The organism is Caldanaerobius polysaccharolyticus DSM 13641 (assembly GCF_000427425.1).
Taxonomy (GTDB): domain Bacteria; phylum Bacillota; class Thermoanaerobacteria; order Thermoanaerobacterales; family Caldanaerobiaceae; genus Caldanaerobius; species Caldanaerobius polysaccharolyticus.
This window is the reverse complement of record NZ_KE386495.1, coordinates 1-57,671: the sequence shown is the minus strand read 5'-3', so window position 1 is coordinate 57,671 and position 57,671 is coordinate 1. Positions and strand designations below refer to the sequence as shown.

Below are 57,671 nucleotides of genomic sequence, written 5' to 3'. Positions count from 1 at the left end.
GCTCAGCATATTGGAGGAAGGATTCAACTTGGAGGATCTTACTTTTTCGGCCACAGAAAGAGCGGTTCTTCTCATATACCGCCTGGCCGGTTTCAGGGAAGTATGCTTCATATGTAGTTAGATCTGTGCGGCGTTGAGTTGTGGTGCCACGTTTTATTTCGCGGTAAATGGTGCTGCGATGGCGGCCAAGTTTTTAGCGATTTGAGATGGTGAGAACCCTTCTTTTAAAAGGGCGCAAATTTTACCTCTTTCATAAGGTGTAAGGTGTTTAAAAGTACGAGGTAATGTGGTATACTCTTGAGTAAGAACCATAGCTGAAACCCTCCGTATGTGTTAGTTTTTTACCAACCAACATCATATCGGGTTTCATGCTATGGTTCAACTATTTTTTGGTGTCGCATTTAATTTTACAATTAACCTTATTTTTTTTTTCGCGAGATTTCCTTGACAGGTCGGTATAAATGTTGTATACTAAAAAATGCTGTATCCATTATGGAGGGATACCCAAGTGGCTAAAGGGGGCAGACTGTAAATCTGTTGGCGCAGCCTTCGATGGTTCGAATCCATCTCCCTCCACTATAAGGCAAAAAAAGCGTATGGCTCTTGATGCTTATAAAAAGAGCATACGCCTTTTTTATAATTTTTGTAATAAAGACAAGGGGTGGCAGCTTGAGGACATTTTTAGCCGTTCATTTAAGCGAAGAAGCCGTGCAAGACCTGTGCCGGATGCAGGAGTTTATAAAAGCTCACAATATAAAGGCGCGATTTACCCCTAAAGACAATTTTCACATAACGCTGAAGTTTTTAGGCGAAATAAATTATACGGATGTACAAAAAATACACGATGCGCTGAAGGGTAAGTTTACAGGGATCCACCCTTTTAATATAAAACTACATAAGGTCGGGTATTTCCCGGGAGATGAAAACATACGGGTGCTATGGGTGGGGGTCGTGGATAAAACAAGGGGTTTAGGCAGGTTGCACAGCATCATAGAAAGCGAACTGGCTTGTGTGGGCATACCCAGGGATAAAAGGCCCTTTAAGTCTCATATAACAGTAGCCAGGGAAGTAGATAAAAGCAGCGAAATTATGGATATAATAAGGTCTTTTTGCTTTTTGTCGGGAGAGTTTGCGGTAGATAGAGTAACCCTTATGGAGAGCAGGGTTGACGATTATAAAAGGATTTATACACCACTGTTTGAAATCAACTTATAAAAAATTAAAAAAGCGGTAGCTATGCTACCACTTTTTGGGTTATCTTTAAGTGCTTTTTAAATATATTTATCGCTCTGGCAATAGCTTCTTTTGAAGGCGGATTTACGTCTTTTAACGTATATTCATAACCTAATTCTTTCCACTTATTTACACCCATTGTATGGTATGGCAGTATTTCTACTCTTTCAACGCTAGAAAGGGTACTGACAAATACAGCCAGTTTTTCTATATCTTCTTGCTTATCAGTAAGGCCTGGTACGAGCACATATCTGATCCACGTAGGTATATCTATATCCGACAGGTGGCGGGCGAACCTCAGGGTCTTGTCATTGGGAACTCCTGTTATATCCTTATGGGTATTACTGTCGATGTGCTTTATGTCCAGCAGTACCAGATCTGTATATTTTAACAGCTTATCAGCTTTTTCTATGTCTACATATCCCGATGTATCTAAAGCTGTGTGGATGTCTTCTTCTTTGCACCTTTTAAATAACTCTGTGGCGAATTCTATCTGAAGTGTGGGCTCTCCACCTGTAAGGGTAAGTCCACCGCCAGAAAATTTCATATATGGTTTGTATTTAACTGCATCCTGGATTATCTCATCGACGGTTACTTCTTTCCCATCCAACATCTTCCACGTGTCGGGGTTATGACAGTACCTGCACCTTAGCGGACAACCCTGTGTAAATACTACATACCTGATGCCAGGGCCGTCTACCGTGCCGCATGTTTCTATGGAATGTATATAGCCTTTCATTCATAACCCCTCCCCACTTTTATACAATATAATACCATACATGATTTTTGTGGTCAATATACTGTATACAATTTAATAAGATTTACAGCGCCTGTACCGTATGGTATTATAATGGTAGATTAAACGAGGTTTAAAATGGGAAGGGAGATTTTTTATGCTGGATGTTATTTCATTAGGTGAAGTGTTGATAGATTTTGTTTCAATGGAGTCAGGCGTAACTTTAGCCCAGTCCCCGGGATTTTTAAAAGCGGCCGGTGGTGCTCCTGCCAATGTAGCCGTAGCGGTTTCAAAGTTGGGTCTAAAGTCGGGTTTTATAGGCACAGTGGGAAATGATCCTTTTGGACGCTTTTTAAGAGACACGCTGAAGGACTACGGCGTGGATACCACATGGGTAAATTTAACTGACCAGGCCAGGACGACGCTGGCATTTGTTTCGCTGACAGCCGATGGGGACAGGGACTTTGTCTTCTACAGGCATCCAGGGGCAGACATGATGTTGCGAAAGGAAGATATTTCTGAAGACTACATAAAATCCGCCCACATTCTTCACTTTGGATCTATTTCTTTAATAGACGAACCGGCCAGGTCGGCTACCCTTTACGCTGTGGAGCTGGCCAGAAAACACGGCCTGATTGTAAGTTACGACCCTAATTTGAGGCTTGATCTATGGCCTGATGAGGATACGGCCAGAAAAGCCATTGTATCCACTATGAACCTGCCTGATATACTCAAGGTGAGCGACGTGGAGATGGAATTTTTGACAGGCGAAAGGGATGTGGATGCAGGGCTAAAGCGGTTAAAGGACAAAACCACGGCGTTGCTTATCCTGGTGACCAGGGGCATAGATGGGGTTGACTATGTATACGGGGATTATAAAGGCCATGTGGATACTTTCAGGGATGTGAAGGCCGTGGATGCTACTGGAGCTGGCGATGCTTTTGTGGCAGGTGTGCTCAGCGGCGTACGTCCTTTTATCAGAGAATTTAAAGAAGGCCACATGGACTTAAAGCTTCTGAATGAGATTTTGAGGACTGCCAATGCTTGTGGTACCATAGCTGTGACAAAAAAAGGCGCGATACCGGCTCTGCCCACTATGGAGGAAGTAAAAAATTTTTTGTCGGAAAGGTGAGGTAGGTGTCTACCAAAGATTTATTGAAGGAAGTGCTAGATGGCGCAAGTAAATTGATACTGTACAGGGGCATTGTGCATCGGCCGGGGATAAGAGAAGTAATCGGCATTGCCAAGGAGCTTTTAAAAGAAAACCCTTCTTTAGGTGTTATATACTCTCTTTACGGCGACCTTTACAGCATTCTTTTGAATTACGCTATAGAAAATGGGGCATTTCAGGACTTATGGCGCAGGGTATTGACCGACGCGGTTGCCTACGATGAAAATGCCTTTAGCCTTATTTCAGAAAGGTACGGCTTTGAGGCAGTGGGCGATTCACTGGCGTGGGAGGCCTTACAGGAGTTAAAGTGGCTTAAAACCTTGAGCAGGCTTGACGTCGTGGGCGCTGTAAAAGAGGTTGTAGACGTTGATCTTGCGCATTTTGAAGGCTGTCTTAAATCCTATGAAAGCTCAGCCCGCGGCTTAAAAGGCGCGAGAGAGGATCTGATCTACCTGTGGGACCGAGAGGATGTTCAGATGGTCCGGTACCTATCAGAGTATTACAGGTCAAATGGCTGCGGGATTTTTGGTCAGTATACAGCTTTTCGATGGGTAGTTGAAGGGTGTGAAGGACATCTTGAAGGTATACGCAACGTGGACCCTGTTACTTTTGATGAGCTCATAGGCTACAGGGATGAGCGGCAGGTGGTCATAGATAATACGCAGGCATTTTTGAAAGGCTTGCCTGCCAGCAACGTGCTGTTGTACGGCGATAGAGGTACGGGCAAGTCGTCCACTGTCAAGGCGTTGCTCAATGAGTACAGCGGTCAGGGCCTGAGGATGGTGGAGGTCAGGCGAGGGGATATGCCCTTTTTGCACGATATTATTGACAGCGTCAGAAACCGTGGCCTTAAATTTATACTCTTTTTCGACGACCTGTCTTTTGATGAGATGGAAACCAATTATAAAGAGCTTAAGTCTATATTGGAAGGGGGAGTGGAAGCTTTGCCTCCCAATGCGGTTGTATACGCCACGTCCAATAGGAGGCATTTGGTCAAAGAGTACCTGCAAGATAATGATTCTGAGGAGCTTCACAGCAGGGATACCAAGGAGGAAAAGCTGTCACTGGCGGATAGATTCGGCATAACCGTTACCTTTTCCACTCCTGATCAAAGAAAGTACCTTGATATAGTAAAAGGCCTCGCTGAGCGATTCGGATTGGATGTGGATTGGAATGTGCTGAGAGAGCAAGCCATTAAGTGGGCTATGTGGCACAACGGCATGTCGCCCCGTAGCGCCAGGCAGTTTATAGACCACATGAGGTATAAATTAGCGCGGTAATAGCGCTAATTTTTTTATGCCATTTTTGTCTTTTAAGGAGGATTTTAGCAAAGGATATGGAATATATTATAAAGACTAACTATGGTGTACCAGCATTTTTAAACTCACTTAATAAAGGGGTTGTTGCCATGAAAAAGGCGTTAATCGTCTGGGGTGGATGGGAAGGCCATGAACCTAAGCAGGTGGCAGAAATATTGGCGGAGGTCTTGAGGGGAAAAGGCTTTTGCGTCGATGTGTCAAATACATTGGACAGTTTCGCTGATTACGAGAAATTAAAAACATACGACCTGATAGTGCCTGAGTGGACGATGGGTACGATTAAACCTGAGCAGTTAAATCCGCTATTGGCTGCTATAAGAGAAGGGACGGGAATAGCGGGGCTGCACGGCGGTATGGGAGATTCTTTCAGGTCAGAAACCGAATATCAGTATATGGTAGGTGGGCAGTGGGTGGCTCATCCTGGTGGCGACGGCGTTACATATACCGTTCATATTTTGGATAAAAGCCACCCTATAACCTATGGCATTGACGATTTTCAGGTGACGTCAGAACAGTATTACATGCACATAGACCCTGCCATAAAGGTTCTAGCAACCACCAACTTTGGCGATGTGGTAATGCCGGTGGCTTGGACCAAAACTTATGGCAAAGGAAGGGTTTTCTATTGTTCTCTAGGGCATACCGCATCCATTGTAAAGATGCCACCTGTGTTGTCCATCATGGCTAATGGCATGGTTTGGGCTGCGCGCTAAATAAGGGGGTGAGTTTGTGGTTGAAAAGGTAAAGGTAGGTATTATAGGTTGCGGCAATATAAGTGGCGTGTACTTTAAAGCGGGAAAGATTTTCGAAAACCTGGAGATAGTGGCGTGTGCTGACCTGATCATGGATAGGGCTAAGGCAAAAGCCCAGGAATTTGGCGTACCCAAGGCCTGTACGGTGGATGAGCTTTTATCTGATCCAGAAATACAGATAGTGATCAATCTCACTATTCCCAAAGCTCACGCAGAGGTTACTATGGCAGCCCTTAATGCGGGGAAAAATATTTACGCTGAAAAACCCATGGCCATAACTTTAGAGGATGGCAAAAGTATCATTAACCTGGCCAAGGCTAAAGGTCTGCTGGTAGGTGGTGCACCGGATACCTTCTTAGGAGGCGGTATTCAAACATGTAGAAAGCTCATAGATGACGGCTGGATTGGCGAGCCTATTGGTGCTACCGCTTTCATGTTGTGCCACGGCCACGAAAGCTGGCATCCGGATCCCGAATTTTACTATCAGGTAGGGGGAGGACCTATGTTTGACATGGGACCGTACTACCTGACAGCTTTGGTGACTCTGATGGGTCCTGTAAAGAGGGTTACAGGTTGTACCAGGATAACCTTTCCGGAGAGGATTATAACCAGCAGACAAAAATACGGTAAGAGGATTCAAGTGGAGGTTCCTACCCATGTAGCGGGAATAATGGAATTTAATAGCGGAGCCATCGGGGTTATTTTAACCAGCTTTGACGTATGGCATAGCCAGCTGCCGCGCATAGAGATTTACGGTTCTGAAGGCACGTTGATAGTACCAGACCCCAACACCTTTGGTGGTCCTGTATATATAAGGCGAAAAGACCATGGAGAATGGAAAGAGGTACCTTTAACCCACGGCTATTCTGAAAACAGCAGGGGTATTGGAGTGTCGGATATGGCGTACGCACTGATTTCGGGTAGGCCCCATAGGGCCAGTGGGCACTTGACGTATCACGTCCTCGAGATAATGCACGGATTCCACATAGCTGCACAGCAAGGAAAGCACTACATGCTTGAAAGCACCTGTGAGAGACCTGCGCCTTTGCCGTTAGGCCTTATGTATGGTACTCTCGATAGGTAAATATAAATAGTGGTAAAGGGGGTATGTGGTTATGGGCGATACGCTCAATGTGGGCTTGGTAGGTTATAAATTTATGGGTAAAGCCCATAGCTTTGCTTATAAAAACGTGAGCATGTTTTTCAATATGCCGTTAAGGCCTAGAATGAAGCTATTGTGTGGGCGAGATGAGGAGGGAGTCAAGGCGGCCGCCGAGAGGTTTGGCTGGGAAGGATACGTGACGTCATGGAAAGAGCTCATTTCCAGGGATGACATTGACATGGTGGATATAACGGCGCCCAGTAATGCCCATAAGGACATCGCCATAGCGGCAGCGGAGGCTGGCAAGCATGTGTTTTGTGAAAAGCCCTTGGCTTTAAACCTTTCTGATGCGAGAGAAATGCTTAAAGCCGTAGAGAGTGCCGGTGTAAAGCACATGGTGGGGTTTAACTACAGGTGTGCTCCTGCCGTGCGATTGGCTAAAAAGCTCATAGATGGAGGCAAGCTGGGCAGGATATTCCACTTCAGAGGTTTTTACCTGCAGGATTGGATTATAGATCCGGAGTTTCCTCTGGTGTGGAGGCTGCAAAAAGAGGTTGCGGGTTCAGGGTCGCTGGGAGACCTGGGCGCTCACCTTATCGATATAGCCAGGTATCTAGTGGGGGAGTTTGATGAGGTCATGGGCATGAATGAGACCTTTGTAAAGCAACGCCCTATGGTTAGCGAGATGACGGGATTAAGCGGCAGAGCGGCTAAAGGTGCCCCCAGGGCTCATGTCAACGTGGATGATGCCACATTGTTTTTATGCCGGTTTAAGAACGGCGCCTTGGGTATTATAGAAGCTACCCGATTTGCCACAGGCCATAAGAACGGCATGTGGTTTGAGATAAACGGCAGCAAAGGCAGCATTAGGTTTGAATTTGAGCGGATGAATGAGTTAAAGTACTATTCGGTGGACGACCCCGAGGGTGAGCAAGGGTTTAAGACAGTACAGGTCAGCGAACCGGTACATCCTTATATGGCGGCATGGTGGCCAGCAGGCCATGTGATAGGGTATGAAAATACCTTTGTACACGAGGTGTACGAGTTTATAAAAGCGGTATCAGAAGATAAACTGCCAGAACCCAATTTCTACGACGGCGTCAGGTGCCAGCAGGTCCTGGAGGCCGTGGATGTTTCCATAGAGCAACGCCAGTGGGTTAAAGTGGATGATATATAAGCGTTTCCGGGTGCAGCGCGTCTGCACCTTAATTTTTTGTAGTATAAAAATCATCGCATAAAGATTAAAAAATTGTTGAAATTATTCAACAAATTTAACTTGACTGTACTTTATTGCACTGATATATTAAAAGGTATTAGATTTAGAAAGGGGAGAAATATGTTCAAACGGTTGAGTGCGATTGTTGCGATTATTGCGATTAGCCTTTTTGCTTTATCGGGGTGTAAGAGCGCATCCACGTCATCAGGAGGAGGAAATACGATAAACGTAGGTGTGGATTATGAATTATCCAACGACCTTGCCCAGTACGGACAGGCGTCACTGGATGGGATAAAAATGGCTGTGGACGAAATAAACAAGGCAGGCGGTGTATTGGGTAAAAAGATCAACCTTGTCATCCAAGACAACAAATCCGATGCCGCTGAGGCTACCAATGTGGCTACCAAGCTGGTAGGGCAAAAGGTAGTCGCTATACTGGGTCCTGCCACATCGGGCAATGTAAAGGCGGTAAGACCTGTAGTTACGCAGAACAAAATTCCCCTGATTACTGGTTCAGCAACGGCTGACGATGTTACCGTAACGCCTAGTGGGGTAGCAGAGTATATTTTCAGGACGTGTTTTAACGATTCATTCCAGGGCGGCAGCATGGCTAAATTTGCGCTTGAACATTTAAAAGCGAAGACCGCCGTTATGTACATCGAGACCACATCGGACTACAGCAAAGGGTTGGCGGCCAGCTTTAAAGATGTGTTTACGTCAAACGGTGGGAAAATACTGGGCGTGGAGTATTACCAGGGAAAAGATAAAGATTTCCGCAGCGTCTTAACCAAGATAAAAGGCTACAATGCCGACGTTATATACGTGCCAGGTTATTACAACGAAGTAGGGCTTATCATAAAGCAGGCAAGGGATATGGGTATAAAGGCGCCTATACTAGGCGGCGATGGTTTTGACTCGGAAGTAGTTCCTAAGGAGGCAGGTTCATCCCTTACCGATGTGTACTTTACCAATCACTACTCTGCTGACGATACCGATCCCAAAGTCGTAGAGTTCATAAAGGCGTTTAAGGAAAAGTACAATAAGGAGCCCAATGCATTCCATGCGCTGGCTTACGATGAGATGTATTTCCTGGCCGATGCCATAAAGAGGGCTAACTCTACCGATCCCCAGAAAATAAAAGACGCCCTAGCTTCCACCAAGGACTTTAAAGGGGTTACGGGAACATTATCTGTAGACGATAAACACAACCCTATAAAATCAGTGGTAGTTGTGGAGTGGAAAGGCGATAAGCAGGTATTTGTAACCAAAATTAATCCATGAAAATAATAATTTGCCAAACAGGAGAAGTCGCCTGTTTGGCATAATTTGTGTGTTGTGAGAGGTGAGATTATGGGGGTTTTTATACAGCAGCTGTTAAACGGTATTTTTCTAGGAAGCATTTACTCCCTTCTGGCGCTGGGCTATACTATGATCTATGGAATCATAAACCTTATCAACTTTGCCCATGGGGATGTGTACATGATAGGCGCTTACGTAGGGTTTGTGGCTGTTACCACATTTCATCTGGGATTTGTACCTGCGCTTATCCTTTCTATGGTAATATGCGCTTTACTGGGGATAGGGATTGAAAAAGTAGCTTATAAGCCCTTGAGAAACTCTACCAGGATAGCTTTGCTTATCACGGCCATAGGGGTGTCCCTGCTTCTTGAGTACGTTACCATGTACGTTGCAGGGCCTGATACCAGAACGTTTCCCAACGTACTGCCAGAGAGGCAGTATGCCTTTTTAAACGGCCAGGTGAGTTTGAGCAATATGCAGCTTTATATGTTTGCTATATCGGTAGTGTTGATGGTATTGCTTCAGTTTGTAGTGCATAGAACCAAGATAGGCAAAGCCATGAGGGCAGTATCTATAGATAAAGATGCGGCGCAGCTTATGGGGATAAACGTGGATAACACCATATCTGCTACTTTTGCTTTAGGCTCGGCTTTGGCTGGAGCTGCCGGCGTGCTGGTTGGTCTGTACTACAATTCCATAGACCCCCTTATGGGGATTATGCCTGGCTTAAAGGCGTTTATCGCGGCCGTGTTCGGTGGCATAGGGAGCATACCCGGTGCTATGGTGGGCGGCTTGCTTTTGGGAATGATTGAGACGCTGGTCAGCGGCTATATTAACTCTAATTTCAGGGATGCGGTTGCCTTTGTCATTCTCATCTTAATACTGCTTATAAAGCCGTCGGGCTTGTTGGGCAAAAATACAGTGGAGAAGGTGTAATTATGAGCGCAGATAGGAAGAGATTTTTGTTAAACGCAGTAGTTCTGGCGCTTATCTACGCGGTGGTTGAAGTCTTGATATATGCGGGTATAATAAACGAGTACTTGCAGCTAAATATATTTTTGCTGGCTATAAACGTTATACTGGCGGTGAGTTTGAACCTCATCACGGGATTTACAGGGCAGTTTTCCCTGGGCCACGCGGGCTTTATGGCCATAGGCGCTTATGTCTCAGCTGTTCTGACGCTGAAGCTCAACTTGCCTTTCCCTGTGGCGATTATCGCTGCGGCTTTGGCGGCAGGATTGGTAGGTGTGCTGGTGGGCATTCCCACACTGAGGTTAAGGGGTGATTATCTGGCTATTGCCACATTGGGTTTGAGCGAGATAATACGTATTATCGCCCTTAATGTCGATTACATCGGAGGCGCCAGCGGATTACCCGATATACCCAGGTATACCAACTGGACATGGATATTCTTTATAACCGTGGCCACAGTAGTAGTAATCCGCAACTTTATAGACTCCTCTTACGGGAGGGCGTGTATAGCTATAAGGGAAGATGAAATCGCTGCAGAATCGGCGGGAATAAATATAGCGTATTACAAAATATTGGCATTCACCATAGGGGCTCTTTTTGCAGGCATAGCGGGAGCTCTTTACGCCAATTATTTCTATATGTTAAAGCCCAATTCTTTCGGTTTTATGAAGTCCATCGATATACTGGTCATGGTGGTATTTGGCGGCATGGGGAGCATAACGGGCTCTATACTGGGGGCAGCGGTTCTCACACTTTTGTCCATGTATCTGCAGAATTTTCCGGAAATTCGCATGATACTTTACGCGCTGATGTTGCTGATTATCATGTTGTACAGGCCACAGGGGCTTATGGGAAATAAGGAGCTTTCGTGGAAAGTGTTTAAGAGAGGTGATAAAGATGCCACCGCTACTGACGCTCAATGACTTGACCAAGACGTTTGGAGGTTTAAGCGCTGTATCCAATGTCAATATCCAGGTGCATCAGGGCGAGATCGTTGGTCTCATCGGCCCCAACGGCGCAGGTAAGACCACCGTATTCAACCTCATAACAGGGGTGTACATCCCCACAGATGGATCTCTTACGTTGCACGGCGAAGTGGAAGTAGATCTGGCCAAGGCATCACCTCATGAAATCGCCCGCATGGGCATAGCCAGGACCTTTCAGAATATAAGGCTTTTTAAGGATATGACGGTCCTTGACAATGTGCTTTTGGCATTTCACGCTCACGTGAGCTACAGCATGTGGGAGGCGATACTGCGCCTTCCTTCCTTTGGCAGAAAGGAACAGGAGTTAAGGGAAAAAGCTGTGGAATTGCTTAAGGTTTTTAACCTGGACAAGAAAAAAGATGCTTTGGCTAAAAATCTTCCTTACGGCGAACAGCGCCGGCTGGAAATAGCCCGCGCCCTGGCGCTTAAACCCAGGTTGTTGCTTCTGGATGAACCTGCGGCAGGTATGAACCCACAGGAGTCTGCAGAGCTGATGGAGCTTATAAAGTGGATGAGAAAGAGGTTTAACCTGACGGTCCTCCTCATAGAACACGATATGTCCGTGGTGATGGGGATTTGCGAGAGGATATACGTGCTGGATTACGGCAAACTTATTGCTGAAGGCACTCCTGATGAGATAAAGAACAATCCTCAGGTCATAAAGGCCTATCTGGGAGAGGAGTAGAAAAATGCTGGAGTTGAGAGATGTACACGTGTATTACGGGGCTATTCACGCCATACAGGGTATATCCTTAAGGGTTGAGGAAGGAGAAATAGTGACCCTTATTGGGGCCAATGGGGCGGGAAAATCTACGACTTTAAATACCATATGCGGCTTAAACAGGGTGCAAAGCGGCAGTGTAATGTTTGAGGGAAAAGACATAACAAGGCTTTCGCCGCCGGATATTGTAAAGTTGGGGATATGTCAGGTACCCGAAGGTCGCCGTATATTTCCCAATATGACGGTGCTGGAAAACCTGGAGCTTGGAGCGTATTTGAGGTCGGATAAAGACGGCATAAAAAAAGACCTGGAAAGAGTATATGGGCGATTTCCTCGTCTAGCGGAGAGAAAAAGGCAGCTGGCAGGTACTTTAAGCGGCGGCGAGCAGCAGATGCTGGCAATTGGCAGAGCGTTGATGTCCAGGCCACGGTTACTCCTTATGGACGAACCCTCTATGGGCCTTGCGCCTATTATCGTAAAAGACATCTTTGAGATAATAAAGGAGATAAACCAAAGCGGCACCACCATACTGCTGGTAGAGCAAAACGCAAAAATGGCCCTGTCCATAGCCCATAGGGCTTATGTCCTGGAGACAGGGCGCATAACACTGGAAGGACAGGCCAAGGATCTAGCAGACAACCCGCAGGTGCAAAAGGCTTATCTTGGAGGATAAGCCTTATTTTTATATGCAAAGTACGAATACACCACAGCTGCAATCGATGCCGCTAACAATGGTATCAAAAACATCATAAAAGCCCACATGCCGCCTATAAATGACCCTATAAGACCTATTAAGCCCGCCAGCACCCATAGCAGTCCTCCGAAGCGGTGGGTTTTGTTCCAGACGTCTTCATCAGCTAACGTCCAGGGAGTCTTTATACCTACGAAATAGTTGTGACGGAGTTTGCCCATGTAATTTCCCATGACGATGATCATTATAGATAAGACAAGGGGTAAAATCCTATCGATTTTGATGCTGTAGTTGAGCGCAGCTCCGGTAGACATTAAGTGTATGATCACAAAGATCAACACCAGGAGCGATCTTATAACCCTATAAGGTCCGGTAAATTTTGCGTAATTGGCTCTTCTCGGGTCAATTAGCGGCAAAAACAGCATTCCCGCATATATCAATGTGGTTAGAGAAGGAGAGAGAAATATGGTAGCTTTTGCTCCATATCTGTCTATATGGCCGGCGGCATTCCAGTGAATAGGTATCTTCTCGGGCAATCTTCCGTAGATCGCAAACGTGATGATCCATGTTATGCATATGACCGCGATCAACCACCAGTCTTTTTTGACCTCAGAAGCCACATTATATTTCATTTCACTCATTTTTATCCTCCTCGCCTTTTATATTGAGCATATCCATAACCCATTGTAGTACATCTTCAAGAACCGATGTGTTCAGGGAGTAATAGATATTTTGCCCTTTTCTCTCGTCTAACACCAATCCTGCCTGCTTGAGTACGTTTAAGTGATGGGAAATACTGGGTTTGGTTATATCAAAGCGGTCTGCGATTTCTCCGGCAGTCATGTCACCTTCTTTAAGCATTTTGAGTATTTTCCTCCTAGTCTCGTCTGCGATGGCTTTAAGTACCATACTCACCCCAATGCAAACACCTCGATTTTTAGATATTTAGATAATTTTCTAAATATATTATAACACTATATAAGTATAAGTCAATAGTCTTGATGTGTCGAACTAAATCGTTATGTGCTGGGGTTGTATTTTGCTATTTCCTGCTGATATATAGATAGATTTTATATATAAAATAGAGTAAAAATATTAAGGAAATTATATTGATTATTTGAAAAATAATTATATAAAACATAAGTTTCTACCTTTCTTAAAATTAAATCTACGCTATACTTTGCAAATTTGTTTGACTGATCTTTTACAATGGCTTTTAGCTTTAATGATTATGACTTTTTATATAGCTTGTAGATCGCCAAAGGGTTTGTTTATCAAGAAAATCAGTACAGGTAGTAATCCTCTCTTACATCTATTTCTTGTAGAACGTAAGTATGTTAAGGTATGGTAATGAGAAAAGACTGTTTTAATCCCTAGGTGGGCTCAAAACTAATTGAGCTGTATACAGTTGTTTTTCCGACGCTTCCAGTTTCAATCCCTCATAGGTAGACTCAAAACCCGTACAGGGCGCTTAAAACGGTATTTTCACGTCAGCGCAATAATGATAATCAATTATCTCAATTATCATTTATGATTTAATGATATTATAATTTTCCATCTAAATCAAGGCTTTTTTTATAAAAAAGTATGTCGTCTAACCCCTGCTATTTTTACACTATCACAGGTCGACGACATTGAAAAGCGATAGCTTTCATTTTGTTTAGATGAACAGCAATTTTACTCTACGCTTGATAGATGGAAGAAGACTGTAGCTTAATATTACCATAATTTATTGATAATGATAAGAACACCATAATCCTATGTCCTTTTTTAATATAAAAAATCTGTTACATAAAGATGGTAGCACTTGACATGCTAATAAAGGTACTTTGAATAAATAAAGGAGAAAAATGGTGAGAGAGTGAGAAAACGTGAGTAATATTCTGAAAAAAAAAAAAACGGAGAATATTCGATGAATTTGACCAAATTTGGACTTTGAAAATGTTTTTATAAGGGAGTATCCTAAATATAGAAATGAAGATATACGTACAATTTAGCTTCTATTTGCAAAATGTACGTATACATAATGTAAAAAGAGAAGGGAAGGTGATATACGAATAAAAAGTAATTGTAAAAAATTACTGGATGATACCAAACCATCTCATATGAGGGTGTGAAGCGATGAAAAATGATCCACTGATTAGGATGAAAGGGATTAGTAAGTCATTTTATGGAGTTCAAGTGTTGAAAGATATAAATCTGGATATATACGAAGGGGAAATTCACGCTATATGCGGTGAGAATGGCGCTGGAAAATCTACTCTGATGAATATTTTGACAGGGAGTTTGCAGCCGGATTCTGGAGATATATTTTTTGAAAATAAAAGAGTTAAATTCAGTGAACCTAAGGATGCTCAAAAAATTGGAATAGGTATTGTACATCAAGAGTTAAGCCTTTTCCCACATCTAAGCGTACTGGAAAATATCTTTGCAGGAAGATTGATAGTCAACAGCAGAGGAATTGTAGACAAAAGAAAAATGAATGAAGTGACAAAAGAGATTCTCGAGAAACTCAACGCAGATATTGATCCTGAAGCGATTGTTGGTAATTTAAGTATTTCACAGCAACAAATAGTAGAAATTGCTAAAGCAATATCAATGGACTGCAGAGTTCTTGTTTTGGATGAGCCTACTTCGGCTTTGACGGATGCGGAGGTTGAAAATTTATTTAAGGTGTTAAGTATTTTAAAGAGAAGTGGCATTGCGATATTATATATCAGCCATAAAATGAACGAAATTTTTAAAATATGTGAAAGATGTACGGTTTTAAGAGATGGTGTACATGTGTGGACAAAGAAAATTTCGGAAATTACAGTTGACGAAGTGGTTTCTTCAATGGTAGGACGGAAATTGGAGAGCATTTATCCTCCTAAAAGCGAGAGGCGAGGTGATGTTAAACTTGAAGTTAATGGTTTGACGAGAAATGGAGTATATAGAGATATTTCTTTTAAATTATATGAAGGAGAAATTTTAGGTTTATTTGGGTTAATCGGCGCTGGGAGAACAGAGATAGCGAGAGGCATATGCGGGATAGATCGCGTAGATAGAGGAGAAGTAAGATTGTTGGGTCAAAAAATTCCGCTAAATAATGTGCGCAGTTCGATCAAAAATGGACTGGTATACATCACTGAGGACAGGAAAGGAGAAGGTTTATTTTTACAAAAAAGCGTAAGGGAAAATATAATAGCTGCTGATTTTAAGCAGGTGAGTAGAAAGGGTTTAATACAAGAGGGTGCTGTATCTAAAATAAGCCAAGAGTTTAAAGAAAAATTGGGTATAAAGTGTAGAGATATAAATCAGAGGGTTATTAATTTAAGCGGAGGGAATCAGCAGAAAGTACTTCTTTCAAGGTGGCTGGCTGTTGACCCACAAGTCCTCTTGCTTGATGAGCCTACGCGTGGGATTGATGTTGGAGCAAAGCATGAAATCCATGAGCTTTTGAGAAGATTGGCCAATGAAGGTAGAGGGATAATTGTTATCTCATCAGATTTACCTGAGATATTAGGCATAAGCGATAGGATTCTTGTGATTTACCAAGGTGAAATAACAGGAGAGCTAGTTGCAAAAGATGCAAGCGAAGAAATGGTTATGCAATATGCAACTGGTAGAAAAAAAGACACAAGACCACTGCACATTGAGGAGGCATAAGCAATGAAATTCAAAAATGTATTTGCGGTTAGAGAAACTTCAATTATATTTATTATATTGGCGATGGCAATTTTAATGGCTCTTTTTATACCTGGATTCCTTACATCCTCCAATATAGCTACGACGTTAGTGGGCCTTTCGATGGATGGCGTCATTGCAATAGGTATGACTATAGTGTTGGTGCTAGGAGGAATAGATTTGTCGGTAGGCTCGGTGATGGCTTTAAGTAACGTAGTAGCTGGCATGTTGATAGTTAATGGCGTGAATGTATGGATCAGCGTCTTGGTTTCAGTTTTAGTGTCGGTATTAGCAGGTGTTGTAATTGGTGTATTCGTTACTAAAATTCAGATGAATCCGTTTATTACTACTCTAGGTATGATGTCTATTGCAAGGGGGATTGCGTATGTCTTTACCAAAGGCTCTCCTGTAAGCCTTGGAAGTATATCTAAGATGTTTGATTTTATAGGCCGGGGAAGTTTTTTGGGGATACCAAATCCTGTTATTATATTGTTTATTTTAGTAATTGTTTTTGACTATCTTATGAGAAAGTCAGCAGTGTTTAGGCAGGTTTATTTCGTTGGTTCTAACGAGAAGGCGGCGTATTTATCAGGTATAAACGTTAATTATACAAAAATGCTGGTTTATACGATAAGTGCTACATTGTCAGGTATAGCTGGCATTGTAACGCTTGCAAGGTTTGGGGTGGCAACTCCCACTGTTGGTACAGGTGCTGAGTTACGAGCAATAGCTGGTGCTGTAATTGGCGGTGCAAGCCTTACCGGTGGCGTTGGGACGATTTGGGGTGCGCTTCTAGGCATCCTGTTGGTTGGGTTGGTTAATAATGCATTAGTGCTTATGAATGTTTCTGTATACTGGCAAAGCCTTGTAACTGGCATAGTTTTAATAGCAGCAGTTATGATCGATATATATGTAAATAAAAATCAGAATAAGGCTTAAAAATCTTTATAAGGGGAGGAATATAAGCAATATGAAGCGATGTGCTAAAAAGATATTTGTGTTATTTGTTGCGGTGACGGTCATTATTACAGGTTTATTATCAGGCTGTAATAAGCTGTCAAATAATTCAAAGACAACATCTTCTTCTTCAGGAAGTCCATTAGTTGGTTCTAAAAGTGAAAAATATGTAATGGTGACATTTGTGTCAGGCATTGAATATTGGAAAGGCGCATATAAAGGCATGCAGGATGCAGCTAATAACTTGGGTGTGACGGCTCAATATACAGGCGCAAATGAATACGATATAAATCAAGAAGTTACGGTTTTAGAACAAGTTATAGCGCAAAAACCAAGCGGTATATTAGTAACGGCTATCAATCCTGATGCGCTTAAAGAACCAATTGATAAAGCAATAAAAGAAGGTATACCTGTTGTAACGTTTGATGCTGATTCACCAAAATCTTCTCGTTATTCTTATCTTGGCACATCAAATTATGATGCTGGAGTTGTTGCAGCAAGAACCCTTGCAAAGTTAGTAGGGGGAAAAGGAGAGGTGGGAGTAATTACGATCCCGGGTCAGTTGAATCATGAGGAACGTACGGCGGGATTTAAGGATACTATTGCTAAAGAATTTCCTAATATGAAAGTAGTCTCAGTACAGGATGGTAAATCAGATCAGGTTGCTTCAGCTCAGGCTATGGGTAGCATGATGCAAGCTCATCCCAATTTAGTAGGAGTGTTTACGACAGAAGCTTCTACAGGCGTGGGCGCAGCGACTGCAGTGAAGGAAGCCAATAAAGTGGGGAAGGTTCATATAGTGAGCTTTGATACGGATAAAGGGACTCTTGACAATATCAAGGAAGGAGTAATCGACGCTACCATTGCGCAGGGCACGTGGAATATGGGGTATTGGGGTATGATGTTTTTGTATAACATCAAGCATAATTTAGTTCATCCTGTCGGTGGAAATTGGCAACAGGCTAAAGTTGCACCTTTACCGGCTTCTGTAGATACGGGCGTTAATGTGGTTACTAAGGATAACGTTAATTATTTTTACAGTAAATAAATTTTTGTCAACTGATTGATTAGTACCTCCTGTTTTTTGTTAATTCGAGGTAAGTTCTACAGGAGGTACTTTTTACTTTTCCAAATTTTGTTTTAGCTCATTTTAAATAGCCTGGGACAAAAAACCTTTTGATTACCAAGTAAAGTGAAATTATATATGGAGATCCTCTTTTTTTCTGATAAAATAAAGGTAAATAAAGTATTATTTGTTCAATAATACAGACGACAATACAATAGCCGCAGTCTCCAGTTATAACGATTTTTAGATGGAAGAAAAATTTGTAGAGTTGGTGTTGAATAGTAAACACTGAGGAGGCGAATTAAGTGGAATCTTATGTCCTTACGGTAACTTTAAACCCTGCACTAGACAAAACTATAGTCGTTGAAAAATTTAATGTGGGTGGTCTAAACCGTGTTCAAAGTATGAGAATTGACGCTGGGGGAAAGGGCATAAATGTTGCAAGGGTTTTGAAAAAATTTAACATAAATGTTTTAGCTACAGGTTTAATAGCGGGTGTTCAAGGACAATTATTATTAGAATATCTAGAAAAAGATGGTATTAAAAACGATTTTTTAAAAGAACACGGCAATACGAGGACAAATCTAAAGATTATAGATAAACATTCAAACCTTGTGACAGAAATTAACGAAATGGGGTTTTCTGTGTCTACAGAAGTGTTAAACGAATTTAAAGAGAAATATACACGTCTTATAAAACAAGCGATGTTTGTTGTTATAAGTGGAAGTTTGCCTCCTGGTATAGACAATGGCATTTATTACGAGCTAATTGAGATAGCGAGAAAAGAAGGTGTTAAAGCTATTTTAGATGCAGATGGTGAGGTATTAGCAGAAGGCATAAAAGCGTTGCCTTTTGCTATAAAGCCTAATATTTTTGAGTTAGAGATGTTATTTGGGAAAAAGCTAACTGATGATAGGGATATTGTAAATGCAGCAAAAAGTTTATTAGATAAAGGAATAAAGATTGTGATCGTCTCCATGGGAGCAGATGGGGCAATAGTTTTGGATGAAAAAGAAGTATACAGAGTAAAGAGCTATGAAATCGATAGAAAAAGTGCGACAGGAGCTGGTGATTCTATGGTTGCCGCTCTGGTGTATTGCCTTTTAAATGGCTACAGTTTGTTTGAAATAGCTCGTTGGACTACGGCTGCTGGAACAATAACGGCTTCAAAACCTGGAACTGAAGTATGTTCATTTAAAGAAGTTCAGGAGGTTTTAGATAAAATCCAAGTAGAAAGAATTTAGGTGGTGATGGTGTGAATTAAAAAAGTTTATTTATAGTTGTTATTTATAAATTTTTAAGGTTATAGAGGTATTCGACATAAGCGGCAAAGTGTAAATGTGCTTTGTCTTTTGATTATAAAAACGTCGCGTAGAGGTGCTCTTTTTGTCAGGCTTTTTGTGATATAATAAATGTGTATAGGACGAAGGAAAAGGGGGATAGAATGCCTCAAACATACGATTTAACTCTAAAGAGCATATTTTCAGATATAGCAGACGATATAATCATATATTTAACGGGTATTAACCTTAGAAAGCTAGATGAACTTAATATAGAGTTTGCAAGGGTAGAGCGCAGGGATAGCGATATGATATTTAGGTGCGATACGGATACGGGAGAGATCGCCGTTCATATAGAGTTTCAGTCCGATAACGACAGAGTAATGCCGTACAGAATGCTTCGATACGCGCTGGAAATAATAGAAAAACACAAACTTATGCCGTATCAGGTGGTGCTGTATATAGGTAAGGACAGGGTAAAAATGGACAATGGTATTAACTATGAGGTAGGAGACAATAAACTTGATTATAGATATAGGATAATAGATGTAGGTGAAATCAGGTTTTCAGAGATAGCGGAGACAAAATATTTTGATCTTTACTCGCTTCTGCCGATAGTTGATAGGAACAGGAGGATCGAAAAAGGAGAAAAGTATCTCAAAATGTGCGTGGACTTAATTAAAGATGCGCCTATTGATGTGGACAGAAAGAGATCTATAGCATTTAAAGCTGAGCTGCTTTCAAGTATTGTATATAGTCAGGAAATCATAAAGAAAATTTTTGAGGGGGTGGAAAAGATGTTAAAGCTAGAAGAACTACCATCTTACAAGATGATTATGGAGAAGGGCATAGAGAAAGGTATAGAAAAGGGGATAGAAAAAGGTATAGAAAAAGGCAAAACGGAAGTAGTGCTGAAACTTCTTAATAAAAAATTTAAGAATTTTCCCAAAAAGTACGAAGAGTTGGTAAAAAGCGCTGACAGTAAAATTTTAGAAAAGATAACAGATGATATATTCGATATCGAAAAGCCGGAAGATTTGGAGAAGTATTTTGATAAGTAGCATATAATTTACCTCACGGGCACGTTTGAACGGATATAGCATTCAAACGTGCCTTTTTTATGTGTGTGCGGCAAGCACATAGAACAACCTAATAAACAGGAACTGCTTTTTTTCCTCGCCATCGAGTTTCCTATCGCATACAACGACAACGTCAGGTTTGAAGGAAATCTTACGCCAAAAGGTGCACTGTATACTCTGCAAATTTTATCTTTGAGGTAATTATAAAACTGATTAAATATCGCGCTTAAATCTCCCGATGTATTCTTGATTGCGGAGACATCAAATAATTACCGTACGAGCACACTTTATTTTCCCTTGGTAATGTCATAGAGTTAGCCTGTAGCGAAAAAGTTCATCTATAATTATCTTTAATATATTGGATCCACTGTTTGTATATATCTTGTTCAGATACACCAAATATTTCTTTATATGATGAAGGCTTTTTTACTAATTTCATAATATCATTTATGCCATATTTTTTATCGAGAAATTCTATGTACGTATAAGAAAAAGCGTAGAGCCCTTTGTTGCCGAATTCAATAGGATTACTTATTTTTGTATCTTCTATGCTAGGAACATTTTCTAATGGATAATTTGGTTTACTATTACCTGATAAATAACCTGCCAACCCCTCGTTTAAAAATTTCGGCGTTTTTTTGTTTATTTGATAAATTACCGTATGAACATATTCGTGTACCACGGCCTGAACTACGCTGTTATAGTCATGCACTGGTCCTGGATTTAACGGTGAAACAATAATTACTTTATCTTTTACATTATCTCCGATATACCAGTCAGGAGCTAAAATCATGCCTAAATAACCATATTTTTTTGTGTGAAAGGTTGGGAGATCGGGATAAACGTATACCTCTGTTTTTCCGATTTTATTAAAATTCATGGTCGTATTAATTTTTTTATAGGTTTTATCTAAAACTTTTGCCATATCTGATACTGCCCTTTCATCTTGCTTTTCATAGTAAAAAACAAAATTATTTGTCTCTTGGGATGTCATTTTTTCTGTCTTTAAACTTAATTTAGGTAAAAACATAATTATTAGTATTAGTATAAGTATCGCAATAATAACTGACGCAATTTTTAACTTTTTCTGCATAAATACTCCCCTTTTCACAAATATATACAGTTTATTATATCAAGAAAAGAGTAAATTGTTAAAAGAAAACGGTTGATTTTTGTCTTTGGTATAGTAAAATGAGTAGTGGATTACAGATTTTATCTGTAGAGAGGAGAATTGATCATGAAGGTTTTACCTCCGTATTTAGGTGCTGCTTATTACCCTGAGGACTGGCCTCTGGAGCAGGTTGATGAAGACATTGCACTGATGAAAGAGGCCGGGGTAAATGTAGTGAGGGTAGGGGAATTTGCCTGGAGCCGCATGGAGCCTCAGGAAGGCGTTTACGATTTTCAATGGCTGCACACAGTGGTAGACAAGCTGGCAGAGGCGGGAATTGCCGTCATCATGTGCACGCCTACATGTACCCCTCCCATATGGCTTGTGGAGAAATACCCGGAGGTTTTAGTGGTGCTGGATGATGGAACCAGGGCGCAACACGGTGCCAGAAGGCACGCGTGCCCCAATAACCCTGTTTACAGGGAGTACTGCGAGAAAATAGTGACAAAGCTGGCAGAAGAATTTGGACAGGACCCCAACGTCATAGGATGGCAGATCGACAACGAGCTGTATCCTCCTCATGGAAGAGGTTGTTGCTGTCCTGTATGTCACAGTAAATTCATTGATTCTATGCGCAGCCAATTTGGGACCATTGACAATTTAAATAAGGCGTGGTGCACAGATCTTTGGAGTCAAACCTATAAATCTTTTGATCAACTACCTATTCCCAGATCTGATACATGGCATCATCCGTCGCTGCTTACGGCATGGATGAACTTCCAATCCGACTCTTACGTGGATTTTACCCAAGCCCAGGTGAAGATATTACATAAACTGGCCAGGCAGCCTGTGGGCACTGACATGATGCCTGTAAATGGCCTCAACTATAAAAAGATGAGCCAGGTATTAGACGTAATTCAGTTCAACCACTACAACAACATGGACAATCTGTGGCAGGCGGCTTTTTGGATGGATTTTATACGGCCTTTAAAAGACACTCCTTTCTGGAATACCGAAACCCAGACGTGCTGGAATGGTTCTACTACTGCTAACGGTTACAAGGACGAAGGCTTTTGCAGGGTTAATTCCTGGCTTCCCATAGCGTTGGGAGGAGAAGCCAATCTCTACTGGTTATGGCGGGCCCACTGGAGCGGGCAGGAACTGATGCACGGCTCAGTAATATCCAGTTGCGGCAGACCTTTGCACATATTTGATGAGGTCAAAGAGGTGGCTGATGGCTTCAGGCGATCAGGTGAGTTTTTGCGGGGCACAAGGCCCGTAAAATCAGGGCTGGCAGTGCACTTTTCCGGTTATGCGTGGTGGTTGTTCCAGTTCCAGCCTATGGTAAATGGGTTTAATTACGCTGACAGGATGCTCAATGGGGTTTACCATCCTCTGATAAAAGCTCAGCTCAGGCCGGACATTATTGACCCTGCATCCTCTCTGGAGGATTATAAGGTGGTTATATCGCCTTTTTTGCCCACTCTGGAAGAGTCGGGGTTGAAAGAAAGGCTGAAGGACTGGATATATAATGGCGGCACGTGGATTGTAGGGCCTTTGTCCGACGTGCGCACCATCCACGCCACCAAGTACACTAAAGCTCCTTTTGGCTATCTGGAGGAATGGGGCAAGGTATACTGCAAGTACCAGATTCCGGGAGATCCTAAGGACTTTACGGCACAGTGGAGCGATGGCAGGACATTTAAAGGCTCTATATGGTATGATGGCTTTGAAACCCGTGGGGCAGAGGCTATGGCTGTCTACACCGAAGGGCCTCTGGCAGGTCTGGCAGCCATTACGAGGTGCAGGATGGGAAAAGGACAGATAATCGTCCTGGGTACCATGCCTTCTGAAGAGGATTTTCAGAGGTTGGTAGTGGATGTGGCCAGAGAGGCTGGTATTTCGCCTTTTGACGCTTCCAGTAACTTGCTGGTGGTGCCCCGATCTGGTGAGGCGGGATCGGGAATGGTGGTTTTGGAGATAGAGCATCGCGAGGGTAGTTTAAAGCTGAATAAAGACATGGTGGATGTGCTTACAGGTAATGTTTACAGAGGAGATGTAACTGTGGCACCGTATTCTGTAATGGTGCTAAAGGATGTTTAAAGGGTTTTAATGGGGAGGTTATGGGATTGCTGTAAAGCAATCCTTTAGCCTCTTATTATTTTTATGGCACCCGATTGTTCCATTATCTCCATTATTTTTGAAACCTCTTTGACAGACGTCTCGAGGGACACCAGAATTCCACCGCTGACGTCTTTTAAGTCAAAGGCTTGGCTGTAGGGCTCTTTTTCGCCCAGGCCTTCTCTTTCCGTTTGAAGATCTACAATGCTTCCCCTGTCGTTGGGCTCTCTGTAATCGCCCTCGTTGTTTACGTCTGCTATGATGAGGTCGCGCCTGTCGTATCCTATATTTTTGAGGTTGTCGATTAATGCTCCTACCTGTTCCTGGGTTGGCAAAACTGCAGTGATTCTCATTATTACACCTCCACCATTTAATATTTGCAGGATGTCAAAAAAATATTAAATTGTTTGCAAATAATGGTATAATTAATAAAAAAGCGCGGTGATATAATGGAAAGACTTGACAAAATTTTAGCTAACAGTGGTGTCGGAACCCGAAAAGAGGTAAAAGCTCTCATAAGGCGAGGGAGCGTTGTGGTCAACGGCGCTATCGTCAAGAATCCTGGTCAGCACGTAGACCCGTATAAAGACGAGATTTTGATTGATGGCATCAGAGTTGATTACAGGGAATACGTATACTTGATGCACAATAAGAAGATGGGTTATATCACAGCCACAGAAGACACCAGGGAGATGACGGTTATGGATCTTTTGCCCGATGAGTACAGGCATTTTAAAGTGTTCCCTGTGGGCAGGCTTGATAAGGACTCTGAGGGGTTACTTCTTGTGACCAACGACGGCGATCTGGCACACAGGTTGCTCTCTCCTGGTAAGAAGGTAGAGAAAAAGTATTACGTGCGAGTGGCGGGTGGACTGAGTGAAAGCGATGTTGAGAGGTTTAAAGAAGGAATAAAACTGGACGACGGATACGTTACGTTACCGGCCAACTTGGAGATATTAAGCCAGGGGGATGTATCTGAGGCCTATGTGTCCATCGTGGAGGGCAAATTCCACCAGGTAAAGAGGATGTTTCTGGCGGTGGGCAAAAGGGTACGGTACTTAAAGAGAGTGGCCATGGGTCCTCTGGTCCTAGACGAAAACTTAAAGCCGGGGCATTTTAGAGAGCTGACCGATAAAGAGCTATTGGAATTAAAATCCTGCGTTTACAGAGAGGAGAAAGGAACATGATTGATGAGCTGAGACCTCTGTACTCTTTGGAAAAGGCATACGAAGTGCTGACACCTGTGTACCGATTTGACTTAAACAGCTCGGAGGAGTTTGGTAGGTGGAAAAGTGGCTTCAGGGCAAAGCTCATAGAGCTCTTGGGTGGTTTTCCTGAAAAGGTGGAGCTTAAACCTGAAGTAGTGCAGAGGGTTCACCTTAAGGGTTACACCAGAGAAAAGGTGTTATACCGCACAGCGCCGTATGTCGTGGCATCGGCGTACATGCTGGTTCCTGACGATATCAAGGGAAGGGTTCCTGCTGTTTTGGCTTTGTGCGGCCACGGCTACGGCAATAAGGACATCGTGGGCATCAACGAGGATGGCACCGATAGAGATAGTCCTCGCCCTCTTCCCCAGGGTTACCATAGGGATTTTGCTCTGGAACTGGTAAAAAGGGGCATGGTGGTGATGGCACCGGAGATCATGGGCTTTGGGGAAAGGCGAGAGGTGGAAGATGAGGAAAAAGGGCCTTATGCCAGCTCGTGTCGGAGGGCTTCTTTTTACGCCATGATGCTAGGCAAAACATTAATAGGCATGAGGGTGTGGGACGCCATAAGGGCTGTGGATTACCTTGAGCAAAGGGATGAGGTGGATTCAAGTAGAATTGGGTGTATGGGTATATCAGGGGGAGGGATGGTATCTCTCTTTACGGCGGCTTTAGAGGATAGGATTAAAGCCGCTGTGGTGAGCGGCTATCTTTGCACGTTTAAAGGCTCCATCCTGTCTGTTCGCCATTGTGAGGACAATTACATTCCGGGCATACTCAAATACGGGGAGATGTACGACATCGCGTGCCTTGTAGCCCCACGGCCTATGCTTATAGAGAGTGGCACCGATGACCCTATTTTCCCCGTAGATGCCGCTGATTACGCCTATGATAAGGTTAAAAAAGCCTATGATCTCCTGGGGGTTCCTTATAACCTGGTGAGGGATCGCTTTAAAGGAGGTCACCATATCAGCGGCAGGATATCTTATGACTGGCTGCACAGCGCCTTGAGCAAATAGGGATTTACAACACGTGGAGCACGAGGAATTTTAAATATCTGGTCTCAGGCGCACCGGGTAAAATCGGATGGTCTTTTGCCTGGGACCTCTCTTCCACAATCCTTATGTCCCTTTTGGCGTCAATGGCTGCATCCAGCACCACTTCTTTAAAGAGCTCAGGGGATACGTGCTGGGAGCATGACGCTGTTATGAGAAATCCACCGGGGTTTAACAGCTTTAAAGCCCTAAGGTTGATCTCCTTGTAGCCTTTTAGCGCTGAGGGTACAGTGCTTTTGCTCTTGGTGAAAGCGGGTGGATCCAGTATTACCACATCGTAGGCTTTTCCCTCGCTTACGTACTGGCGGAGCAGATCAAAGACGTTGGCGCACACAAAAGATATTCGGCCTTGTAGCGAATTTAAACGGGCATTTTTTTCTGCCATCGATATGGCGTCATCGGATATATCCACAGCTGTGACATCTTTTGCCCCGTAGTAGGCTGCGTGTATGGCAAAGGAACCGGTATGGCAGAAACAATCCAGGACTTGCGCTCCTTTTACGTATTTTGAAATGGATGCCCTGTTTTCTTTCTGGTCCAGGAAATACCCGGTTTTCTGGCCGTTTTCCATGTCTACGTAGAATTTTATCCCGTTTTCTGTAAATTCCTGCACCGGGTCAAATTGCCCTTTAAGGTAGCCTTTCTCCTGCTTTAGGCCTTCTATTTCTCTTACGTGGACGTCATCCCTTTCAAAGATGCCCGCGGGTTTTATGATTTCATCCAGCAGGTTTACGATCATCTTTTTTCTCACATCCATGCCCAAAGATAAAAATTGGGTAACCAGGTAATCCCCAAATTTATCTACGATTAGCGCAGGCAGGAAGTCTGATTCCCCGTACACAATCCGGCAGGAATTGACGTCGTCCATCACCCTCTTTCTGTATTCCCAGGCATCTTGTATCCTCTTTCTGAAAAATTCTTCGTCGATTTTTTCTTCTTTTCTCGTGAGCAATCTTACGCTGATCATGGATTTTAAATTTATGTAACCCCTGCCTACAAACCGGTTGTTTTTGTCTCTTACGTCTACTATGTCTCCGGGCATGTATTCTCCTTCTACCCGATCTATTTCGGTACGGTATATCCATGGATGGCCTTGTACTACTCTATCAGGTATTTTTCTATTTAACATGACTGTTGCCATAAAGTTTTCACCCCGCTGTTATCTTTGACGTTATAATACATTTTAATGCCAGCTGTGTCAATATAATGGTTACACATAGTCAATTGACAGGCTCTTTTTACAGCGATACAATTATTCTAGAATTTTAGACATACTTTTATTAGGGGATTGAACGCGATGTTGAAAGTAGAAGAAAGGCAAGGCGGTGTGGTGGTATACGGCCTTGATATAGACCTTAAAAACACTTTTGAATGTGGGCAGTGTTTCAGGTGGAACGCTGAGCCTGACGGCAGCTATACAGGCGTTGCTTATGGAAAAGCCCTCAACGTGTCAGAGATAGGCGACGGTATGCTGTATTTAAAAGATACTTCAAAGAAGGACCTTGAGGACACCTGGTACTATTATTTTGATATGGACAAGGATTACAGCTCTATTGCGGAAGCATTAAAGGGCGATGAGATACTGGATAAGGCCATGCGCATGGGAAGGGGTATAAGGATATTGAGGCAAGACCCGTGGGAGTGCCTGATTTCCTTTATTATCTCGGCTAACAACAGGATTCCTCAGATAAAAAGGGTCGTGGAGAATATATGCAGGTCCTACGGCGATCCTGTGGATTACATGGGTAGAACCTATTACACATTCCCAGGCCCTGAGAGGCTGGCGGCTGTGGATGAGGAAACTTTAAAGGAGACCAGGTGCGGCTTCAGGGCTAGCTACATCATAGAAGCTGCCAGGATGGTACAGCAGGGCTTTGATTTAAAGGCCATCTACGAGATGGATATAGATGAGGCCAGATCCAGGCTAAAGGAGATTCCTGGAGTGGGGGATAAAGTGGCTGATTGCATACTGCTCTTTGCCTACGGAAAAACCCAGGCCTTTCCCGTGGATGTATGGGTTAAGAAGGTGCTTACTCAGCTTTACGGTTTTAAGGATAGCAACATAGACAGGATAAGGCGCTTTGCTGAAAGTAAGTTTGGGGATTACGCAGGATATGCCCAGCAGTACCTTTTCTACTATATGAGAGAAAAAGCGATGTAGGGTAAAAAATAATAGAGAGGGATTGTAGTATGAGGAGCATTGATGTGGCTAAGGCGGCGTTAAAAATGGCTATATCCAGCCGCGAAGAAGAAGACCTGTTAAAGCACAAATACAGGGAAAAGGGGATAAAAGCCGTAGCGGTGGACTTTGGCGGCGATTTCAATGCCTCTATAAAAAAAATATTAGAGAGGGCTGCGGTTGCTGCGAAGAGGGAAGGGGTTGTAGAGGATACCCATGTGGGAGAAGGCGCTATAGTGGGCGTGACCAGAGAGGCCTTATCTCAGATCGCTCCACGGGCTTTTGGGTTGAGCGTGGGCGGCAAAATAGGTATTGCAAGGCACAGCGAGCACCTGAGCGTAGCCATTTTCTTTGAGATAGGGCTTTTAAACCTCAACGATGTCGCTATAGGACTAGCCCACAGGTCATTGCCCACAGAAACCAGTAAGATTTAAAATGGGGTGCGCGAATGAGAGAATGCGTGATTAGGAGAGGTAAAAACGATCTCACATATTATTCGATGAATTTCTAAACTATTTTTGTATTTGAATTAATACATAAAAAGGAGTATAATGATTGTTATCGATTTGTCTAAGTATTTTTCAGCGCAAGGAGGTGGGAGCTTGGACGTAGGGCCTAAGGTGGTGTTTACCATTCCATTGGGGAAAGGCATACCTGTTACTGATACGGTTGTGGTCACGTGGATTATCATGGCAATGTTGATAGCGCTTATGTTTGTTTTTACCCGAAGACTTGAAGAAGTACCTAGGGGTTCTCAAAATGTAGTTGAGATGATAGTAGAGTCTTTGAACAATTTAGCAAAGCAACTTATAGGTGAGAAGTGGGAGCCGTTTGCTCCTTATTTCGGGACTGTGGCTATATTTTTGTTCGTGGCTAATATCATAAGCCTTATAGGCTTTAAACCACCCACGAGGGATATAAGCTTAACTGCTGCTCTAGCGGTAATGACCATTGCGATTACCATAATAGCTCATATAAAATACAAAGGCTTTAAAAGCTGGCTCATGTCTTTTGTAAAACCTATTCCCCTATTGGGCGTGCTGGACCTTTTTACGAGGCCGTTATCCCTTACTGTTCGACTTTACGGCAATATCCTAGCAGGCGTTATAATCATGGAGCTCATATACAGGGTTGTGCCTCTGGTGATACCGGCGGCGCTGAGCCTTTACTTTGACCTGTTCGACGGCTTTATTCAGATGCTTATATTCGTGTTTTTAAGCATGCTGTACGTGTCTGAAGCCGTAAATGAGAACGAATTTTAGAAGGAGGTGAGATCATGTCATTAGTGGCACTGGCAGCTGCAATAGCGGCGTTAACAGGTGTAGGCGCAGGTGTGGGCATTGGAATTGCCACAGGTAAGGCCACTGAGGCGGTAGCTCGTCAGCCTGAGGCTATAAGCAAGATAAACCAGGTGTTTCTGCTGGGCGTGGCGTTGGCTGAGGCTACGGCTATATACGGCCTGTTGGTCGCTATACTCATCATTTTTGTCGTAAAATAATTTTTAACAGGGAATTTAGGGGAAAGAAGGCGGTAGTTTGATTGACTTTACCAGCTGGACCTTTTACTTTGAGATCGCCAATGTCATAATCCTTTACCTCGTTTTTAGAAAGTACCTGTTTAAGCCTGTCACGGATTTTATGAACAGGCGCACGGCGAGAATTGAAGAGTCGCTGGAGACTGCTCGCAAGAGGTTGGAAGAAGCTGACGAGATCAAGAAAAACTACGAAAAAGAGCTGTCAGATATCAGGGAAAAGTCCAGGGAATTGATAGAGCAGGCAAAACAGCAGGCTATAAAGACACAGGAGGAGATAATAAACGAAGCCAAGAGGCAGGCTGAAATCATCGTAACCCAGGCCAGGGAGCAGATAGAACGAGACAGGCAAAAGGCCTTAGAGGATATGAAGGACCAGATAGTGGATATAAGCATTAAGATAGCCACCAAAGTTATAAATCAGCAGCTGGATATGGTCAAAGACCAGATATACATCGACAAATTGCTAGATGAGGAAGGTCTGGAATTATGGCCGAGGTAGTAGCAAAGAGGTACGGGACTGCATTTTATGATGCCTGTGAAGGACCGGATGCAGAGGCGTGTATCGCCCAGCTGGGCGATGCGTGCAGGATTTTAAGCGGTTTTGCAGAGGCCCTCAAAAACCCTGTAATCGAGTACGAAAAAAAAGAAGCTGCTGTGAAAAAGGCTTTAAAGGATTTTGACAAAAAGGTCGTAAACCTGGTTTTGCTGTTGATTAAAAACGGGCACGTGGACGATATCCAGGGCATTTACGAATACGTAAACCGCCTTTACATGGAGGCGCACCGCATAAAGGTGGTAAAGGTGGTTTCTGCCCGACCGCTTAAGTCGGGTGTTATAGAGGCTATTGAGAGAAAGCTCAGCGAGGGAATAGATTATTCCTTGAAGCTGGAAAGTGAAGTGGACCCTGCCATTCTGGGAGGGCTTCAGTTGAAATTTGATGACAGGATTCTGGATTTTTCTGTAAAGAACAGGCTTAACCTTGTGAGGAGATCACTTCAAAATGTGGATGTGAGTAGGTGATATCATGCAATTGAAACCAGGTGAGATAAGCAGCATCCTGAAACAGGAGATAGAAAATCTGGAATTTCACCAAAAATTAGAGGAAATAGGTTATGTCATTGAGAGCGGTGATGGCATCGCAAGAATTTACGGCCTCAATAACTGCATGGCCGGGGAGCTGCTGGAATTTGAAAACGGCGAGTACGGAATGGCGCTAAACCTGGAGGAAGACAATGTAGGATGTGTTATCCTTGGGTCTTCTGAAGGGGTAAAAGAGGGGTCTATTGTAAAGAGAACCGGTAGGGTTATCGACGTGCCTGTGGGAGAGCAGTTGATAGGGCGCGTTGTCAACGCCCTAGGTCAGCCGCTAGACGGCAAAGGGGACATCAATGCCACAGAGAGGCGACCGGTGGAGAACCCAGCGCCTGCTATACTGGATAGAAAATCTGTGGATACGCCTCTCCAGACAGGTATTTTAGCCATCGATAGCATGATACCCATAGGTAGGGGCCAGAGGGAGTTGATCATAGGGGACAGGCAGACAGGCAAAACGGCTATTGCCATCGACACCATATTAAACCAGAAAGATCAGGACGTCATATGCATATACGTTGCCATAGGGCAAAAGGCGTCAACGGTGGCCAGGATTGTGCACACGCTGACCATGCACGGGGCAATGGACTATTCTATTGTGGTTTCGGCGACGGCCAGTGAATCGGCTGCGCTCCAGTACATTGCGCCCTATGCGGCGTGTTCCATGGGCGAGTATTTCATGTACAAAGGTAAAGACGTGCTGATCGTGTACGACGACCTGTCCAAGCACGCTGTAGCTTACAGGACCCTTTCCTTGCTTTTGAGAAGGCCCCCTGGAAGAGAAGCGTATCCCGGTGATGTGTTCTACCTGCACTCAAGGCTTCTGGAAAGAGCGGCTAAGCTGAGCGAGGAAGCAGGAGGAGGTTCCATTACGGCTCTTCCCATCATAGAGACCCAGGCCGGTGATATATCGGCTTATATTCCCACCAACGTCATATCTATAACCGATGGGCAGATCTTTCTGGAGAGCGAGTTGTTTTTCGCTGGAATAAGGCCTGCAATCAATGTGGGACTTTCTGTATCCCGTGTGGGCGGCGCTGCACAGACCAAGGCGATGAAAAAAGTCGCGTCCAGGCTGAGGCTGGACCTGGCGCAGTATAGGGAGCTGGAGGTCTTTGCTCAGTTTGGTTCAGATCTCGACAAAAGCACGTTGGAGCTGTTGCAGCAGGGGCAGCGCATCGTGGAGTCCATAAAGCAGGAGCAGTACAAGCCGTTGCCTTTGGAGTACCAGGTCTTGATGATTTTCGCTGTAAACAACAAGTTCCTGGTGGACGTACCGGTAAGTGAGGTAAGGAGATTCCACGAAGGGCTGATTGAATACGTAAAAAACAACTACCCTGATATATTACAGGAGATAAAGGAGAAAAAAGATATAAGCGAGGAACTGGCAAACAGGATGAAAGAGGCCATACAGAAGTACAAAGAGAATAATTTCGAGGTGAAATAGGGTGCAGAGCCGCAGGGAGATCATTTCCAGGATAAAGAGCGTAAAAAAGACCAGGCAGATAACCAGCGCCATGCATTTGATCGCAGCAGCTCAGTACAAAAAAGCGCAGGTAAAGCTGTCCACAGCCTTGCCGTATTTTAGGAAAATTCAGGATACAATTAGAGATATACTGGCTCACAGTGAGAAGTTTTCTCATCCCTATTTGGGTAAACAAGAGCCTTCCGGCGAAAAACGGGTAGGTTATATCGTGATGTCTGGCGATAAGGGCCTGTGCGGTAGCTACAATCACAACGTCATAAAACTTGCTGAAGAGTGCATCGCCCGTTCTCAGAACAGCTATTTAATGGTTATAGGGAACGTGGGAAGAAACTATTTTGCCAAAAAGGGCTACAATATCGATGTGGAATTCTTGTACACGGCTCAAAACCCCACCGTATATACCGCAAGGGATATAGCGGATATCGTTTTGAAGCTTTACAACAGGGATTTCTTGGACGAAATATACGTGGTATATACCCGTTTGATTTCTGCTCTGTCTCAGAAGCCCACTGTCATGAAAATCCTGCCATTGGATGTAGAGAGTTTTGAGAAAAAGGATAGCGGTGAGGGGTTCCACTACCAGTTTTTGTATCATCCTTCTCCGGTAGATGTCTTTAACGAGATGGTCCCTGAATATATAAAGGGGCTTATATACGGGGCCATGGTTGAATCTTATGCCAGCGAACAAGGGGCCAGGATGACCGCCATGGATTCAGCTACTAAAAACGCCGACGAGATGATAAGGAAGCTTACGTTGATGTATAACAGGGCCAGGCAAAGCCAGATCACTCAAGAGATCCAGGAGATCGTGGTCGCTGCCAACAGCTTATGAGGAGGTGAAGATATTGGGTAAAGGGAGGATTGTACAGGTAATAGGGCCTGTCATTGACGTCAAATTTGATAGAGGCAACCTTCCTGATATAAACCATGCGGTAAAGATAAGGTTAGGAGATAAAGTCATCACCGCAGAAGTATCCCAGCACATAGGAGACGACATGGTTAGGTGTGTAGCTCTGGCTCCTACCGATGGCCTTACCAGGGGTATGGAAGTTGAAAACACCGGCGCACCTATAACGGTGCCGGTGGGAAAATGCGTGCTGGGCAGGATGTTTAACGTGACGGGAGATCCCATGGACAACCTAGGAGAGGTAAAAGCTTCGGAGTACTGGCCTATACACAGAAATGCCCCGGATTACAGCAGGCAGAAGCCTGTGGCGGAAATGCTGGAAACCGGGATAAAAGTCATAGACCTTCTGGCGCCTTACGCTAAGGGCGGGAAGATAGGGCTGTTTGGCGGTGCGGGCGTTGGCAAGACCGTTCTTATAATGGAGCTTATAAGGAACGTGGCCATGGAGCACGGGGGTTACTCGGTTTTCACCGGCGTAGGAGAGAGGTCCCGCGAAGGCAACGACTTGTGGTACGAGATGAAGGAGTCTGGCGTTATAGACAAGACCGCTTTTGTGTTTGGCCAGATGAACGAACCGCCAGGGGCCAGGATGAGGGTTGCGCTTACGGGTCTGACCATGGCCGAATACTTCAGGGATGTGGAAAAGCAGGACGTTTTGTTGTTTATAGACAATATATTCAGGTTTGTACAGGCAGGATCAGAGGTATCGGCCCTTCTGGGCAGAATGCCTTCTGCGGTCGGGTATCAGCCTACGTTGGCCAATGAACTGGGGGCCCTGGAAGAGAGGATAACATCTACTACAGAGGGTTCTATCACCTCAGTTCAGGCCGTTTACGTGCCTGCTGATGACCTCACTGACCCTGCACCTGCTACTACATTTACCCACCTTGATGCCACTACGGTTTTGTCCAGGCAAATAGCGGAGATGGGCATATACCCTGCTGTAGATCCCCTGGATTCGGTTTCCCGAATACTGGAACCCGATGTGGTGGGCCATGAGCATTACACGGTGGCGCGAAAGGTGCAGCAGATCCTTCAGCGGTATAAAGAGTTGCAGGACATCATAGCCATACTGGGTATGGATGAGCTTTCCGAGGAAGATAAGCTTACCGTGAACAGGGCGAGGAAGATCCAGAGATTTTTGTCCCAGCCTTTCTTTGTAGCAGAAGCCTTTACAGGGATGCCGGGGAGGTATGTGCCTGTAAAGGACACCGTGGAAGGTTTCAAGAGGATTGTAGAAGGAGAACTGGACGATATTCCTGAATCTGCTTTCTACATGGTAGGCACTATAGATGAGGTGCTTAAAAGGGCAGAAAGCATGAAATAGGGGTTGATTTTATGCAGACATTCAGATTGGAGGTTTTGACACCGGAGAAGAGGTTTTTTGAAGGCGATGTGGACATGGTCATCGTGCGCAGCGTAGATGGGGAGCTGGGAGTGCTACACGGGCATACGCCGATGGTGGCACCTATTGGTATAGGCTCTTTAAGGATATTGGCCAACGGAGTGTGGAGGGAAGCCTTTATATCTGGTGGGTTTATGGAGGTGAAACCCGAGAGCACCCTTATCCTTTCCGATGCCGTGGAGTGGCCGGAGGAAATTGATATAAAAAGGGCAGAAGCTGCTAAGGAGAGGGCTCTTGAGAGGTTGAGGCAGATAAAAAGCAGAGAGGAGTATATACGGTCACAGGCGGCTCTTGCCAGGGCTTTGAACCGACTTAAAATCGCGAGGAAATACAGGGAATAAAATGAGCACCGTAGGTTGCAGGTGCTCATTATTTTTATGCCTGTTGAATCATGGCATTGATATCTATCACACCGTACCCCTCTGCATATTTGTCTTTGCCATTTAGCGGCTTTGCTGTTTTTATCATTATGTTTTTTACTTGAGAAGGGGTCAGGTGCGGGTTTTTTTGCAACAATAGAGCTGCCGCTCCTGCTACCATAGGCGTCGCCATAGAAGTACCTGAAGCGGTGCGGTACATCTTTTCAAATAAAAAGCTGCTTGCTCCCATTGACATAGGACTTCTGTTGAGGGATACGATGTTTACCCCTGGTGCCAGCACATCGGGTTTAAGCCTGCCAGAGGAAGTAGGACCTCTGCTAGAAAAATACGCTACCTCATCGTCCGAGGTATCTACAGTTCTTCTGTCGTCCAGCGCTCCAACGGTTATAGCCGATGGGCTTATGCCTGGCGTGGTTATGGTCCTGGGTTCAGGGCCGTTGTTTCCAGCCGCTACTGTTACTACAAAACCCTGCTGCCACAATTTCTCACATCCTCGCGCCATGGGATCGAGAAAATAGGGAAGCACCGCTTTGTCACCCAGGGACAAGGATACTATGCGGATATTATATTTATCTGCGTTATCCACGACCCATTGCATACCAGCCAGTATATCAGATGTATTACCTCTACCTGCTGCGTCCAGTACTTTGACACCTATGATGTTGGCTTCTGGGGCTACCCCTCTGTACTTTCCGTTAGAACTATAGCCGTTACTCGCGGCATCGCCCGCAACGTGGGTCCCGTGTCCGTTGTCGTCGTAGGGTTTTTGTTTACCGTTTATAAAATCTTTAAACGCTATTATTCGGTTTTCTGGCTCTGTGAGGTCGGGGTGGGGATAAACACCTGTATCCAGAAAAGCTATACCTATACCTTTACCTGTGTAGCCCGATTCATTTACACTTTTAGAGCCTATGACTTTTGTGGCGATGTTGAGAGTGCTTTTGACCTCAGAGTCGTCGGATATGAATATGACATCGCGGTTTGACGCCAGTTTTTTGATGCTTTCACAGGGTATTTCTACCACGTAGCTATCAATAAAAGGCAATTCGTATTTCAACGATGCCCCACACTTCTCAAAGTGCTTTAATATGCTCTCCTTTGAAGCTCTGGTATGGACTATGGCTGTAATACTGCCCCTGATGTTATCCAGGGCTTTTATTTTTAGCCTCTTGTCTATTTTTTTTTCTGTGGTGCTGTCTTTTAAGAATTTAGCCAGTATGGCTCCCATTATGAGATCTATCATGTAGGCGTTTCCCCCTTCACGGCAATTTCACTACATACTATGAAAGGGAGTCCTGATGTGTAACACATAGCTGCATAGCCACATATTATAAATTAGACTTAAGATAAAAGGATTAGGTGAGATTTGAGTAAAGCATTATTTAAAAGGAAGGTGAAATCATGGCAGGGAAAGATCAGTGGTTCCGTGGAGGATTTTTCTGGATCATTATAATAATAATAATAATCCTGTTATTTGTACCCGGTATTATAGTATTTGATAAGTAAGGAGGGTTGTGTTATGCCTGAGCAGCAGGAATTCTGGGGTTTTGAGTGGTTTTTCTTCATCATTATTATCGTGATATTGATAGTGATCCTTTTAAGGCCTAGAAGAAAATGTGAAGACAGAGAGCTAAAAAAATAAGTAATTGAGGAGGGTCTGATATGACAGAGAACAAATTGACACAAGGCGGCTTTTTTGATAGCGGCAGCTCACTGTTGTTCTTCTTCCTGCTCCTGGTCATAATATTTGGCGATGGGTTCTGGGGATTCTTTGATGGGCTCTTTGGTGGCACGGGTACCAGCGGCAGTTCATTGTTGTTCTTCTTCCTGCTCCTCGTCATATTATTCCAGGGTCGTTGGTTTAACTAATCCGCAAAAAGGCTCTATCGTGATCGCACGATAGAGCCTTTTTTAAATTCTTACATAGAATGTATAAAGAATGTGAATAGGAGGTTTTGCTATGAAGATACCCGGTGATACCCTGCTGTTCTTTTTCCTGCTGCTTACGATATTTTTTGATGTTCATTTCGATGAAAATAACCTGCTTTTTTTCTTTTTGATACTCACTATGGTGTCAAAGGATAAACCCAGGAGAAAGGTTAGAAGGTTTTTTGGAAGATTGTTGGGCCTTGAATTGCAGTAACACTTTTGAGCTGTTCCCGTATAATATATTAGATTTAAAAAAGAGAAAAAAGAGGAGGTTATCAAAATGCCAGAATCAGGATGGCACCGCGGCGGCTTTTTCTGGATTATTATAATAATATTGTTTATATTCTTCTTTATACCGATGATACATGAAAATTAAGTAAAAGGCAATTGGGGCCAGGAAAGCTGGCCCTGTACATATTTGCTATCAAGGAGGGATTTAATTGAACAGAGAGATGCTGGTCATCTTATTGCTTTTACTTTTGATAATTAGAGAAAAGAAACTGAGAATGGGAGACAATATAATGGCTTTGCCTCTGCCCAGGAGAAGGCAGCGCGGGGACCAAGACGGGCTGAAACTAAGGATGCCAGATATAAAGTTGACAGAAGATCACTTGTATAAAATAAAGGATTTGGTTTCTAGTGTTAAGACTTATTTGCCTGAAAGGGAGCAGATACTATCAGATCTGTACATAAACGTCATCAACGTATATGACTGCTGCAAGCGCTTAAACAGTATAGACGAAACTGGAGTAGTACATCAGATGAGGGATATAAGGGATGAGAGAAAAAAGAGGATAGAGATGCTGAAGGCGGCAAAACCCCACATGGCGGAGGATAAACAGGAGCTTTTGGACTTCTCCATCAATCTGCTGGAACTGATAGATGGGCTTGTGAACAACTGGAGCGAGTACATGGCAAAGATTAAATCTATAGTGGAAAATCCTGAGATAAGCCAGATAGAGAAGTTAGCACGGGTTATAGAGATGTTTAAGCCGCTGTTTAGGGATGACGATGGCAAAATAGATAAGTTCATTAAGAATTTAAAAATAATCGACCTGGTCACTAAAGCAGAATCGGTGATCAGCGATAAAGAAAGCAAGAACAGTGGAAATGAAGATATGGTGAGAGGCAATTCGGGAGATGAGAGGGAAAGATTTTTAAATAATGTGCGTGCTCTTATGAACGATCAACAAAAGGAAGTCTTTGATAAAGTCATAAATTATCTAATGAGCGGTGATGAACAGAACAAAGAAGGTTCTTCTGAGAAAGCTAAACCGTTAGAAATTGAAGAAAAGAAGAAAGAAAATGAGAAAAACGAAGAAAAGGACTAAAAAATTTGATAAATGCGCGTATAATTGCTTAAAACGGTGAAAAATTAACTTTAGGTGGATTTGCAATATCTTTTTTTTTAATCTATTATATTTCATGTGATTAGCACTCGATAAAAGCGAGTGCTAATAAAATCCACAGTAGGAGGTTGGAAAGATGAAAATCAGGCCATTAGGCGACAGAGTGGTCATTAAACCCATCGAAGCAGAAGAAGTGGTAGGGGGAATAGTACTGCCTGGTACAGCGAAAGAGAAGCCGCAGCAGGGCGAAGTAGTGGCTGTGGGTACTGGCGAGTACATAGACGGCAAGAAAGTCGAGCTTGAGGTTAAGGTCGGCGATAAGGTCATCTATTCTAAATACGCGGGAACAGAAGTAAAACTGGATGGCCAGGAGTATCTGATACTGAGACAAAATGATATCTTAGCCATACTTGACTAAAATTACATATGAGGGAGGAAAGCGGAGATGGCAAAGCAGATTCTGTATGGAGAAGAAGCAAGAAGAGCTCTGGAAAGAGGCGTAAATGCCGTAGCAAATACCGTTAAAGTGACTTTGGGACCCCGTGGAAGAAACGTAGTTCTGGATAAAAAGTACGGTTCACCTACTATAACCAATGACGGTGTAACCATTGCAAGGGAAATAGAGCTTAAAGATCCTTTTGAGAACCAGGGAGCGCAGCTGTTAAAGGAAGTCGCTACAAAGACCAACGATGTAGCCGGTGACGGTACGACCACTGCAACCCTTTTGGGACAGGCACTGGTTAGAGAGGGTATGAAAAACGTGGCGGCAGGCGCTAACCCCATGCTGATCAGAAGGGGCATGAAAAAAGCCGTAGATGCCGCAGTGGAAGAGTTAAAGAGGATTTCTCATCCTGTGGAGTCAAGAGAAGCTATCGCACAGGTTGCATCTATTTCAGCTGCCGATGAGGAGATAGGAAACCTCATAGCAGAGGCTATGGAAAAAGTGGGCAAAGACGGGGTTATCACCGTGGAAGAGTCCAAGACCATGGGAACCACCCTGGAAGTTGTGGAAGGAATGCAGTTTGACAGAGGTTATGTTTCTCCGTATATGGTGACTGATACAGAGAAAATGGAAGCAATACTGGATGATCCTCTGATACTCATTACAGACAAGAAGCTTTCAAATGTACAGGAGATTTTACCGCTGTTGCAGAAGATTGTGGAGACAGGCAAGAAGCTGTTGATCATAGCTGATGACATCGAAGGCGAAGCTTTAGCTACGCTGGTTGTTAACAAGCTGCGCGGCACATTTACATGCGTTGGCGTAAAGGCTCCTGGCTTTGGCGACAGGAGAAAGGAGATGCTGAGGGATATTGCTATCCTCACTGGCGGCCAGGTGATCTCTGAAGAGCTGGGCTATGACTTGAAAGATGCTGATCTCAGCCTGTTAGGTACTGCAAGGCAGGTCAGGGTTGACAAAGAGAACACCACCATTGTAGACGGTGGCGGCGACAAGAATGAGATTAAGAACAGGATACAGCAGATCAAGGTACAGATCGAAGAGACTACTTCTGACTATGACAGGGAGAAACTCCAAGAGAGGCTGGCTAAGCTGTCTGGCGGCGTAGCTGTGATACAAGTTGGTGCAGCTACAGAGACAGAGCTGAAGGAGAAGAGGCACAGGATCGAGGATGCCCTGTCAGCTACAAGGGCTGCTGTGGAAGAGGGTATCGTGCCTGGTGGCGGTACAGCGCTCATCAACTGCATACCCGCTGTTAAGAAAGTGGTAGACTCGCTGGAAGGCGAAATCAGAACCGGCGCTGAGATCGTAATGAAGGCTTTAGAGGAGCCCGTAAAGCAGATCGCGTTTAACGCAGGTCTGGAGGGTTCTGTAATTGTAGAAAAGGTGAAGAATTCCGAACCCGGCATCGGCTTTGATGCATATAAAGAGGAATATGTAGATATGATAAAGGCCGGTATCGTTGATCCCACCAAGGTTACTCGCTCAGCCCTGCAGAATGCCGCAAGTATTGCAGCTATGATCCTCACCACAGAGGCAGTTGTGGCTGATATCCCTGAGAAAGAGCAGACACCGCCGGCGCCCAATCCTGGAATGGACATGATGTAAGGTATATGCTATAATAAAAGCATGTTTATATTTAAATATAAACATGCTTTTATTATTTTTATATTTTTGCGGGGTTGAGGTAGATTGGAAGATATACTGGTCCTGGTTGATACCTTAAAGGCCTTGAGCGATCCCATAAGGCTCAGGATATTGAGTATGTTGTTAAAGCAGCAAAAAGGCGACGAATACTGTGTTTGCGATTTGGCAGAGGAGTTATGCATTTCACAGCCTAACGTTTCCCATCACCTTAAAATTTTAAAATCGGCTGGACTGGTAAAATGCGAAAAATCCGAAGGATGTTCTTATTATGTAGTAAACGGAGGAAAGCTCAAGGAGTTGTGCGAGAGTCTAAATAAAATACTTTTAGAGGATAACCTGTAAGTTTATAGTGAGAAAGTGAAAGAGGCGATGCTATGAACGAGGAGGCGCTTAAAAAACTTCTGGAGAAGATCCAGACAGGGGAAATCACCGTTGAAGAGGGCATTAGAAAGCTCAAAGTGCTGCCTTTTGAAGACTTGGGCTATGCCAAGATTGATTACCACAGAAACATAAGGACGGGATACCCTGAGGTGATCTTTTGCCAGGGGAAAAAGCTGGAGCACATCGTGGGAATTGTGAAAAAGATGCTGGAGAGAGAAAACAATATACTGGCCACTAGGGCTACACCTGAAGTATATGAGGCTATAAAAAAGATAACAGGGGACGTAGAATACCATGAACTGGCTAGGATAGTGGTGGTAAAGAGGCGAGAGATAAAGAAGTCTAAAGGCATAGTACTGGTAGCCACAGGGGGTACAGCCGATGTGCCTGTAGCAGAGGAAGCGGCTGTAACGGCCGAAGTGCTGGGCAACACCGTGGATAGGCTGTACGATGTAGGCGTTGCTGGAATACACAGGCTTTTGATGAATTCCGAAAGGCTTATGAGGGCCAGGGTGATAATAGCTGTCGCTGGCATGGAGGGAGCACTGGCCAGCGTCATTGGAGGACTGGTGGATTCCCCGGTTATAGCCGTTCCTACCAGCGTGGGATATGGGGCCAATTTCCATGGCTTATCCGCCTTGCTCACGATGCTAAACAGTTGTGCCAGCGGAATAGGCGTGGTCAATATCGACAATGGCTTTGGGGCCGGGTATTTAGCCAGTATGATAAATAAAATAGGTGAACAGGGGTATGATAAATGAAGGTATTGTACTTTGATTGTTTTGCCGGTATCAGCGGGGATATGACCATTTCGTCCCTTTTAGATTTAGGGCTGGATGTGGAAGAATTCCACAGGCAGCTAAAATCACTGGATATAGGCGGATACGCGCTGGACATAGGCAGGACATCAAAAAACGGCATAACTGCTATGTACTTCAAAGTCCAGTTACATGGCGATGAGGACGACCACGGACAGCACGTACATAGAAATTTCTCGCAGATAAAAGAGCTTATTGGCAATAGCGGTTTGGATGATGAGGTTAAAAATACGGCCATCAGGATTTTTGAAAACCTGGCGCTGGCCGAGGCAAAGGTTCACGGCAGGCCGCCGGAGGAAGTTCACTTTCACGAGGTAGGGGCGGTGGATTCTATTGTAGATATTGTGGGTACGGCTATAGCCATTAACATGCTCAAGCCCGATGTGATATGGTGTTCGCCGCTGCCTGTAGGCGGGGGTATGGCTCATAGCATGCACGGCATCATACCGATTCCTGCCCCAGCTACTATGGAGATTTTAAAAGGGGTGCCTGTGTACGACAACGGTGTAAAAAAAGAGCTGGTGACGCCAACAGGCGCAGCTATTGTAAAGACGCTGGCATCGCGTTTTGGCGATATGCCGCCTATGGCAGTGGAGAGGGTTGGGTACGGCGCTGGTACCAGGGATATGGATATACCAAATCTGCTAAGGGTTATTTACGGTGAATTGCAGGATAAAAAAAAACCGACAATTTAATGGACCGTAGTGAGAGGGAACATCTGGTACTTCTTGAGACCAACATCGATGATATGAACCCTGAGTATTACCAGTACATAATGCAGAGGCTGTTTGACGGCGGCGCTTTAGATGTGTTTCTGACGCCGATCATTATGAAAAAAGAGCGGCCGGCTGTAAAACTTTCAGTGCTGTGCGAGCCTGATAGCGCCGATGCCATGAAGGATATTGTATTTAGAGAAACCACCACTTTTGGAATAAGGATTTTTGAGATACAGAGGGAGAAGCTAGATAGAAGCTTTGCTAAGGTGTCTACCAGCTACGGTGAGATAAAGGTTAAAAATGGCTTTTTAAAAGGCGAGCTTGTAAAGTCTGTTCCCGAGTACGAGGACGTAAAGAAGGCAGCTGCAGCGCATGGAGTGCCTATAGGTAAAGTGTATGATGAGGTTATAAAGGTCAATTTAGAGCAGAGAAAAGGATAAGGAAAATGGGGTGTAGGTGTTGATTGAGAGCGATTGGAAAGAAAAGCTGGCCAAAGAGGCCATCAGGGCGAGAGAAAACGCTTATGCTGTGTATTCCCGTTTCAAAGTGGGCGCTGCCGTGCTGACCGACGATGGCAGGGTGTTTACTGGTTGCAATATAGAAATCTCTTCCTATGGCCTTACAGTGTGTGCCGAAAGGGTGGCTCTTTTTAAGGCGTATTCAGAAGGTTACAGGGATATTAAAGCTATTGCGGTGGCAGGCGAAACTCAACAGCCTATTTCGCCGTGTGGCGCTTGCAGACAGGTCTTACTGGAGCTGGCTCCTCGGGCTGAGGTCATACTGTTGAACAAGGATATGAGCCAAATTCTTATGTACAACGTAGAGGACCTATTGCCCTATGCTTTTAAACTGTGAGGTGATAAAGGGTGATGGCTGTTGTTTGTACCTGAACTTATACGGAAAAAGCGGGATGGAGGTCGCCTGAGCCAGGGGGAGATTGAGTACCTGATAGAGGGCTATGTAAAAGGGGATATACCTGACTATCAGATGTCTGCATTTCTCATGGCTGTTTACTTTAGGGGCATGAGCTATGAGGAGACTACGGCGCTGACGTTGGCCATGGCGCGATCAGGTGAGGTGGTGGATTTAAGTGCCGTAGATGGCGTAAAGGTGGATAAGCACAGCAGCGGCGGAATAGCCGACACCACAACCTTGGTGTTGATACCTCTGGCTGCATCGGCGGGGATCAAGGTAGCGAAAATGGCCGGGAGAGGGCTGGGATACACAGGGGGAACCATAGATAAACTGGAGTCTATAAAGGGGTTTAGGACCGCGCTGACAAAAGAGGAGTTTGTAAACCAGGTGCGCAGTATAGGAGCTGCTATAACGGAGCAGTCGGAGAGACTGGTACCTGCTGATAAAATGCTTTACTCTTTAAGGGATGTTACGGCGACGGTGGAGTCCATACCACTTATTGCCAGCTCTATCATGAGCAAAAAGCTGGCAGGCGGCGCCGACAGGATATTGCTGGACGTGAAATTTGGCAGGGGCGCCTTTATGAAGACCTACAGCGATGCCCTTGAACTGGCTAAAACCATGGTAGCAATCGGAAGGGTTGCGGGAAAAGAGGTAGTCGCTTACGTAACATCTATGGATCAGCCTTTGGGTCTGGCCATAGGGAATTCCCTGGAGGTGATGGAAGCGGCTGAGGTTTTAAAAGGCAGGGGCCATAAAGACTTAAAAGAACTGTGTTTGGAATTTGCTGCGGAGATGGCCCTTATGGCTGGGATAGAAAAGGAGCCAGAAAAAGCCCGGCGCGTTATGGAGGAAAATATAGAAAACGGCAAGGCGTTGGAGAAATTTAAAGAGATAATTAGAGCCCAGGGCGGTGACGCCGACGTGCTGGAGGATTACAGTAAATTGCCTCAGGCTCCTTTTACGCGCAGCCTTGTAGCCGAGGAGGATTGCTATATAAAGGACATAGATGGGCTTAAACTGGGGTTATGCTCGGTAAGATTGGGGGCGGGCCGAGAGAAAAAAGGGGATGACATCGATCACTCGGTGGGGATCCTGTTGGGAGGTAAAGCCGGCGACTATTTGAGAAAAGGCCAGGTTTACGCTACGGTATACGCCAGCAGCCGTGATAAATTGGCTTATGGGGCTAAGATGGTAAGAGAGTCTATAGCCTTTTCCCCTACACCTGTGGAGAAGAACAAGCTGGTATACGCTCGGGTGACACAGGAGGATTTAAAATGACGTTGAGAAAAGGGTGATCAGCGATGAATGTACCTCTTATAATGACGCCTGGTCCCACTCAGGTACGGGAAAATGTAAGGCTTGCAAGAGCCATGAAAACCACCAATCCCGATTTAGACGTTCAGTTTTACGATTTTTACCGGGATACGTGCGAGAAACTCGGCCAATTGCTCAAAACCAAAAACCAGGTAAGGATTTTGTGCGGCGAGGGGATATTGGGTCTGGAGGCAGCCTGTGCTTCTCTCACGGAACCCGGCGACAGGGTTCTGGTCATCGAAAACGGTATTTTTGGCGAGGGCTTTGCTGACTTTGTCAGGATATACGGCGGACAGGTGGTATTCTTTAGAGGTGACAGGAGAAGGCAGATAGACGTAGGAGAGCTGGAGAGATTTTTGGACAGTTATGGGGGTTTTAAGTACGCCACCGTGGTGCACTGCGATACGCCTTCAGGTGTTTTAAACGATGTAAGCCGCATATGCCCCATGCTTAAAAGCAGGGGGATAATGACAGTAGTGGACAGCGTTTCTGCCATAGGCGGTGAAGAGCTCAAAGTTGATGAATGGTCTGTAGACATCGCCTTAGGCGGTTCGCAGAAGTGCCTGTCAGCGCCTCCTGGCCTTACCTTTTTGAGCATAAGCCAGGATGCGTACAGCGCCATGCAAAGGAGAAGGACTCCTATAGCTTCGTTTTACTGTAACCTGCTTTTATGGAAAGATTACTATGAGCAAAAGTGGTTTCCCTATACGCCCCCTGTAAGCGATATAGTAGCTTTTCGCCAGGCTGTGGACAATGTCCTGGAGGACAGGGATATTTTAAAAAGGCATAAGGTTATAGCCGAGGCAGTGAGGCAAGCCGTGAGAGAAGCGGGTCTTGACCTCTATATAAAGGAAGGGTTTTCTAATACCGTGACAGCCATAGAGGTCCCTGAGGGCGTAGATGAAAAAGCGTTGAGGCAGTATATGTTGGATCGCTTCAATGTCATGATAGCGGGTTCTTTTGGCTATCTAGCTGGAAAGGTGCTGCGCATAGGGCATATGGGCGAAAACGCCAGGGTAGATTGTGTGTCGTATACCCTTTTTGCCCTGCAAAAATCCCTTGAACGCTTTGGGTTTAAGTGCAGGTGCGATATGGCAGAGGTGTTTATGGATTTAGTGCATAAACCGGCAGTTTGATTTTAAGCTGCCGGTTTTGGGTTTTTCTTGACTTGCGGCAAACGGTGTGATTATAATTAAATTGTAAACTATATAATGTCAGGAGGTTGACAAATGAAATTAAAAGAAATGGCTTATGCGGGGTTATTCGCGGCGATCACAGCTGTGATGGCGCAGATATCCATACCTCTGCCCTTTACGCCTGTTCCTATTACTTTTCAGGTGTTGGCCGTGTGCATGGCCGGAGCTGTACTGGGGAGCAAATTAGGAGCTCTGTCAATGCTGGTATACGATTTGCTGGGCGCGATAGGCATACCTGTCTTTGCGGGTTTTAAAGGGGGATTTTCTGCCATTGTCGGCCCATCAGGTGGATACATAATCGCATTTCCCGTTGCGGCTTTTTTTGCCGGTTATATTTTAGAACGTGCAAAAGGTTATAACAAGCTCATGAGCTTTATATCCATGTTTGTAGGGCTTGTGTTAATATACCTGGTAGGCATGGTCCAATTGGCTGTAGTGGCTAAGATGAGCTTGTTAAAGGCGTTCTACGCCGGGGTTGTACCTTTTGTGCCTTTAGATATAGTTAAAGTGGTAATCGCCGCATTGGTAGTAGAGCCCCTTAGAAAATCGATTATGAGTTTTTCTAATGTTTAGCGCGACATTGTTGTGTAGTCCTCGAAAGGGTATGATTATTAGGCATATATGTGGTATACTTAGAATAGCGGCTTTAAGCTATTACTAGAAAAGGAGTGCTTTTCATGACAAAGGACGAAATTAGAAAAAAGCTGAGCAGGATAAACGGTAAAGGGTATAAAGCGTATAAGGATATTCAAGGTGAATACGAATTTGAAAAATTTACTCTATACATTGACTACGTCCAAGGAGATCCTTTTGCTACCCCGTCGAGGATAAGGCTCAGAGTGCCTCAAAAAATAGCAGGATTTGAGGAGACCATGTACAACAGCCCTTCGAGGCGCATCGCCCTGGAGGATTTTCTGGCGAGGGCCGTCCATGGGGTTGTAAAGACATTGCCGGTTGTCAAGGGGACGGGCCACAGCGGAGATATTTACATAGACAAAGGCGGGCAGGAGATAATCAAACGAACTGCTATGGTGGTTACAAAGGACTACGTAGAGGCCAGGTTGAGCATCGGTCTTCCCGCTTTTGGCAGGCGTATAAATGGCGATGGGGCGGCCAAGATGCTGTTGGAACTCATGCCTCAGATCGTAGAAAGAGCCCTTTTAAAGAATAGCCTCGATTTAGAGCAGATATGGTTATGGGTTAAGACAGCGGAAGACGAGGATTACCTCAGGAGCAAGCTGAGAGAAAGAGGCCTTGTGGCCTTTGTCGCTGACGGGTCTATACTTCCCAGGGAAAGCGGCATAAGCGACAGGCCCCTTAAAGATAGGCATGTGGTGCCTTTTCAATCGCCAGAAAGCCTCAGGGTGGAATTTGAGCTTCCCAATCGCGGCAGGATAACGGGGATGGGAATACCCGAAGGGGTTACGCTGATCGTGGGAGGAGGTTATCACGGAAAATCCACGCTGCTTCAGGCTATTCAGAGGGGGGTCTACAACCACATACCCGGTGATGGCAGGGAGTTTGTTATAACCATTGCTGACGCTGTGAAGATAAGAGCTGAAGACGGGCGCAGGGTAGAAAAAGTGGATATAAGCCCGTTTATAAACAATCTGCCTAATAGGATCGATACCACAAGGTTTAGCACGGAGAATGCCAGCGGTAGCACCTCTCAGGCGGCAAATATCGTTGAGGCTATGGAGATAGGCACGGGGTTATTGCTTTTAGATGAGGACACATCAGCCACCAATTTCATGATAAGGGACGCCAGGATGCAGAGATTAATCGCTAAAGAGGACGAACCTATAACCCCTTTCATAGATAGGGTAAGGCAGCTGTACACCAATAACGGTATATCCACAATACTGGTTATGGGCGGTAGCGGCGATTACTTTGACGTGGCTGATTGCGTGATTAAAATGCACGATTACAGGCCCTATGATGTGACGGAGGACGCTAAAAAGATAGCTGCCGAATTTGAAACCCACAGGGAGATTGAAGCCCGCTCCGACGATATATCGGTAAAGCCCAGGGTACTGCTTAAAAGTGGCCTTGAGCTAAAGGGCAAAAAAGTAAAGTCCAGGGATACAGATACTATTAAGTTCGGATATGAAGAAATTGAGCTGGATTACGTGGAGCAGCTGGTAGACAGGAGCCAGACCAGCGCTATTGGGGAGATCATAAGGTACGCGGCAGGTAAATACGTAGACGGCAGGAGTAGCGTCAAAGAGATAGTAGATAAGGTGTACGAGGATATACGGTCAAAAGGGCTTGACGTGATATCGCCTTTTTACGGCAAGCATCCAGGCAATCTGGCTTTGCCAAGGCCGCAGGAAGTGGCTGCTGCGCTAAATAGACTCAGGAGCCTTACTGTAAAGTAAGGCTCGGTCTTTACAGTGGCATTAAATTGTGGTGATGATGAGATGGAAGATAAAAGAAACATCCTGGTAGTTGATGATGAAGAACAGATCATCAATGTACTGAAAGCTTATCTAGAGAAAGAAGGATATAATGTGTATACCGCATATAGCGGTAAAGAGGCACTGGATGTATTTCATAAAAATACCATCCATTTTATCATTTTGGACCTGATGCTGCCTGATGTCTCCGGTGAAGAAGTTTGCAAGAAGATAAGGTTGAAGTCCCAGGTACCTATACTCATGCTCACAGCAAAAGCGGAAGAAGATAACAGGATAAACGGCCTTGATATAGGTGCGGATGATTATATGGTAAAACCATTTAGCCCTAAAGAGGTTATGGCCCATGTGAGGGCCATATTGAGAAGGGTTGACCGGAACTCTATAAAAGCTGATATAATAGAGTTTAACAATGGCGACTTAACTATAGATTTTGATAAAATGGAAGTCAAAAAACAGGGTAACAATCTGAAATTGACGCCGATGGAATTCAAGCTCTTGTCTATATTAGCCAGGAATACAGGAAAGGTGTTTACAAGGGATGAGCTAGTGGTAAAAATGCAGGGTTACGATTATGATGGGTTTGAGAGGACCGTAGACACTCATATCAAAAATTTGAGGCGTAAAATTGAAGATGATAAAAACAAATACATCGTTACGGTATATGGTATAGGCTACAAATTTATGGAGGCTAAAGATGTATAAGCTCAGGACGAGGTTAATCTTGTTGATATCAGGCAGTACTATTTTTTCGATAGTGCTGGTAAGCTTGATCACCAACATCACTTTATTTAACAAATTTAATATTTATATGATGGATGAGCAAGAAAACAGGATTAGAGAATTAATTCAGCTAATTGAAAACTCTTACTCAATAAATAATCGATGGACAGAAGAGGCCTATAATAATATAAAATTGTCTCCGCTGATGATGGAATTTGATGTAACTATAAAGGATGTAAATGGCAACACTGTATTTAGACACCATATGGTTCAGGAAATGGCTGAAATGCATAAGAATATGATGAAGGAAATGGGGAAAAGCATGGGAGGCATGAATCCCAATGGTATGATGGACCATGAAATCGGCAAGTACGTCACAAAAACATATACGCTTACATCTAATGGAAGGATAATCGGCACTGCTCAAATTGGCTATATAGGTCCTTTCTTGGTAACTGAAAGGGCAATAGAGTTTACCAGAGGGATTAATTCTTCAATAGCCTACGCTGCCATTATTTCAATACTGGTAGCTGTAATACTGGGAATACAGTCATCTAAGGTGATATCAGAGCCTATTTTAAAGATAGCAGATGCGGCAAATAATATCAGAAAAGGTGAGTTAAACACAAAAATAAGTTTAAACAATAAAGTGCAGGAACTTCAGGTGCTATCAAATTCCATAAATCACCTGGCAAGATCATTGAGTGAGCAAGAAGCGCTTAGAAAGAGGCTGACATCTGATATATCCCATGAGCTAAGGACCCCTCTTACAATATTGCAGAGCCACATTGAAGCTATCAGCGATGGTATATGGGAGCCAACCCCCGAGAGGTTGGAGGTGTGTAAAAACGAAGTAATGAGATTGATTAAGCTTGTGGAACAGCTGAGGCATTTGACAGATATAGAAAATGACGATATTAAGCTGAATGTAAAGAAGTTTAGCATGACGGAGCTTTTAAACGAAATCGTAGACAGCTTTGAGTATCACATTGCGAGCAAAGGGATAAAGCTTAAGCGCCAAATAAAGGATAATGTATTTATTGAAGGCGACAGAGACAAGGTCAGCCAGGTAGTAATCAATATCATTTCCAATGCCATCAAGTACACCGATTCCGGAGGATTTATAAAAGTAGAATTGGAGGAAGGTATAGGGGATGTCTATGTAAGCATACAGGACAGCGGTATAGGTATTCCAAAGGAGGACCTACCTTATATATTTGAGAGGTTTTACAGAAGCGATAGGTCCAGAAGTAGAAAAACAGGGGGAGCGGGGATAGGCCTGACAATAGCTAAAACTTTGGTCAAAGCCCATAGGGGCGATATAACGGTGGAAAGTGAAGAGGGAAAGGGGACGAAGTTTGTGGTAAAACTCCCCAAAATTTATTATTGACAAAAGGGATAACAGATGGTAATATAAAGGTGTACCCAACGAGGGTATAGTATATTGATAGAGGTGATATATATGGTTAAAGATCCAGTTTGCGGAATGACGGTAGATGAAGCTAAAGCGCCGGCAAAATCAGAGTACAATGGGAAAACATATTATTTCTGTTCCAACCACTGTAAGGTAGAATTTGACGGAGATCCTGCAAAGTATGTGAAAGAAGATACGGGCCATATGAGCCATGGCAGTCACTGCTGCTAATCTAGAAAAGGGAAGCTTCTTTTAAGTTTCCCTTTTCTACAACTTTTGTTTTAAAGTCTAGTATACCGATATGATTACTATAAATAATTAACATATATGATGTATAGAAGTGGAATCCGATTACAAAATAAAAGATAAGGAGGTTTCAACATGGAAGTTATGGACAAAGAGGCAGCTAAAATAAGCTTTAAGATTAAAGGCATGACGTGTGCAGCCTGCGCCTCAAGGATAGAAAAGGCGCTAAAAAAGATGCCCGGTGTAAGTGATGCCAATGTAAATTTCGCGGTGGAAAAAGCCACCATAACATATAATCCGCAAGATGTAGGCGCAGATGACTTTGTAAAAAAGATCAGAGATGTTGGATATGATGTTATAGAAGACAGAACAACTTTAAAGTTAAAAGGCATGACGTGTGCTTCTTGTGCCATGAGAATTCAAAAAGCATTAAGTAAAACACCGGGGGTGAGAAATGCCAGTGTAAATTTTGCCACAGAAACAGCGGTTATAGATTACAATGCAGAGCAGGTAAGCGTAAATGATCTTATAAAAATCGTAAGGAAAGTAGGTTATGATGCCATTGAAAAGACCGAAGGTGTTGATGTAGATAAACAAGAGAAAGACATGGAAATAAGACACCTTAGAGTTCTCTTTGTAATATCGGCGATACTATCAATACCATTGGTTTTAAATATGATTTTAGAATCCGGATTTGGCATAATGACTGTCCTGGGCAATCCATATTTAGAATTGGTTATAGCTACCCCAATACAGTTTATCATAGGTTATAGATTTTATAAAGGGGCTTATCACGCCCTGTTAGGTGGATCTGCAAATATGGACGTGTTAATCGCCATGGGCACGACAATAGCTTATTTTTACAGCGTATATAATGTATTTGCCGGTGTTCATGGACAGCTCTATTTTGAAGCAGCTGCTGTCATAATAACATTGATCCTCCTGGGCAAATACCTGGAGGCAGTAGCAAAAGGCAGGACCTCTGAGGCTATTAAAAAGCTCATGGGGCTTCAGGCCAAGACTGCCAGGGTTATAAAAGACGGGAAAGAGGTTGACATACCTGTTGAAGAAGTTCAGGTAGGAGATATAGTAGTAGTAAGGCCAGGTGAAAAAATACCTGTAGATGGCAAAATCATAGAAGGCTATTCGGCTGTTGACGAGTCGATGCTCACAGGTGAATCCATACCTGTTGAGAAAAGAGTCGGTGATGAGGTTATCGGTGCAACGATAAACAAGACAGGATCCTTCAAGTTTGAGGCCACAAAGGTAGGAAAAGATACAGCACTGGCACAGATAATAAAATTAGTAGAAGACGCTCAAGGATCTAAGGCGCCGATCCAGCGCCTGGCAGACCAGATCTCGGGTATATTTGTACCTGTGGTAATAGGAATAGCGGCGATAACATTTTTGGTATGGTATCTTGGGTTTGGCAATCTATCCATGGGCATAATAAGCGCTATAGCGGTCCTTGTCATTGCATGCCCGTGTGCGCTGGGGCTTGCTACACCCACGTCGATTATGGTGGGTACAGGTAAAGGCGCGGAAAACGGCATACTCATAAAAGGCGGAGAACACCTGGAGAGAGCTCATAGGATAAATGCCATCGTCCTGGATAAGACGGGTACAATCACAAAAGGCCAGCCGGAGGTTACTGACGTAATTAAAGTAAATGATTATAGTGAGAGCGATATATTGAGGTTTGCAGCTATAGCTGAAAAGAATTCGGAACATCCTTTAGGGGAAGCAATAGTGAATAAGGCAAAAAGCGACAATATAAGCCTGGATGACCCTCAGGACTTTAAGGCGATACCTGGGCATGGAGTATATGCCAGAATTGACGGCAAAGACGTTTACATTGGGAATAGAAGGCTTATGCAAAAAGAAGGAATTCCTATAGATTCCATAGAAGAGAGAGTGGATAAACTAGAAGAAGAAGGCAAGACCGCGATGATAATGGCGGTTGATGGCAAACTGGCTGGGATTGTGGCAGTTGCAGATACGGTGAAAGAGAATTCAAAGCAGGCCATAGATCAGCTAAAGAAAATGGGGATAGAGGTCTGGATGATAACAGGTGACAATAGGCGAACAGCCAGTGCCATAGCAAAGCAGGTAGGCATAGAGCATGTTTTAGCGGAGGTATTGCCTGAGAATAAGGCGGAAGAAGTCGAGAAGCTCAAAAAACAGGGTAAGATAACCGCTATGGTAGGAGATGGGATAAATGACGCTCCGGCATTGGCGGCATCAGATGTAGGTATTGCCATAGGAACAGGCACAGATGTGGCTATTGAAGCCGCTGATATAACACTTATGAGCGGTGATCTGATGGGAATACCCACTGCTATCAGATTAAGCCGCGCCACCATGAGAAATATAAAGCAGAACCTCTTCTGGGCATTTATTTATAATATAATAGGTATACCGATATCTGCTCTTGGATTTCTGAATCCTGCCATTGCGGGTGCGGCTATGGCGTTTAGCTCGGTTTCTGTGGTTACCAATGCCTTGAGGCTTAAAAGATTCAAACCTAATGCGGCCAGGTGAGTTTTAAAATGGTCCTTATAACGGACCATTTTTCTTCATATTTTCTCCACAATTAAATTGTATGATATATATGCGAAGAACCGAAGGAGAGATAACGGATATGGTAATATGGCTGCTATGATGGAGTCTATAGGGAAAAACGGAATGATAGAAATGCACAAATCTATGGAGGGCATGCATAGCTTGAACAGCGGCATGATGGGTGGCTTTTAATGGCCACCATTTAAATATGAAAACAATACTTGGGAAGGGGAGTTTTCTTGGTTGAGTTATTTAAAATAGGGCACATATCTGTGTACTTATTTGGCCTGATGATAGCTATTGCAATCATTGCAGGATTGTTACTAGCGTATAAAGAGGCGATCCGTAAAGGCGTAGATGCTGACAAATACTTAGATTTCCTTTTGTATTTGGTATTATTCGGGATTGTAGGTGGAAGGCTGGGTTATGTAATATTTTTTGACCCTAAATATTTTATAAGCCATCCACTGGATATAATCAAAATAAATGACGGCGGTATGTCTATACAGGGCGCTATAATATTTGCGACATTGTTTGCTATATGGTACACCAAAAAGCACAAGCAGAATTTTTGGGTTTTTGCCGATATAGCTGCGCCTTCGCTGGCATTGGGCCAGGCGATCGGCAGGATTGGGTGCGACGCGTTTGGCGTTCCTATGTCAAAAAAATGGTTTTGGGGTGTCCCATATAATGGACAATGGGTTCATCCAGCACAGGTGTATGAATTTACGCTGGATTACATCCTGTTTTTTGTGTTGTGGAGAAAGCGCAAAAATGTCGATTATAATGGGCAGTTGATTTTGTGGTATTTGATATTTTTTAGCGCAAACAGGGGCATTGTTGAGTTCTTCAGGACAAACCCAATGGTATTTGGGCCCTTCTCCATTGCCCATGTTTTAAGCGCAGCAATAATTGTTGCTGGTTTATGTGCTATGTATGTCCTCAAAAAACGCAGTAGGGATGAAGTGAGGGGGAATGAAGTAGTATCCAGGGGGGAAGCTATTGAAGACGGGTTTATCGTGACATTATTATACATTATATCCTTGATGATATATTATGGCATAAGGAGAGGTTTTGTTTTATGAGCAAATTAGTTAAAAGGATAACAATTGCTATTGTTGTAATAGCATTAATATCTTCTGTATTTTACTTTGAATCAAAATTATCTAAACCTAAAAACGCTGCAGACAATTCTAAGACAGTAAAAGCATCTACTACAAATATAAATCCTCAAGACCTTCTGATTACCAACGATGAAGGCGATATAAGCATTGGCGTAAGCTATATGAATCCTGTACAAGATGATAAAGACAATCTGGTTTTTCAGGTATTTTTAGACAACCATCAGGTGGATTTATCTAAACTCGACCTAAGCGGAAAAGTATTGTTTACTAATAGTGAAGGTCTTAAGGTTGACAACGTAAAGTGGTCAATAGAGGGATCGGGGCACCACGTTGTCGCCTTTATAAAAATACCAAAAAAGATAAACGGCAAAAATTTGATTACACCCAATACCAAATATATTCAGTTAGAATTGAGGGATATAGGCGGGGTTAAATCCAGAGTATATAAATGGGACGAAAGGTTTTTAAAATAAGGGGGAGCTATAGGTGTCTTATGCATTACCTTTTATAGCAGGCGTTGCTTCGTTTTTATCCCCATGTATAATACCCATGATAAGCGTATATTTCTCGCTGATAACCGGCATGTCTATAAAGGATCTAAAGGACGTAGAATTTCACAGGGCGATGAGGAAGTTTATTCTCATAAATACCTTTGTGTTCGTACTTGCCTTTACAATCGTCTTTACTTTGGTCGGTGGGTTATCAGGTACTATAGGCAAGTGGTTGAACAGCTATATCTCGATAATGAGCGTAATCGGCGGGATACTGATTATAGCAATGGGTTTAAATTTAATCGGCTTAATTAATTTAAACTTTTCATTTTTAAGTAAATACAGTGCACATGACATTAAAACATCTTCCAGGTATCTTACTACCTTTTTAATAGGCCTGTTTTTTGCTATAGTGTGTTCCCACTGCATAGGGCCGGTTTTATATTCCATGTTGATATATACCGCCACCACGGGGAGTACGCTAATCGGCATGAAGACCATGTTCCTGTTTTCAATAGGCCTGGCGGTGCCCTATTTGCTGGTAGGTTACTATATGCCAGAGGCGATTAATGTTATAAAGAAAACAAAGAAATATCAAAATATTATATCAGCAATCTTGGGAACTTTTCTAATTTTCCTGGGGCTCCTGACGCTTTTGGGCAAGGTTCAGGATTTAACGGCGTTTTTAAGCAGGTTATTGCCGTATAAGCTGCCATTAGGAATGTAGAAGGGAGTGCAAAAGGAGGACCAAACGTGATTCTACTCAGCGTAAGCCTTGTATCAATTTCTCTGTTTATTTATCAGGTGATATTGAACAGAATATACTCCACGTTGTTCTGGTATCATTATACATTTTTAATCACATCTTTTGCCATATTCGGCCTGGGTATAGGCGGCATAATAGCATATAACCAACGCCAAAAAATCAATGCCTTTGAGGTTCAATCACTGTATAAAAGTATTGTAATGCTGTCTATTTCCTATATAGCTTCATTGGGTATTATATATATCTTGCCCTTTCAAAATGATTTATTGGTTTACTTGATTTTAGCGGCACTGCCTTTCGTAATAGGTGGATATTATTTTTCATCTGTATTTAGAGAACTGGCCGGAATAAGCGACAAGTTGTATTTTGCAGATCTGATAGGCTCGGGGTTAGGCAGCATAATCGTATTGCTCTCATTAAATAACCTTGGGATGTTCAGATCTGTGATTTTGATATGTATTATCTCATCTGTGGCTGCTTTGCTTTACGCAAAACATTTTAAAGTGAAATCGCTGTCCATCTTTATTCTTTTGACGATATTTTTAATTGGTCTTTTTATCCCCGCCCGATATGTTTATTCAATTGAACAAAATTTCAACGGATTTCTCACAAATAGAACAAAAACCCTTGGCAGTCTTTCCGAATCTGGCAAAAAGGGTAAAATTGTATTTACTAAATGGAATGCATTTTCCAGAACAGATGTTATAAAGATAGAAGGAGATCCCGATGAGATGATATTGACGATTGACGGCACTGCCAATGCGCCTATGTATAAATTTGACGGTAAAATAAGCAGCTTAAATAAATACAAGAAGGACATTGAATATCTGCCTTTTTCTTTTGGGCATAACGATAAGGCGTTGATAATCGGACCTGGCGGAGGAAGGGACATACTGTATGCACTGGCTGGGAATAGCAAGAATATAACCGGCGTAGAAATTAACACATCAAGCATAGATGCGGTAGAATATTTTAAGGAATTTAACGGAGATATTTACAACAGGCCGGGGGTGCGTATTTACGGAGAAGACGGTAGAAACTTTATAAGAAAATCAAAAGAAAAGTACGACGTCATATATTTATCATTGGTTATGACCAATGCATCGCAAAATATAGGATATGTCCTTTCAGAAAACTATTTGTATACCATAGAGGCAATACAGGATTACATGGATCATCTCACCGAAAACGGAAAAATCGCGTTTTTGGCTCATGACGAGGAGGACTTAAGTAAATTAGCAGCAACCGTTATTCGCGCGTTAAACAATAAAGGTATACCGATTGAAGACACTCCAGAGTACATGGCTATATTTAGGCAAAAAATGGCGCAAGATGAACCCGGTGACGAGCATATTCACTATCCGATGCTTATTGTAAAAAATAAGCCTTTTACTGTATCGGAAAGCAATAAGCTGAAAAACGCTGCTGCAAAAGGCCAAAATTCTATACTGTATATACCGTACGTTGTTGAAAAAGGTCCGCTTTATCATATAAGCAAGGGGCATTTATCCCTGACAGGATTTGAAACGGGTTTTCCTTTCAACGCAGCACCTGCAACTGATGATAAGCCGTATTTTTATAACTTTAATAAAGGGACTACACTGGTATTAATGGTGATACTATTTACTGTATTATTGGGCAGTGTTGTATTATTCAAACCAATCGTATCACGCAACAGTATTTTAAAACCTGCTTTATACTTCAGCGGCCTGGGAATTGGTTATATGCTAATTGAAACACCACTGATACAAAAATTCATACTTTATTTAGGGCATCCTGTTATTAAGTGCCAGCGGCAAGGACGATATAATAGCTGTAATGTGGGGTATTAACGGGGTAATGTCGATAGTTGGCTCCGTATTATCAGTTATATTGTCAATGGAATTTGGATTTGACATTGCTATACTCGCCGGAGGGGCTGTATACGCCCTGATAAGTTTGAGTAGTAAATTTATCATCGGCAGATAAAATTAATTGACTATTTCAAAAACATCGCTTATAATACCCATAGAGGGTAGAGGTATGAGGGAGGGAGTGATCAAAATGAACAGCGAAGTATTGTATATAATAGTATTTGCAGGCGTTATGTTTTTAGTTCACTTCTTAATGTATAAAGCGGGTTTGGGTGGTTGCTGTGGAGGCTATGGTAATCATAACAGCGATCATAATAATGAAGTAAAAGAGAAGAGTTAATTACACCTATGCAAAAACCCCTTGACATAACGTATAAAGCTGTGGTATATTAATAAAGCCACACGGGGCGAAAGAAGAAGCCCCTTGACAAAAGGTCAAAAGGGTGGTAAGCTATAGAAGCGTCGCGAGGGAGCAAAAAAAGCTCTTGACAGGAAGCGGCGCAGGTGATAGAATAAGAAGCTGTCAGCCGAGAGGCTAACGGACCTTGCCAATTAAACAGTGAGCGGGATACAAATGTGTTAAGTGATAGAAAAGAGTTTACAAGAGAGTTTGATCCTGGCTCAGG

Annotated in this window: 61 protein-coding genes, 1 tRNA gene and 1 pseudogene (1 of these 63 running past the window's edge); 55 read left to right on the top strand and 8 right to left on the bottom strand. The window is 43.6% G+C overall.

The features are described from left to right. Positions 1-312 (bottom strand): annotated as a pseudogene (locus CALPO_RS13410) (IS30 family transposase) (it extends 740 nt beyond the left edge of the window). A gap of 182 nt (positions 313-494) precedes the next feature. Between CALPO_RS13410 and CALPO_RS0106455 the strand changes: the two are divergent. Beyond that, positions 495-576: transfer RNA gene (locus tag CALPO_RS0106455), tRNA-Tyr, on the top strand. A 93-nt stretch (positions 577-669) separates the two neighbouring features. Beyond that, a complete protein-coding gene (gene thpR / locus CALPO_RS0106450; protein WP_026486600.1) occupies positions 670-1,215 on the top strand; it encodes an RNA 2',3'-cyclic phosphodiesterase in 546 nt (181 codons plus the stop codon). 19 nt (positions 1,216-1,234) lie between these two features. Here thpR and pflA read toward each other — a convergent pair whose 3' ends face one another. Further along, positions 1,235-1,972 carry a pyruvate formate-lyase-activating protein gene (gene pflA, locus CALPO_RS0106445; RefSeq protein WP_026486599.1) on the bottom strand — a complete coding sequence of 246 codons (738 nt, stop codon included), beginning with the start codon at positions 1,970-1,972 and terminating at the stop codon, positions 1,235-1,237. A gap of 154 nt (positions 1,973-2,126) precedes the next feature. On the opposite strand from pflA, the gene CALPO_RS0106440 reads away from it, so the two are divergent. The 10 genes from CALPO_RS0106440 to CALPO_RS0106395 all read left to right on the top strand — a co-directional run bounded on the left by CALPO_RS0106440 (position 2,127) and on the right by CALPO_RS0106395 (position 12,180). Continuing rightward, positions 2,127-3,101: a PfkB family carbohydrate kinase gene (locus tag CALPO_RS0106440; RefSeq protein WP_026486598.1), complete on the top strand. Its 975-nt coding sequence runs from the start codon at positions 2,127-2,129 to the stop codon at positions 3,099-3,101. 5 nt (positions 3,102-3,106) lie between these two features. Further along, on the top strand, positions 3,107-4,420 hold the full coding sequence (locus tag CALPO_RS0106435; protein WP_026486597.1) for an ATP-binding protein: 1,314 nt from the start codon (positions 3,107-3,109) through the stop codon (positions 4,418-4,420). Between the two features lie 128 nt (positions 4,421-4,548). After that, a complete protein-coding gene (locus CALPO_RS0106430) occupies positions 4,549-5,172 on the top strand; it encodes a ThuA domain-containing protein (protein ID WP_026486596.1) in 624 nt (207 codons plus the stop codon). Between the two features lie 16 nt (positions 5,173-5,188). Then, positions 5,189-6,295 carry a Gfo/Idh/MocA family protein gene (locus CALPO_RS0106425; protein WP_026486595.1) on the top strand — a complete coding sequence of 369 codons (1,107 nt, stop codon included), beginning with the start codon at positions 5,189-5,191 and terminating at the stop codon, positions 6,293-6,295. 31 nt (positions 6,296-6,326) lie between these two features. Beyond that, entirely contained in the window at positions 6,327-7,490 is a 1,164-nt protein-coding gene (locus CALPO_RS0106420; protein WP_026486594.1) for a Gfo/Idh/MocA family protein, read from the top strand. Positions 7,491-7,649: 159 nt separating this feature from the next. Further along, positions 7,650-8,810 (top strand): ABC transporter substrate-binding protein, encoded by a 1,161-nt coding sequence (locus CALPO_RS0106415; protein WP_035172436.1) that lies wholly within the window; start codon positions 7,650-7,652, stop codon positions 8,808-8,810. A gap of 69 nt (positions 8,811-8,879) precedes the next feature. Then, positions 8,880-9,764: a branched-chain amino acid ABC transporter permease gene (locus tag CALPO_RS0106410; RefSeq protein WP_026486592.1), complete on the top strand. Its 885-nt coding sequence runs from the start codon at positions 8,880-8,882 to the stop codon at positions 9,762-9,764. Between the two features lie 2 nt (positions 9,765-9,766). Then, positions 9,767-10,723: a branched-chain amino acid ABC transporter permease gene (locus tag CALPO_RS0106405; RefSeq protein ID WP_026486591.1), complete on the top strand. Its 957-nt coding sequence runs from the start codon at positions 9,767-9,769 to the stop codon at positions 10,721-10,723. After that, positions 10,698-11,471, top strand: coding sequence for an ABC transporter ATP-binding protein (locus CALPO_RS0106400; protein WP_026486590.1), 774 nt, complete (start codon positions 10,698-10,700; stop codon positions 11,469-11,471). Before CALPO_RS0106405 ends, CALPO_RS0106400 begins: the two co-directional genes overlap by 26 nt. A 4-nt stretch (positions 11,472-11,475) precedes the next feature. After that, positions 11,476-12,180: an ABC transporter ATP-binding protein gene (locus tag CALPO_RS0106395; RefSeq protein ID WP_026486589.1), complete on the top strand. Its 705-nt coding sequence runs from the start codon at positions 11,476-11,478 to the stop codon at positions 12,178-12,180. Here the strand turns inward: CALPO_RS0106395 and CALPO_RS0106390 are convergent. Further along, positions 12,165-12,839, bottom strand: a complete 675-nt coding sequence (locus CALPO_RS0106390; RefSeq protein ID WP_026486588.1) for an SdpI family protein — start codon at positions 12,837-12,839, stop codon at positions 12,165-12,167. The two genes, CALPO_RS0106395 and CALPO_RS0106390, sit on opposite strands and share 16 nt — an antisense overlap. Continuing rightward, positions 12,832-13,107 (bottom strand): autorepressor SdpR family transcription factor, encoded by a 276-nt coding sequence (locus CALPO_RS0106385; protein WP_035172434.1) that lies wholly within the window; start codon positions 13,105-13,107, stop codon positions 12,832-12,834. The genes CALPO_RS0106390 and CALPO_RS0106385 overlap by 8 nt, the downstream gene beginning before the upstream one ends. A gap of 1,212 nt (positions 13,108-14,319) precedes the next feature. On the opposite strand from CALPO_RS0106385, the gene CALPO_RS0106380 reads away from it, so the two are divergent. The 5 genes from CALPO_RS0106380 to CALPO_RS0106360 all read left to right on the top strand — a co-directional run bounded on the left by CALPO_RS0106380 (position 14,320) and on the right by CALPO_RS0106360 (position 20,228). Next, positions 14,320-15,846, top strand: coding sequence for a sugar ABC transporter ATP-binding protein (locus CALPO_RS0106380; RefSeq protein WP_026486586.1), 1,527 nt, complete (start codon positions 14,320-14,322; stop codon positions 15,844-15,846). A 3-nt stretch (positions 15,847-15,849) separates the two neighbouring features. Continuing rightward, positions 15,850-16,803, top strand: a complete 954-nt coding sequence (locus CALPO_RS0106375) for an ABC transporter permease (RefSeq protein ID WP_026486585.1) — start codon at positions 15,850-15,852, stop codon at positions 16,801-16,803. A 31-nt stretch (positions 16,804-16,834) separates the two neighbouring features. Beyond that, on the top strand, positions 16,835-17,869 hold the full coding sequence (locus tag CALPO_RS0106370; protein ID WP_026486584.1) for a substrate-binding domain-containing protein: 1,035 nt from the start codon (positions 16,835-16,837) through the stop codon (positions 17,867-17,869). Between the two features lie 323 nt (positions 17,870-18,192). Next, complete coding sequence (pfkB, locus tag CALPO_RS0106365) at positions 18,193-19,131, top strand: 1-phosphofructokinase (protein WP_026486583.1); 939 nt, start codon at positions 18,193-18,195, stop codon at positions 19,129-19,131. 200 nt (positions 19,132-19,331) lie between these two features. Next, on the top strand, positions 19,332-20,228 hold the full coding sequence (locus tag CALPO_RS0106360) for a DUF4351 domain-containing protein (RefSeq protein ID WP_026486582.1): 897 nt from the start codon (positions 19,332-19,334) through the stop codon (positions 20,226-20,228). Between the two features lie 352 nt (positions 20,229-20,580). Here the strand turns inward: CALPO_RS0106360 and CALPO_RS0106355 are convergent, their stop codons facing one another. Next, positions 20,581-21,339 carry a gluzincin family metallopeptidase gene (locus CALPO_RS0106355; protein ID WP_026486581.1) on the bottom strand — a complete coding sequence of 253 codons (759 nt, stop codon included), beginning with the start codon at positions 21,337-21,339 and terminating at the stop codon, positions 20,581-20,583. A 144-nt stretch (positions 21,340-21,483) separates the two neighbouring features. On the opposite strand from CALPO_RS0106355, the gene CALPO_RS0106350 reads away from it, so the two are divergent. Then, positions 21,484-23,460, top strand: coding sequence for a beta-galactosidase (locus CALPO_RS0106350; protein WP_026486580.1), 1,977 nt, complete (start codon positions 21,484-21,486; stop codon positions 23,458-23,460). Between the two features lie 44 nt (positions 23,461-23,504). Here the strand turns inward: CALPO_RS0106350 and CALPO_RS0106345 are convergent, their stop codons facing one another. Then, complete coding sequence (locus CALPO_RS0106345; RefSeq protein WP_026486579.1) at positions 23,505-23,831, bottom strand: hypothetical protein; 327 nt, start codon at positions 23,829-23,831, stop codon at positions 23,505-23,507. Positions 23,832-23,927: 96 nt separating this feature from the next. Between CALPO_RS0106345 and CALPO_RS0106340 the strand changes: the two genes are divergently transcribed. Together CALPO_RS0106340 and CALPO_RS0106335 are read left to right on the top strand one after the other, a co-directional pair. Beyond that, complete coding sequence (locus CALPO_RS0106340) at positions 23,928-24,665, top strand: pseudouridine synthase (RefSeq protein WP_035172432.1); 738 nt, start codon at positions 23,928-23,930, stop codon at positions 24,663-24,665. Then, positions 24,662-25,705, top strand: coding sequence for an alpha/beta hydrolase family protein (locus tag CALPO_RS0106335; RefSeq protein ID WP_026486577.1), 1,044 nt, complete (start codon positions 24,662-24,664; stop codon positions 25,703-25,705). The genes CALPO_RS0106340 and CALPO_RS0106335 overlap by 4 nt, the downstream gene beginning before the upstream one ends. Positions 25,706-25,709: 4 nt before the next feature. Here CALPO_RS0106335 and CALPO_RS0106330 read toward each other — a convergent pair whose 3' ends face one another. After that, the gene (locus tag CALPO_RS0106330; protein WP_026486576.1) at positions 25,710-26,882 is read right to left on the bottom strand and encodes a class I SAM-dependent rRNA methyltransferase; all 1,173 of its coding nucleotides are present in this window, start codon (positions 26,880-26,882) and stop codon (positions 25,710-25,712) included. A gap of 156 nt (positions 26,883-27,038) precedes the next feature. Here CALPO_RS0106330 and CALPO_RS0106325 point away from each other — a divergent pair, with 156 nt between their 5' ends. The 10 genes from CALPO_RS0106325 (at position 27,039) to CALPO_RS0106280 (ending at position 34,685) form a co-directional block, all read left to right on the top strand. Beyond that, positions 27,039-27,902 carry a DNA-3-methyladenine glycosylase family protein gene (locus CALPO_RS0106325; RefSeq protein WP_026486575.1) on the top strand — a complete coding sequence of 288 codons (864 nt, stop codon included), beginning with the start codon at positions 27,039-27,041 and terminating at the stop codon, positions 27,900-27,902. Between the two features lie 29 nt (positions 27,903-27,931). Then, positions 27,932-28,354 carry a HutP family protein gene (locus tag CALPO_RS0106320; RefSeq protein WP_026486574.1) on the top strand — a complete coding sequence of 141 codons (423 nt, stop codon included), beginning with the start codon at positions 27,932-27,934 and terminating at the stop codon, positions 28,352-28,354. A 168-nt stretch (positions 28,355-28,522) separates the two neighbouring features. Then, positions 28,523-29,182 (top strand): F0F1 ATP synthase subunit A, encoded by a 660-nt coding sequence (locus tag CALPO_RS0106315; RefSeq protein WP_026486573.1) that lies wholly within the window; start codon positions 28,523-28,525, stop codon positions 29,180-29,182. Between the two features lie 14 nt (positions 29,183-29,196). Further along, on the top strand, positions 29,197-29,418 hold the full coding sequence (gene atpE / locus CALPO_RS0106310) for an ATP synthase F0 subunit C (protein ID WP_026486572.1): 222 nt from the start codon (positions 29,197-29,199) through the stop codon (positions 29,416-29,418). A gap of 37 nt (positions 29,419-29,455) precedes the next feature. Further along, a complete protein-coding gene (atpF, locus tag CALPO_RS0106305; protein ID WP_026486571.1) occupies positions 29,456-29,953 on the top strand; it encodes a F0F1 ATP synthase subunit B in 498 nt (165 codons plus the stop codon). Continuing rightward, complete coding sequence (gene atpH, locus CALPO_RS0106300) at positions 29,941-30,474, top strand: ATP synthase F1 subunit delta (RefSeq protein ID WP_026486570.1); 534 nt, start codon at positions 29,941-29,943, stop codon at positions 30,472-30,474. Before atpF ends, atpH begins: the two co-directional genes overlap by 13 nt. A gap of 4 nt (positions 30,475-30,478) precedes the next feature. Then, complete coding sequence (gene atpA / locus CALPO_RS0106295; RefSeq protein ID WP_026486569.1) at positions 30,479-31,993, top strand: F0F1 ATP synthase subunit alpha; 1,515 nt, start codon at positions 30,479-30,481, stop codon at positions 31,991-31,993. A gap of 1 nt (position 31,994) precedes the next feature. Then, complete coding sequence (gene atpG, locus CALPO_RS0106290) at positions 31,995-32,864, top strand: ATP synthase F1 subunit gamma (protein WP_026486568.1); 870 nt, start codon at positions 31,995-31,997, stop codon at positions 32,862-32,864. A 13-nt stretch (positions 32,865-32,877) separates the two neighbouring features. Further along, the gene (gene atpD / locus CALPO_RS0106285; protein WP_026486567.1) at positions 32,878-34,266 is read left to right on the top strand and encodes a F0F1 ATP synthase subunit beta; all 1,389 of its coding nucleotides are present in this window, start codon (positions 32,878-32,880) and stop codon (positions 34,264-34,266) included. Positions 34,267-34,277: 11 nt separating this feature from the next. Further along, entirely contained in the window at positions 34,278-34,685 is a 408-nt protein-coding gene (locus CALPO_RS0106280) for a F0F1 ATP synthase subunit epsilon (protein WP_026486566.1), read from the top strand. A 34-nt stretch (positions 34,686-34,719) separates the two neighbouring features. On the opposite strand, the gene CALPO_RS0106275 is transcribed toward CALPO_RS0106280, so the two are convergent. Then, complete coding sequence (locus tag CALPO_RS0106275) at positions 34,720-35,967, bottom strand: S8 family peptidase (RefSeq protein ID WP_174391326.1); 1,248 nt, start codon at positions 35,965-35,967, stop codon at positions 34,720-34,722. Positions 35,968-36,243: 276 nt separating this feature from the next. Between CALPO_RS0106275 and CALPO_RS15070 the strand changes: the two genes are divergently transcribed. The 25 genes from CALPO_RS15070 (at position 36,244) to CALPO_RS14625 (ending at position 57,385) form a co-directional block, all read left to right on the top strand. Continuing rightward, positions 36,244-36,366: a hypothetical protein gene (locus CALPO_RS15070; RefSeq protein ID WP_281172745.1), complete on the top strand. Its 123-nt coding sequence runs from the start codon at positions 36,244-36,246 to the stop codon at positions 36,364-36,366. A gap of 20 nt (positions 36,367-36,386) precedes the next feature. Next, entirely contained in the window at positions 36,387-36,593 is a 207-nt protein-coding gene (locus tag CALPO_RS0106260; RefSeq protein ID WP_035172429.1) for a hypothetical protein, read from the top strand. A gap of 91 nt (positions 36,594-36,684) precedes the next feature. After that, the gene (locus CALPO_RS0106255; RefSeq protein ID WP_026486563.1) at positions 36,685-36,867 is read left to right on the top strand and encodes a hypothetical protein; all 183 of its coding nucleotides are present in this window, start codon (positions 36,685-36,687) and stop codon (positions 36,865-36,867) included. 226 nt (positions 36,868-37,093) lie between these two features. Beyond that, a complete protein-coding gene (locus tag CALPO_RS0106245; protein WP_026486562.1) occupies positions 37,094-37,984 on the top strand; it encodes a hypothetical protein in 891 nt (296 codons plus the stop codon). Positions 37,985-38,138: 154 nt separating this feature from the next. Then, positions 38,139-38,420, top strand: coding sequence for a co-chaperone GroES (gene groES, locus CALPO_RS0106240; protein ID WP_026486561.1), 282 nt, complete (start codon positions 38,139-38,141; stop codon positions 38,418-38,420). Positions 38,421-38,447: 27 nt separating this feature from the next. Next, positions 38,448-40,070, top strand: a complete 1,623-nt coding sequence (groL, locus tag CALPO_RS0106235; protein ID WP_026486560.1) for a chaperonin GroEL — start codon at positions 38,448-38,450, stop codon at positions 40,068-40,070. A gap of 84 nt (positions 40,071-40,154) precedes the next feature. Next, positions 40,155-40,451, top strand: coding sequence for an ArsR/SmtB family transcription factor (locus tag CALPO_RS13405; RefSeq protein ID WP_051585885.1), 297 nt, complete (start codon positions 40,155-40,157; stop codon positions 40,449-40,451). Positions 40,452-40,483: 32 nt separating this feature from the next. Next, a complete protein-coding gene (gene larB / locus CALPO_RS0106225) occupies positions 40,484-41,251 on the top strand; it encodes a nickel pincer cofactor biosynthesis protein LarB (RefSeq protein WP_026486559.1) in 768 nt (255 codons plus the stop codon). Further along, complete coding sequence (gene larC, locus CALPO_RS15065) at positions 41,248-42,003, top strand: nickel pincer cofactor biosynthesis protein LarC (protein WP_026486558.1); 756 nt, start codon at positions 41,248-41,250, stop codon at positions 42,001-42,003. Before larB ends, larC begins: the two co-directional genes overlap by 4 nt. Next, a complete protein-coding gene (larC2, locus tag CALPO_RS15060) occupies positions 42,003-42,464 on the top strand; it encodes a nickel pincer cofactor biosynthesis protein LarC2 (RefSeq protein WP_026486557.1) in 462 nt (153 codons plus the stop codon). The genes larC and larC2 overlap by 1 nt, the downstream gene beginning before the upstream one ends. 22 nt (positions 42,465-42,486) lie before the next feature. Beyond that, on the top strand, positions 42,487-42,879 hold the full coding sequence (locus CALPO_RS0106210; protein WP_174391332.1) for a cytidine deaminase: 393 nt from the start codon (positions 42,487-42,489) through the stop codon (positions 42,877-42,879). Positions 42,880-42,900: 21 nt separating this feature from the next. Continuing rightward, positions 42,901-44,220: a thymidine phosphorylase gene (locus tag CALPO_RS0106205; RefSeq protein WP_026486555.1), complete on the top strand. Its 1,320-nt coding sequence runs from the start codon at positions 42,901-42,903 to the stop codon at positions 44,218-44,220. A gap of 23 nt (positions 44,221-44,243) precedes the next feature. Further along, positions 44,244-45,392, top strand: coding sequence for a pyridoxal-phosphate-dependent aminotransferase family protein (locus CALPO_RS0106200; protein WP_026486554.1), 1,149 nt, complete (start codon positions 44,244-44,246; stop codon positions 45,390-45,392). A 93-nt stretch (positions 45,393-45,485) separates the two neighbouring features. Further along, positions 45,486-46,025: a biotin transporter BioY gene (locus tag CALPO_RS0106195; RefSeq protein ID WP_026486553.1), complete on the top strand. Its 540-nt coding sequence runs from the start codon at positions 45,486-45,488 to the stop codon at positions 46,023-46,025. A 104-nt stretch (positions 46,026-46,129) separates the two neighbouring features. Further along, positions 46,130-47,830, top strand: a complete 1,701-nt coding sequence (locus CALPO_RS0106190) for an ABC-ATPase domain-containing protein (protein ID WP_026486552.1) — start codon at positions 46,130-46,132, stop codon at positions 47,828-47,830. 42 nt (positions 47,831-47,872) lie between these two features. Then, entirely contained in the window at positions 47,873-48,571 is a 699-nt protein-coding gene (locus CALPO_RS0106185) for a response regulator transcription factor (RefSeq protein ID WP_026486551.1), read from the top strand. Further along, positions 48,564-49,979 (top strand): sensor histidine kinase, encoded by a 1,416-nt coding sequence (locus CALPO_RS0106180; RefSeq protein ID WP_026486550.1) that lies wholly within the window; start codon positions 48,564-48,566, stop codon positions 49,977-49,979. Before CALPO_RS0106185 ends, CALPO_RS0106180 begins: the two co-directional genes overlap by 8 nt. A 72-nt stretch (positions 49,980-50,051) precedes the next feature. Beyond that, positions 50,052-50,234, top strand: a complete 183-nt coding sequence (locus CALPO_RS0106175; RefSeq protein WP_026486549.1) for a YHS domain-containing protein — start codon at positions 50,052-50,054, stop codon at positions 50,232-50,234. 150 nt (positions 50,235-50,384) lie between these two features. Continuing rightward, positions 50,385-52,790, top strand: coding sequence for a heavy metal translocating P-type ATPase (locus CALPO_RS0106170; RefSeq protein WP_026486548.1), 2,406 nt, complete (start codon positions 50,385-50,387; stop codon positions 52,788-52,790). 260 nt (positions 52,791-53,050) lie between these two features. Next, complete coding sequence (gene lgt / locus CALPO_RS0106160; RefSeq protein WP_026486547.1) at positions 53,051-53,896, top strand: prolipoprotein diacylglyceryl transferase; 846 nt, start codon at positions 53,051-53,053, stop codon at positions 53,894-53,896. Then, a complete protein-coding gene (locus tag CALPO_RS0106155) occupies positions 53,893-54,408 on the top strand; it encodes a hypothetical protein (RefSeq protein WP_026486546.1) in 516 nt (171 codons plus the stop codon). Before lgt ends, CALPO_RS0106155 begins: the two co-directional genes overlap by 4 nt. A 13-nt stretch (positions 54,409-54,421) precedes the next feature. Then, positions 54,422-55,153, top strand: a complete 732-nt coding sequence (locus CALPO_RS0106150) for a cytochrome c biogenesis CcdA family protein (RefSeq protein ID WP_026486545.1) — start codon at positions 54,422-54,424, stop codon at positions 55,151-55,153. A 26-nt stretch (positions 55,154-55,179) separates the two neighbouring features. Then, on the top strand, positions 55,180-57,024 hold the full coding sequence (locus tag CALPO_RS13400; protein ID WP_245589916.1) for a spermine/spermidine synthase domain-containing protein: 1,845 nt from the start codon (positions 55,180-55,182) through the stop codon (positions 57,022-57,024). Between the two features lie 7 nt (positions 57,025-57,031). Further along, positions 57,032-57,160 carry a hypothetical protein gene (locus tag CALPO_RS15055; RefSeq protein ID WP_281172744.1) on the top strand — a complete coding sequence of 43 codons (129 nt, stop codon included), beginning with the start codon at positions 57,032-57,034 and terminating at the stop codon, positions 57,158-57,160. Positions 57,161-57,214: 54 nt separating this feature from the next. Beyond that, the gene (locus CALPO_RS14625; RefSeq protein ID WP_156940151.1) at positions 57,215-57,385 is read left to right on the top strand and encodes a hypothetical protein; all 171 of its coding nucleotides are present in this window, start codon (positions 57,215-57,217) and stop codon (positions 57,383-57,385) included. Positions 57,386-57,671: the final 286 nt, after the last annotated feature.

Bases quoted from the DNA above. Each gene is read 5' to 3' on its own strand.
- CALPO_RS14625 (WP_156940151.1), top strand. From the start codon at position 57,215: ATGAGGGAGGGAGTGATCAAAATGAACAGCGAAGTATTGTATATAATA.
- CALPO_RS0106175 (WP_026486549.1), top strand. From the start codon at position 50,052: ATGGTTAAAGATCCAGTTTGCGGAATGACGGTAGATGAAGCTAAAGCG.
- CALPO_RS0106180 (WP_026486550.1), top strand. From the start codon at position 48,564: ATGTATAAGCTCAGGACGAGGTTAATCTTGTTGATATCAGGCAGTACT.
- CALPO_RS0106430 (WP_026486596.1), top strand. From the start codon at position 4,549: ATGAAAAAGGCGTTAATCGTCTGGGGTGGATGGGAAGGCCATGAACCT.
- CALPO_RS0106320 (WP_026486574.1), top strand. From the start codon at position 27,932: ATGAGGAGCATTGATGTGGCTAAGGCGGCGTTAAAAATGGCTATATCC.
- CALPO_RS0106330 (WP_026486576.1), bottom strand. From the start codon at position 26,882: ATGGCAACAGTCATGTTAAATAGAAAAATACCTGATAGAGTAGTACAA.
- CALPO_RS0106255 (WP_026486563.1), top strand. From the start codon at position 36,685: ATGAAGATACCCGGTGATACCCTGCTGTTCTTTTTCCTGCTGCTTACG.
- CALPO_RS0106440 (WP_026486598.1), top strand. From the start codon at position 2,127: ATGCTGGATGTTATTTCATTAGGTGAAGTGTTGATAGATTTTGTTTCA.
- pflA (WP_026486599.1), bottom strand. From the start codon at position 1,972: ATGAAAGGCTATATACATTCCATAGAAACATGCGGCACGGTAGACGGC.
- groES (WP_026486561.1), top strand. From the start codon at position 38,139: ATGAAAATCAGGCCATTAGGCGACAGAGTGGTCATTAAACCCATCGAA.
- CALPO_RS0106420 (WP_026486594.1), top strand. From the start codon at position 6,327: ATGGGCGATACGCTCAATGTGGGCTTGGTAGGTTATAAATTTATGGGT.
- CALPO_RS0106375 (WP_026486585.1), top strand. From the start codon at position 15,850: ATGAAATTCAAAAATGTATTTGCGGTTAGAGAAACTTCAATTATATTT.
- CALPO_RS0106395 (WP_026486589.1), top strand. From the start codon at position 11,476: ATGCTGGAGTTGAGAGATGTACACGTGTATTACGGGGCTATTCACGCC.
- larB (WP_026486559.1), top strand. From the start codon at position 40,484: ATGAACGAGGAGGCGCTTAAAAAACTTCTGGAGAAGATCCAGACAGGG.
- CALPO_RS0106275 (WP_174391326.1), bottom strand. From the start codon at position 35,967: ATGATAGATCTCATAATGGGAGCCATACTGGCTAAATTCTTAAAAGAC.
- CALPO_RS0106370 (WP_026486584.1), top strand. From the start codon at position 16,835: ATGAAGCGATGTGCTAAAAAGATATTTGTGTTATTTGTTGCGGTGACG.
- CALPO_RS0106360 (WP_026486582.1), top strand. From the start codon at position 19,332: ATGCCTCAAACATACGATTTAACTCTAAAGAGCATATTTTCAGATATA.
- CALPO_RS0106325 (WP_026486575.1), top strand. From the start codon at position 27,039: ATGTTGAAAGTAGAAGAAAGGCAAGGCGGTGTGGTGGTATACGGCCTT.
- atpA (WP_026486569.1), top strand. From the start codon at position 30,479: ATGCAATTGAAACCAGGTGAGATAAGCAGCATCCTGAAACAGGAGATA.
- larC (WP_026486558.1), top strand. From the start codon at position 41,248: ATGAAGGTATTGTACTTTGATTGTTTTGCCGGTATCAGCGGGGATATG.
- CALPO_RS0106350 (WP_026486580.1), top strand. From the start codon at position 21,484: ATGAAGGTTTTACCTCCGTATTTAGGTGCTGCTTATTACCCTGAGGAC.
- atpH (WP_026486570.1), top strand. From the start codon at position 29,941: ATGGCCGAGGTAGTAGCAAAGAGGTACGGGACTGCATTTTATGATGCC.
- CALPO_RS0106380 (WP_026486586.1), top strand. From the start codon at position 14,320: ATGAAAAATGATCCACTGATTAGGATGAAAGGGATTAGTAAGTCATTT.
- CALPO_RS0106345 (WP_026486579.1), bottom strand. From the start codon at position 23,831: ATGAGAATCACTGCAGTTTTGCCAACCCAGGAACAGGTAGGAGCATTA.
- CALPO_RS0106385 (WP_035172434.1), bottom strand. From the start codon at position 13,107: ATGGTACTTAAAGCCATCGCAGACGAGACTAGGAGGAAAATACTCAAA.
- CALPO_RS0106400 (WP_026486590.1), top strand. From the start codon at position 10,698: ATGCCACCGCTACTGACGCTCAATGACTTGACCAAGACGTTTGGAGGT.
- CALPO_RS0106190 (WP_026486552.1), top strand. From the start codon at position 46,130: ATGACAAAGGACGAAATTAGAAAAAAGCTGAGCAGGATAAACGGTAAA.
- CALPO_RS0106335 (WP_026486577.1), top strand. From the start codon at position 24,662: ATGATTGATGAGCTGAGACCTCTGTACTCTTTGGAAAAGGCATACGAA.
- CALPO_RS0106195 (WP_026486553.1), top strand. From the start codon at position 45,486: ATGAAATTAAAAGAAATGGCTTATGCGGGGTTATTCGCGGCGATCACA.
- CALPO_RS0106390 (WP_026486588.1), bottom strand. From the start codon at position 12,839: ATGAGTGAAATGAAATATAATGTGGCTTCTGAGGTCAAAAAAGACTGG.
- CALPO_RS0106405 (WP_026486591.1), top strand. From the start codon at position 9,767: ATGAGCGCAGATAGGAAGAGATTTTTGTTAAACGCAGTAGTTCTGGCG.
- CALPO_RS0106260 (WP_035172429.1), top strand. From the start codon at position 36,387: ATGACAGAGAACAAATTGACACAAGGCGGCTTTTTTGATAGCGGCAGC.
- CALPO_RS0106185 (WP_026486551.1), top strand. From the start codon at position 47,873: ATGGAAGATAAAAGAAACATCCTGGTAGTTGATGATGAAGAACAGATC.
- atpE (WP_026486572.1), top strand. From the start codon at position 29,197: ATGTCATTAGTGGCACTGGCAGCTGCAATAGCGGCGTTAACAGGTGTA.
- CALPO_RS15055 (WP_281172744.1), top strand. From the start codon at position 57,032: ATGTCGATAGTTGGCTCCGTATTATCAGTTATATTGTCAATGGAATTT.
- CALPO_RS15070 (WP_281172745.1), top strand. From the start codon at position 36,244: ATGCCTGAGCAGCAGGAATTCTGGGGTTTTGAGTGGTTTTTCTTCATC.
- CALPO_RS0106410 (WP_026486592.1), top strand. From the start codon at position 8,880: ATGGGGGTTTTTATACAGCAGCTGTTAAACGGTATTTTTCTAGGAAGC.
- CALPO_RS0106355 (WP_026486581.1), bottom strand. From the start codon at position 21,339: ATGCAGAAAAAGTTAAAAATTGCGTCAGTTATTATTGCGATACTTATA.
- groL (WP_026486560.1), top strand. From the start codon at position 38,448: ATGGCAAAGCAGATTCTGTATGGAGAAGAAGCAAGAAGAGCTCTGGAA.
- CALPO_RS0106280 (WP_026486566.1), top strand. From the start codon at position 34,278: ATGCAGACATTCAGATTGGAGGTTTTGACACCGGAGAAGAGGTTTTTT.
- CALPO_RS0106415 (WP_035172436.1), top strand. From the start codon at position 7,650: ATGTTCAAACGGTTGAGTGCGATTGTTGCGATTATTGCGATTAGCCTT.
- larC2 (WP_026486557.1), top strand. From the start codon at position 42,003: ATGGACCGTAGTGAGAGGGAACATCTGGTACTTCTTGAGACCAACATC.
- CALPO_RS0106200 (WP_026486554.1), top strand. From the start codon at position 44,244: ATGAATGTACCTCTTATAATGACGCCTGGTCCCACTCAGGTACGGGAA.
- CALPO_RS0106340 (WP_035172432.1), top strand. From the start codon at position 23,928: ATGGAAAGACTTGACAAAATTTTAGCTAACAGTGGTGTCGGAACCCGA.
- CALPO_RS0106170 (WP_026486548.1), top strand. From the start codon at position 50,385: ATGGAAGTTATGGACAAAGAGGCAGCTAAAATAAGCTTTAAGATTAAA.
- CALPO_RS0106155 (WP_026486546.1), top strand. From the start codon at position 53,893: ATGAGCAAATTAGTTAAAAGGATAACAATTGCTATTGTTGTAATAGCA.